The sequence below is a fragment of the Streptomyces sp. NPDC006925 genome, assembly GCF_042869575.1.
Taxonomy (GTDB): domain Bacteria; phylum Actinomycetota; class Actinomycetes; order Streptomycetales; family Streptomycetaceae; genus Streptomyces.
The window spans coordinates 110,672-166,600 of the sequence record NZ_JBIAGB010000001.1; the positions used below are offsets into that span (position 1 = coordinate 110,672).

Genomic DNA, 55,929 nt, shown 5'->3' on the forward strand with positions numbered 1-55,929 from the left:
TTGCGGATTGCGGATTGCGGATTGCGGATTGCGGATTGCGGATTGCGGATTGCGGATTGCGGATTGCGGATTGCGCGGGACGATACCGGGTCCGTCCGCGCAGGAACGGACCGCCGCACAAGCCCTGTTGTGAACTTTTCCCCGGCCTCCGTCATCGAACTCGTACGGCACGGGGCGGTCCGGGCAGCGACTCCCCCGCACCCGGCATGGACACACGATGGGATGATCAGGGCGTGGCGGCGATGAGAGAACGAGAGCAGCATGCGGTGCGGGCGGCCCGAAGGGCCGCGGGGGGCAGGTCCGGGAGGTGGCGTGGCACCGGGAGCACGCGGCTCGCGGCGGGGCTTGCGGTGGGGCTCGCGGCGACGCTGCTGACCGGATGCGGCGAACAGGCGTCTGACGCGCCCGAGAAGGTGGCCGGCGAAGCGGCCCCCGTGCCCGGCGACTCGTCCGAGGACAGCTCGCGGAAGGAGAGCGGCGCCTCCCCCTCGTCCTCGTCCCGCGCCCGGGACGGTGGCAGCGACGACTCCGGAAAGAAGAAGTCCGGTTCCTCGGGGAAGAGCGAGGGAGCGGACTCCTCCGGAGGGCAGGGCGGTTCCGGTGGCGGGGCGCCCGAGGTCGGCGCCTGCAAGACCTCCGGACTCGCCTTCAGCACCTCGCCCGGCATGGCCCAGGGGAGCCTCCTGGTGAACCTCGAGAACACCACCGCCACGGCCTGCACGATGCACGGGTTCCCCGGGGTCGACCTCCAGAGCGCTGCGGGCTCCATGAACGCCGCCCGGAACGGCCTCGCCGCCCCGACGGTCCGCGTCGGCCCCGGTGAGTCGACACGTTTCACACTGCACTACCCGCCGAACGACTCCGGTGGCAGCGGTCTGAACGTCACCAGCCTCGTGGTCACTCCGCCGAACGAGACCAGCTCGCAGACCCTGCCGGTCAGCATCAACCTGCCGGTCTCCGACAGCACCGACTCCGGGGTCACGGTCGGCCCTGTCGGCGCCGGGAAGTGACGGCACCGGGCCGCCGCCGGACGGGAGCACCACGCAGCCACGCGTGAACCCGTCCGACAGCGGGGGCCCGGTGCCCCCGCCCTCCCCCGGTGGCCCGGGCTCCGCAGCGGAGCGGACCGGCCACCGGCGACGCCGACCCGGGCGCATGGCCGCCGGAACCGCCGGCGGACGCCACGAACCGGGCGGCATGACCGGGCCGACGACGGCTCAGACGACCAGGACGCGGCGCCCGCGCGTGTGGCCGGCCTGGCTGTCGATGTGCGCCGCCGCGGCCTCGGCGAGCGGGTAGGACTTCTCGACCGGGATGTGGAGCTTCCCCCGCCCGATGAGGCGGCCGGCCTCGGCCAGCGCCGCCGGGACACTTCCGGCCGTCCCGGAGAACCGGACGCCGAACTCCGGTGCGGCGAGGTCGGCGATGGAGACGACCTTCCACGGATCCCCGGTCAGCTCGACGAGTTCGGCCAGGACACCCGCACCGGCGAGGTCGAGCGCCGCGTCGATGCGGCCGAGTTGCCTGACCCGCTCCGCCCAGCCCGCGCCGTAGGTGGTGGCGGTGGCGCCCAGGCCGCGCAGATAGTCCTGGTTCGCCGCCCCGGCTGTGCCGATCACCGCGATGCCGCGGTCGCGGGCGATCTGCAGCACGGCCGAGCCGACTCCCCCGGAGGCGCCGCTGACCAGCAGGGTCTGCCCGGGTTGCACACCGACTTCGCGGACGATGCGCAGCGCGGTCTCCACCACGGAGGGGTATCCGGCCGCCTCCTCGAAGGTCAGGCCCTCGGGTATCGGCGCCCAGGCCGACAGCACGGCGAACTCGGCGTAGGTGCTGGACCCCTCGCCGAACACCGGGTCGCCGACCTCGACCCCTTCGACGCCCTCACCGACCTCGTCCACCACTCCGGCAGCGTCCAGCCCGACTCCGGCGGGCAGCTCGATCGGATGGGCCTGCAGGATCTGCCCCTCCCGCACCCTCCAGTCGACGGGGTTCACGCCTGCAGCGCGCACGGCGACACGCACCTGGCCGGGACCCGCGTGGGGCTCCTCGGCATCCACGAGGCGGAGTACTTCCGGACCGCCGAACTCGGCGAAGCTCACTTTTCTCATGGGCCGAACGTAACACTAACGACTAACTTTTTGAAACCGTTAGTGTTTCGTATCTGGTAGCTTCAGCGCATGACCACAGCGCCCGGACGTCGCGAACGCAAGAAGGCGGCGACCCGCCAGAAGATCGCGGACACCGCCCTCCGGCTCTTCCTGGAGCGCGGATACGACGCGGTGGGCATCCGCGAGGTCGCCGCCGAGGCCGACGTGGCCGTCACCACGCTCTTCTCCCACTTCGCCTCGAAGGAGGCGCTGGTGTTCGAGCAGGACGCGGACTTCGAGCAGCGCCTTGTCCGGGCGGTCACCGACCGGACGCCCGAGGAGCCCCTCGTCCCCGCGCTGCGCCGGGAGATCCACGCCCTGGTGCGGCACTGCACGGCCGACAGCGCCTCCCCGGTCTGGCACATGATCGACTCCTCGCCCGCACTGCGCGCGTACGAGGAGTCGATGAGGCTGCGCCACGCGGAATCGCTGGCGGCGGCCGTGGCCGCGGCCCCCGGCCTGGCCCGGACCGCGACGGCCTGCCGCACGATCGCCAGGTTCACGATCGACGCCTACTCGCTGGCCCGCGAGTCGGCCGATCCGCAGGCCGCGGTGGAGGAGATCTTCCGGATGATCGAGGCGGCCTGGGCGGTCACCTGACCTTCCGCGCCCGCCGCGTACCGGCTACCGATGCAGCGGCTCAGCCGCGGTAGACCTCGCACGCGATCCGGACGAACGAACGGATCAGCGGATTCCGGTCGTCCTCCTTCCACGCAACTCGCGCACGGCAAGGCCGGTCTCGTCGAACGGGGCGCGGGTGAGGGCCAGATCGGCCAGCCGCCGGTGCAGCCCGCAGGTGGGATCGCTCAGATCGGTCTCCCGGAGCCGGACCTCCAGGTGCGGATGGCGCCGACGGCAGCCGGCGGCCGGCCGCTGCACACCTGGGTCGGCGCTGTCCCCGAGGAGTCCGACGGTGAGGACGGGGGCACCGCCGCCGCGGCCACCCGCGCGTGGACCCGGTCGGCCCGGGCGAGCAGCGTCCGGCCTCGTCGATCAGCACCTCTCCCGCGGGAGCGAGGGAGACGCCCGAGGACGCTCGGGTTCGTGGTCCTGCAGATCGGCGCGATCCGGGTCCATCTGCGGCTCGGGGACCGCAGGATCGCGCTCGACCTCACGCTCCTGTGCACTGCTGCCGCCACCGCCTGGCTGGGGACGACATGGCTGTGAACCACCACCCTCCGATCCAGCGGCCGCCACGGACCGTCCCGCGCACGGTCCGCGGGCCCCGCACCGTCAGCGGGCCAGCAGTTCCCGGATCGCCTCCGCGATCTCCTCGGGAGCCTCCTCGGCCATGAAGTGCCCCGCGCCGGTGAGACGGTGGTCGAGGTCGGGCGCCCACGCCTGCCACACCTGGGCGGCGTCGTAGCCGAGCCGCGCTCCCCAGTCCTGCTGGACGACGGTGACGGGCATCGCGAGCTGGGAGCCGGCGTCCAGGTCCGCCTGGTCGTGGTCGGCGTCGACACCGGCGGAGGCCCGGTAGTCGGCCACGATCGAGGGCACCGCCGCGGCACTCGCCCGCAGGTACGCGCTCCGCACCGGGTCCGGGATCGCCGCCCGGTCCCCCGCCCAGGCGTCGAGGAAGGACCCGAAGAACGCGTCGGCGCTGTTGGCGATCATCGTCTCGGGCAGTCCCGGCGGCTGGGCCATCAGGAAGAGGTGGTAGCCGACCGCGGCCGAGACCCCGTGCAGCACGTTCCACATGTCCCGTGTGGGGACGACGTCGAGGATGCCGAGGTGGGTGACGGTCTCGGGGTGGTCCAGCCCGGCACGGAAGGCGACGAGCGCGCCGCGGTCGTGACCGACGAGCGCGAACCGGTCGTGCCCCAGCGCCGCCGCGGCACGGACGACGTCGGCGGCCATGGTGCGCTTGGCGTACACGTCCGGGTCCGCGGCCGCCGGCTTGTCGCTGGCGCCGTAGCCGCGCAGGTCGGGGCAGATCACCGTGTGCCCGGCGGCCAGCAGCGGGGCGACGTGCCGCCACATCAGGTGGGTCTGCGGGAAGCCGTGCAGCAGCACCACGGGGGTGCCGCTGCCGCCGGTGGCGACGGAGAGCTCGACGCCCTCCGCGCCGGGCACACGGAGGTGGTCGAAGCCGGGCAGAGCCGGCAGGGCGGGTGTCATACGGGTCCTTTCCCCACGTCGGGCGACTGACCGGAGCACGATGCACCAGCCCGATGAGCAGCCGATCAGTACGGCGCGGCGGAGCGGAGCCGGCGGGCGCAGGATGGGGGCATGCGGATCGATGTACTGGGCCCGGTGCGGGCGCTGCGCGGCGACGGCACCCCGATCGCGCTGGGCGGACCCCGGCACCGCGAGGTGCTCGCCCGGCTCGTCGCCGCCGAGGGGCGGATGGTGGCCACCGACACCCTGGTGGCTGACCTGTGGCCCGAGCCCCCGGCCCGCGGCCCGGGTGCGCTGCGCACGTTCGTCGCCGCCCTGCGCCGTGCCGTCGAGCCCGACCGGCCACCGCGCACCCCGCCGCGGCTCCTGGTCACCGAGGGCCCCGGCTACGCGCTGCGGCTGCCGCGCGAGGACGTGGACGTGCACCGGTTCGAGGACGTCCTGGAACGGGCCCGGCGCTCCCCCGGCGAGGTCGCCGCTCTCGGCGGGGTCCTCTCCTCCTGGCGCGGACCGGCCTACGCCGACCTGCCCGACGCCGCCTGGGCGCAGCGGGAGCGCGCCCGGCTGGAGGAGTTGCGGCTGCAGGGGGTCGAGCTCCGGGCCGGCCTCCTCCTCGACGCGGGCGCGAGCGGCGGACTCGTCGCCGAACTCGGCGCGCACACCGACGAGCACCCCTGGCGCGAGGCGGCCTGGGCACTGCTGGCGCGCGCCCTGCACCGGGACGGACGCCAGGCCGACGCACTGGCCACGCTCCGCCGCGCCCGCACGATGCTCGTCGAACAGCTCGGGCTCGATCCCGGAACCGAACTCCGACGACTGGAGGCGGACATCCTCGACGGAGCCGCGTCCCTCGAACCGGCCCTCGACCTCCGGTCCGGGGCCGCTGCCCGCCTCGGCCCCCGTACGACCGTGGAACTGGCCCGCACCCTGGCCCTGGCGGGCAGCGACGCGCTCGTCCTCTCGCGGCGCGACCGGCTCGCCGCCGCCCGGGCCGCCGAGCGCACAGGGGACGCCGAACTGACCGCCCGGGTCGTCGGCGCCTACGACGTGCCCTCGATCTGGAGCCGCGCCGACGATCCCGAGCAGTGCCAAGCCGTCGTGGCACTCGCCGAGCGCACCCTGCGGGCCTGGGACCCGACGGTCCTCCCGCGCTCCGGGCGCGGCTGCTGGCCACCGTCGCCGTCGAGAGCCGCAGCGGCGACCTGCGCGGGGCAGCGCTGCGGACCGGCTACGAGGCCGCACACCGGGCCGAGGCGCTCGCGCGGGGCCTGGACGATCCCGCGCTGCTGGCCTTCGCGCTCAACGGCGTCTTCCTGCAGTCCTTCGGGCGCCCGGGGCTCGCGGCGCAGCGGGATGCCATCGGCGCCGAACTCGTCGCGCTGGCCACCCGGCACGAGCTGCCGACCTTCGCCATCCTGGGCCGGCTCATCCGGCTGCAGTCCGCCTCGGCCGTCGGCGACCTGGCGGGCGCCGCCGGACACGCGGCCGCCGCCGAAGAGGTCGCCGCCGCCCACGAGGCCCCGCTGGTCCCCGTCCTCACCGCCTGGTTCCGGGCCCGGGTCGCCGCGGCGCGGAGCACCGCACCCGACGGACCGCCCGCGGCGGCTGCCGCGGGCGCCTACCGCGCCGCCGACAACGCCCTCCGCACGGCCGGGATGCCGGGGCTGCACCGCGGCCTGCTGCCGCTCGGGCTGCGCCTGCTGCACGGCCGCCCCGCCCCCACCGACCCGCAGCTCGACTGGGGCCCGTACCTGCCCTGGGCGGCGCCGCTCCTGCTCCTCGCCCGGAACCGTCCGACGGAGGCCCGAGCGGCCCTCGCCACCGCCCCGGAGCCGCCGTACGACCACCTCCAGGAAGCGCTCTGGTGCCTGACCGCGCACGCCGCCGCCCGCCTGGAGGCGCCCGGCACCGCCGCGCGCGCCGCGGCGGCGCTGCGCGGCGCCCGCACCGAACAGGCGGGCGCAGCCAGCGGCATGCTCACCCTCGGCCCGGTCCAGCGCTACCTCGCGGAGGCCGAGGCGTGCGCGGGCCGTGCCGAGGGCTGACCGCGGCCGACCGCCGGTCCGGCGGCGCCGGAACCCCCCGCGGACCATGCCTGTGGCCGGGTCGCGGGGCACGGTCGTGATCGGGCGGTTCGGTGGCCGTCGCAGCGCCGTGTGGGCAGAAGGCCGAAGGCCCCGCCACATCCCCTCTGTCGAGCGTCCTCCGCCTCGTGTCAGGGCCGCACCGCGGCCTGCCGCTGACCGGGCCGGCCCCCGGACCGCGGCCCGGGGTCAGTTGCCCGCGCCGAGGTCGGCCATGAGTGCGGACGGGTACCGGTCTCCGCGGGCGGCGCCCGGCGGCACGGCGCGCTCGATGGCGGCGAGGTCGTCCGTGGTCAGGGTCAGTTCCGTCACGGGGAGCGCCTCGGCGAGCCGCTCGCGGGTGCGGGCACCGACCAGGGGCACGATGTCGTCGCCCCGGGCGGCCACCCAGGCGATGGCCAACTGCGCGACGCTGCATCCCTTGGCCTCCGCGACCCGGCGCAGCGCCTCCACCAGGGTGAGGTTGTGTTCCACGTTGCCTGCGGAGAACCGGGGGCTGAAGCCGCGCATGTCGCCGGGGCCCGCGGTGCGGCCGGGGGACCAGTGTCCGGAGATGAGCCCGCGGCCGAGGACGCCGTAGGCGGTCAGGCCGATGCCGAGCTCGCGCAGGGTGGGCAGGATGTCCCCCTCCACCGCGCGGGAGATCAGCGAGTACTCGATCTGCAGGTCGGCGATGGGATGCACGGCCTGAGCCCGGCGGACCGTCGCCGCGTCGACCTCCGAGAGACCGATGTGCCGTACGTATCCGGCGTCGACCATCTCCTTGATCGCGCCCACCGTCTCCTCGATCGGTACGGAGGGGTCCAGCCGGGCCGGGCGGTAGAGGTCGATGTGGTCGGTGCCCAGCCGGGTGAGTGAGTAGGCCAGGAAGTTCTTCACCGCCTCCGGCCGGGCGTCGCATCCGCCGAAGCCCGCGCCGGGTCCGCGCAGCATGCCGAATTTGACGCTCAGTGCGTAGGTGTCCCGGTCCCGGCCGCGCAACGCCTCGGCGAGCAGCAGTTCGTTGTCTCCCATGCCGTAGAAGTCGCCGGTGTCGATCAGTGTGACGCCTGCCTCCAGCGCTGCGTGCACGGTGGCGATGCTCTCCGCCCTGTCGGCCGCACCGTAGGCGCCCGACATGCCCATGGCCCCCAGGCCCAGCGTGGAAACGGTCGGGCCGGTACTGCCCAGGGTTCGTGCCTGCATCGAGCTTTCCCTTCGTCGCCTTCGACGTGTCCGTCGTGTGTTCTCGTGTTCGTCGTCGACCGGCTTCCCACTGTGCTCCGGCAGCGCGGCTCGCGGGAGCGGAGCGTGCATCCTGGGAGCGGCGCTCCCTGGATCGGCGCATCCGCCGAGAGGACCATGGAGCCATGCAACGCGAACAGCTCGCCGCCTTCCTGCGCCACCGCCGCGAGACGATCGACCCGGCCGAGGTCGGCATCGCTGTCGGGCCCCGGCGCCGTACCACTGGTCTGCGCCGGGAAGAGGTGGCCGGACTCGCCGGGATGTCGGTGGACTATGTGATCCGCCTCGAGCAGGGACGCAGCAGTCAGCCCTCGGCCGGGCTGCTGGAGGCGCTGGCCCGGGCGCTGCGGCTGTCCGACGACGAGCGCGAGTACCTCTTCCATCTGGCCGGGCACCAGCCCGCGCCCGGTGAAGGGGCGGCCAGGCAGGCCCGGGCCGGCCTGGTGCGGATGCTCGGCCTGCTCGGCAGCACCCCGGCACTGGTGCTGTCCGACCTGGGCGAGGTCCTCGCCCAGAACCGGGCAGCCGTCCTGTTGACGGGCGATCACACCCGCCACTCCGGCGACAGCCGCTACCTCGTGCACCGCTGGTTCACCGATCCCGCGGTGCGTGCCGTCCATCCGCCCGAAGAGCATGAACTCCACTCCCGCCGGCTCGTGGCGGACCTGCGCGCGTCGGTCGGCCGCCGGCCCGGGGACCCCGCGGTCACCGCTCTCGTCGACCGGTTGCGGGAGGCGAGCGCCCACTTCCGGCGGCTGTGGGCGGAGCACGAGGTGGCGGTCCGGCGCGCCGACCGCAAGACCCTGCTCCATCCGCGCGTGGGCCGGCTGCTGCTGGACTGCGAGACCCTGGTCACCCCCGACCGGCTGCAGCAGTTGCTGGTGCTCACCCCGGCGGACGCGGAGACCCGCGAGCGGATGGAACTGCTGTCGGTGCTCGGTACGGAGACGTTCCCCGCCCGGGCCGAGGGCTCCTCGCTCCGGTGAGCCGCCCGCCCGCGCACCGGGCGGGCATCCGGTACCAACACCGCTGCCGCAGCCGGGTGTTGTCGGTACGCGCCCATCGCGGGCGAGCCGCCCGGGCGGGGGTCGACACCGGGGGGAAAGCGCTCCAGGATGGACCGGCGGCGTGATCACGGGGGAGGACCGATGAGTGACGCGGACAGCGGTGCGGTGGCGGTCGTCGGCATGGCGGGGCGGTTCCCGAAGGCGCCGGACACGGAGGCGTTCTGGGAGCTGCTGATCGGCGGTGGCGACGCGGTGGGGCCGGTTCCGCCCGAACGCTGGGATCCGGCAGAGGTGTTCGACGCGAGCCGGGAGATCCAGCGGGTCGGCGCGTTCCTGGAGGAGATCGACGCCTTCGACCCGGCCTTCTTCAGGATCTCACCGCGCGAGGCCGAAGTGCTGGATCCACAGCAACGGTTGATGCTGGAGACGACCTGGCGGGCCCTGGAGGACGCCGGTGCACCCGCGGCCGGGCTGCGCGGCTCCCGCACCGGTGTCTACGTCGGCGGGCTCTGGCACGACTACGAACTGCTGCGCAAGGACCGGGGCGCCGCGGTGACCCAGCACAGCATCGTCGGGAACTCGCTGGACATCGTCTCCTCCCGGGTCTCGTACCATCTCGGGCTGACCGGGCCCAGCCTGACGGTCCTGAGCAGCTGCTCGTCCTCGCTGGTCGCCGTGCACCAGGCCTGCCAGGCGCTGCGCTCCGGCGAGGTCGAGGGAGCCCTGGTCGGCGGCTCCAATCTGATGCTCACGCCCGAGGTGACGGTCGGCCTCACCCACTTCGGGGGCCTGTCCCCCACCGGCCGCTGCCACGCCTTCGGCGCCGACGCGGACGGGTTCGTCCGCGGCGAGGGCGTCGCCGTCGTCTACCTCAAGCGGCTGGCGGACGCCCTCCGCGCGGGCGACCGGATCCGCGCGGTGGTGGCGGCCAGCGCGGTCAACAACGACGGCGGCGGCGAGAGCCTGGTCACCCCGCATCCTGCCGCGCAGCGCGACCTGCTGCGCGGCGTCTACGCCTCCGGCCGCGTCCCGCTGGACCGGCTCGCCTACATCGAGGCGCACGGCACCGGCACCGCACGCGGGGACGCGGCCGAGGCGCAGGCGCTCGGCGAGGTGCTGGGAGCGGCCCGGCACGGCCGGGCGCTGCACATCGGCTCGGTGAAGACCAACATCGGGCATCTGGAGCCGGCCGCCGGACTCGCCGGGCTCGTCAAGGCCGTCCTGGCGCTGGAGCACGGCACCGTCCCGCCGAGCCTCCACGCGCAGGTGCCCAACCCGGCCATCGACTTCGCCGGGCTGAACCTCGCCGTCGCCCGGGACCCGCTGCCGCTGGAGCCCGGCAGCTTCCTCGGCGTCAACTCCTTCGGCTGGGGCGGCACCAATGCCCACGCCGTCGTCACCACGCCGCAGGCCGCGACCGCGCGGCCGTCCGCCCGGGCCGCGAAACCGGCTCCCGCCCGGACGCCGGAGCAGGCCCGGACGCCGGAGCAGGACTCCCCAGCCGTGCGGGAGGAGCCCGGGGCGACGGTGCGGCAGGAGGCCGGCGAGCCGTTCCTGCTGCCGGTCAGCGGGCACACCCCCCGGGCGCTGGAGGAACGCACCCGCGGCATCCGGGAGCGGCTGGCCGCGGGTACGTCAGCACCGGAGCTGGCGCGGGCCATGGCCTGGCACCGGGACCATTTCGCCGAGCGGTGCGCTCTGCTGGGCCCGGGCCTGGCGGAGGTCGCGCGGGGCCGCGCCCGGCAGCGGGGCAAGGTCGCCTTCGTCTTCCCCGGCCAGGGCGCCCAGTGGGCGGGCATGGGCGCGGGCCTCTACGGGCGCGACGCCGCGTTCACCCGGGCCATGGACCGCTGTGCACGGGCGCTGGCCCCGCATGCGGCGCGCGACGTACGCGAGATGGTCACGGGCGGCCCGCCGCCGCGGGACGTGGCCGAGGTGCAGCCCGCGCTGTGGGCGATGTCGGTGTCGCTGGCCGCGGCGTGGCGGGCGGCCGGGGTGGAACCGGACGTCGTCGTCGGGCACAGCCAGGGCGAGATCGCCGCCGCCACGGTCGCGGGGGTGCTCACGCCGGAGGACGGGGCCCTGGTGGTCTGCCGCCGCAGCGACCTGCTGCGCGGGATCGCCGGCGGCGGGCGGATGCTGGCCGTGGACCTGGCCCCGGAAGCGGCCCGGCAGGCCGTCGCGGGCTTCGAGGGACTGGTCGAACCGGCGGTGTACAACGGGCCGCGCTCCTGTGTGCTGTCCGGGGACGCCGACTCGGTGCTGCTGCTGCAGGAGATCCTGGAGGCCGATGGGGTGTTCTGCCGGCTGGTCGATGTCGACTACGGCTCGCACAGCCCGCAGGTCGACCCCATCGTGCCGCGGATCCACGAGGCGCTCGCAGCCGTCGCGCCGCGCCCGGCGGACACGCCGCTGCTCTCCACGGTCGGCCTCACCTGGCTGGCCGGGCCGGAGGCCGACGCCCGCTACTGGGCCGAGAACCTGCGTCGCCCGGTGCGGTTCGCCGAGGCGGTGGCCACGCTGCTCGACGAGGACGTCACCCACCTGGTGGAGGTCAGCCCGCATCCCGGGCTCGGTCCGGCACTGCGCCAGCTCGCGGAGGAGCGGCCGGAGCCCCCGGTGGTGCTGGGCACGTTGCGCCGCGAGGAGGGCGAACACGCCGACCTGATGCGCGCGTTCGCGGAAGCCTACGTCTCGGGGCTGCCCGCGCTCGGTCCGCGCCCGACGCGGCGCCCGGACGCCGTTCCGCCGCCCTACCCCTTCCAGCGGGAGCGCTACTGGGTCGCGCCGGGGCGGCACAGCGGAGTCCGCAGCGGGCGGCTGGCCCTGGCCGAGGTGCCCTCGACCGCGGCCGGCGTGTGGGAGGGCGCCGTCGAACTGGACACGGGCACCCACCCGTGGCTGGCCGACCACCGGGTGCACGGCACGGTGCTGTTCCCGGCGGGCGGCTTTCTGGCGCTGCTCCATCAGACGCTGCACGGCGGAGCCCACGAGTCCGGATCCGCCGGGCACGGGACGCCCGTGCTGCGGGACGTGCAGCTGACCGGCGCGCTGGCGGTGGGCGAGGACCCGGTCCGCGCCGCCCTCACCTGGCGCCCCGGCTCCGGGGACTCGGGCATGGTGGAGGTGCAGTCCCGGGAGGCGGCCGCGACGAGGCCCGCGCCCGCCGCCGACACGGAGGCGGATGCCACCTGGACGCGGCACTGCCGTGCGACAGCCGCCCGGGACAGCGCTCCGCCGACCGGCGGGTTCCCCCAACACCTGCTGGGTGCCGCGCCCCTGGACGCGGACGGCTTCTACCGGGACTGCGCGGCGAAAGGCCTCGACTACGGACCCGCCTTCCGGCCCGTCGCCGGCGGCCATGTCGCCGAAGCCGCGCCGGAGGCCGGGCGGGAGGCACTGGTCCGGCTCGAACTGCCGCCCGGCAGCCGCTCGGGGACGCTGTCGGGGACGCCGCACCCGGTGCTGTGGGACGGCGTGCTGCAAGCCGCGCTGCTCGTGTACGACGGTCCGGTCCTGCCGCGCCGGGTCCGGCGGGCGGCGGTCGCGGTGACGGACGCGGACGCCCTGTGGGTGCACGCCCGGCCGGGCGCGGACGGTGAGGTCGACCTGGCGCTCTTCGACGCCGGGCAGCGCCCGCTGGGACGGCTGGAGGGAGTGCTGCTGACCGCGCTTCCCGGCGGCGCAGGCGACTCGGCGGAGACCGGGCGGCTCACCTACCGGATGCGCTTCGTGCCCCGGGAGCGGCCCGCCGCCCCGGCTGCGGAGCCGGGCGGCGCGGCCGGGGGCGGCGGGCTGCCGGGCAGGGTGGTGGCCCGCGGGCGCCCCGGGGTGCTGCCGGACGTGGCCGGGGAGGATCTGGCCGGGGCGGACACCGTGGTGTTCGTCGCGCCGCAGGAGGGCCGTGCCGGGCTGCTGGAACTTGCGGAGCTGGTCCGCCGCTGCGCGGCGGAGAACCCGTCCGCGCGGCTGGCGGTGGTGGTCCGCCGGGGCGACCCGGACGCCGGGCTGTACCCGGGGTTCGTGGCGGTCGTGCAGGCGGAGTACCCCCAGTTCGGGACGCGGCTGATCGAGACCGACACGTTCGGCACCGAGTTGATGGCGGAGTTCGCTGCCGCGGAGGACCGGGTCGTGCTGTCCGGCGGCGAGCGGCTGGTCGGGGAGCGGGTGAGCGGAGGCGCGCCCGCCGCCGCCCCGCCGTGGCGGTCGGGCACCGGCGCGCGGTCGTTCCGGCTGGGTACTCCGCGGCCCGGCGACCTGTCGGCGCTGTGCGCCCGTCCGCTGGAGCGGCCCCGGCCGGGTCCCGGGCAGGTCGAGGTGGCCATCGAGGCCGCGTCGCTGAACTTCATCGACGTGATGAAGGCGATGGCCGTCTACCCGGACGACTCCCCCGACCGGGAACTGCTCGGTCTGGACTGCGCGGGCACGGTGACCGCGGTCGGTCCGGGGGCCGGCACCGTGGCGGTCGGTGACCGGGTGGCGGCCTGCGGCTTCGGTGTCCTCGCCTCGCACGCGCTGGTCGAGGCCCGGCACACCGCCCGCATCCCGCCGGAGTTGACCGCGGCGCAGGCGGCGGCGCTGCCGATGGTGCTGGTCACCGCCTGGTACGCGCTGATGGAGGTGGCCCGGCTGGAGCCGGGCGAGACCGTGCTGGTCCACTCGGCCACCGGCGGGCTCGGGCTCGCCGCGCTGCACGTGGCCCGGCTCGCGGGAGCCGAGGTGCTCGCGACGGCCGGTACCGAGGAGAAGCGGGAGCAGCTACGCACGTGGGGTGTCGAGCATGTCTTCGACTCCCGCACCCTGGAATGGGCCGAGGGGGTGCGCGCCGCGACCCGGGGGCGCGGAGTCGACGTGGTGCTCAACTCCCTGCCCGGAGCGGCGATTCCACTCGGTCTGGAGGCGCTGGCCGAGGACGGGCGGTTCGTGGAGGCCGGGAAGCGCGACATCCATCGGGACACGTCCGTCGAGCTGGGTGCGTTCCGCAAGGCGGTGTCCTTCACCGCCGTGGACATCGCCGGGCTGCTCCGCCGTCGCCCCGAACGGTTCGCCTCGCTCCTGGCCACCGTGTGGGCGCGGGTGACCGGCGGGGAACTGCGCCCGCTGCCGGTGCGCGAGATGCCCTTCGCCGAGGCGCAGGAGGCCTTCCGTACGCTCTCCCGCGGGCGGCACACCGGCAAGCTCGTGCTCACCGAGCCGACCGGAGGCGGCACGGTCACCGTCGCCCCGCAGCCGCTGCCCGAGGGACGGTTCCGGGCCGGGGGCACCTACCTGATCACCGGCGGGCTCGGGGCGCTCGGCATGTCGCTCGCCGAGTACCTGGCCGCCTCCGGAGCCGGTGCCCTGGCCCTGGTCGGGCGCTCGGCGCCCCGGGACCCGGCGCGGGTCGAGGCGCTGCGCGAGCGCGGCGTCCGGGTCGGAGTGTGGTCGGCGGACGTGGCGGACGCGGCGCGGATGCACACGGTGCTGGCGGAGGTGCGCGCGCAACTGCCACCGCTGTGCGGGGTCTTCCATGCCGCGGGGGTGCTGGCGGACGCGACCGTGGCGAACCTGGACGGCGCTCTGCTGACGCGGGTGCTGGGGCCCAAGGCCGACGGCGCACGCGTCCTGCACGAGCTGACCGAGGGGGACGCGCTGGACCTGTTCGTCCTGTTCTCCTCAGCCGCCGCGTTCGTGGGCACGGCCGGGCAGGCCGCCTACGCGGCGGCGAACAGCTCGCTGGACGCGTTGGCAGCGGAGCGTCGGGCGGCGGGGCTGCCCGCGCTGAGCGTGCAGTGGGGGCCGGTCTCCGGAGCGGGTATGGCCACCGGAACCGGGCGCGGGGACCGGCTCGCCGCCCGTGGGCTGGGCAGTGTTCCGGCCGAGGTGTGCTGGCAGGCGCTGCGGCGGTATCTGGAGTCGCACGAGGCGCAGGTGGCCTGCCTCGACCTCGATCCGCGGCGCTGGCTGGAGTCCTATCCGGCGGCGGCCGCGCTGGCGAGCTGGCAGCCACTCGCAGCGGCCGGCGGGACGGTCGCGCCGACGGAGCTGCGGAGCATCCCGGCGGCGCGGCGGCGCGAAGTGGTGGAGGCGGAGGTGCGCCGTACGGCGGCGGCGGTGCTGCGCCTGGCGCCGGAGAAGCTGCCGCACGAGGTGCCGCTGCGCGCCCTCGGGCTGGACTCGCTGATGTCGCTGGAGCTGCGCAACAAGCTCGAGGCGTTCCTGGGCGTGCGGCTGAGTCCGACGCTGCTGTGGAAGTACGGCACCCTGGCCCGGCTCGCCCCGGCGCTGTCCGAACTGGTGGCGGCCGAACCGGAACCGGGAGGGGAGGCGGAGGCGGGACCGGGGCCCCGCCCCTCGGCTGCCCCTGCTCCGCACGAGGCGGGGGCCCATGGGTGACCGGCCGGTCCTCGGGCCCGCGGAGATCCGGGAACTGATCGCCGAATATCTGCCCGACCCGCCGGGTGTCGACCTCCTCGACGTCGGGCCCGGCGGGCTGGTGTTCGCCGCCGGCCCGGCGGGGCTCACGGTGCGGCCCGGTGGCACCGTCTCCGGGCCCGCCCTGTTCGCGTTCGCGGACGTGGCGGGCTATCTGGCGGTCAATGCCTATCTGGGCAGGACGCCGTCGGCGATGCTCACCTCCAGCAGCATCAGCTTCCTGGAAGCAACCGAGCCGGAGCGGCTGCACGCGCGCGTCGCGCCCGAGCGGATCGGCCGGCGCACGGCGGTCGTCTCGGCCCGGGTCGAGAGTTCGGACGGGTGTCCCGTCGCCCTGGCCACGCTGCACTTCTCGTTTCCGGGGAGGCGGAGCCGGCCCGGCGCGGGCGCGCACTGAGGGCGGGAGCGGACGCCCGCGCGGCAGTGCGCCCTACGGCGGTCCGGCCACGGATCAGCGGCTGGAGTAGGTCGTCCGCTCCCACGGATAGCCCGGCAGCGCGGTCATGCCGGCGCGGGTCGCACGCTCCTGGGCGGTGCCGTCCGCGCTGCCGCGCGGGAGGTGCTCGGCGGCCTCCAGCATCCGCACCCGCGGGTGGTCCCGGCCCGCCGCCAGGGCGCGCAGCGCGTCCACGGCCTCCTGCGGGCCCGCCGCGGTGATCCAGGCGGCCCGCCGCAGACGGGTGCGCCCGTGGTGCGCGGTCGCGGCGAAGGCGGCGTATCCGTCCCCGGCGGACGCGGCGTCCGCGGGCTCGGCCAGTCGTCGCGCGTACCGGCCCGCCAGGGTGCGCAGGGCCGCTTCGGTGTGCGCGTACACCGGGAACCCGCCGGCCGGTGCGGGAGCCGGTGCGGGCTCGGCGGTGGGGCGGGAGAGGACGACGTGCGCGTTGGTGCCGCTCATCCCGAAGGAGCTGACGGCCGCGCACCGGCCCGCCGACGGCTCCCAGGGCCCGGTCTCGGCCGGTACCGTCAGGCCGCTGCCGTCCAGGCGGATCCGGGGGTTGAGCGTCTCGAAGTGGGCCTGCCGCGGGATCTGCCGCCGCTCCAGACAGAGCAGCGCCTTGATCAGGCCGAGGATCCCGGCGGCGGCCTCGGCATGGCCGAGGTTCGCCTTGACCGATCCGACATGCCAGGTGCGCCCCGGCGAGTCCAGGGCGGTCCTGGCGGCCTCGATCTCGATCGGGTCGCCCAGCGGGGTGCCGGTGCCGTGCGCCTCCAGGTAGCCGATGTCGGCACCGGTGAGGCCGGCCGCGGTGAGGACGCCCTCGATCAGGGTCTGCTGGGCCAGTACGTTGGGGGCGGTGAACCCGGAGGAGCGGCCGTCCTGGTTGACCCCGCTGCCCTCGATCACCCCCAGGATCCGGTCGCCGTCGCGCTCGGCGTCGGCCAGCCGCTTGAGCACCACGACCCCGGCGCCCTCGCCCCGGACGAACCCGTTGGCGCGCGCGTCGAAGGGGCGGCACCGGCCGTCGGGCGAGAGTGCCTCGGTGCGCTGGATCTCCGCTGTCGACCGGGGCGCGAGCACCAGGTTGACGCCGCCGGCCACGGCCACGTCGCAGTCCCCGGCGGCCAGCGCCCGGCAGGCCGTGTGCACCGCCACCAGCGACGACGAGCACGCGGTGTCCAGCGCCAGGGCGGGGCCCCGGAGGCCGAGCGTGTAGGCGAGCCGACCGGCTGCGAAGCAGTGGCCGTTGCCGATCAGCCAGGAGGCGTTGGGTTCGCCCTCGTCCCAGAGCCGGTGGTCCTGGCCGGTGATGCCGACGTAGACCCCGGTGCGCTCGGCGACGTCCTCCGGGGGCAGGGCCGCGTCCTCGAACGCCTCCCACACCACTTCCAGCAGCAGCCGGTGCTGCGGGTCGAGGCTGCGCGCCTCCCGCGGGGAGATGCCGAAGAACCGGGCGTCGAAGCCGAGGACGTCGGGCAGATAGCCGCCGCGGGTCAGCAGCCCTGCCCAGCCGCCGGGGAAGAGGCGGCGGCGCTGCTCCGGCAGCTCGCCCACCAGGTCCTGCCCCGCCGACAGGGCCTGCCAGTAGGCGTCGCGGTCGGCGATGCCGCCGGGGGCGCGCAGACCGGTGCCGACGACGGCCGTCCGCTGCGCCCCCCGCAGGGCGGCCAACTCGCCGCGCAGGGCGCGGATCGTCTCCATGGCGCGGCGCAGCGGCCCGGCGGGCGTCTCCGCGGCCGCGCCGGGCGGGTGGGCGTCCGGCTGCTGGGAAGTTGACATCGGCCGTGACGCTAGCAGGTGGCGGTGGCGTTTCCAGCCCCGCACCGATCGATCGAACTCGCCGTGCACCGCGTCCAGTTGATGCAACACATCCACATCCCGGTCCTGGATGTCAAGGCTGTTCCTGGCAGCGTGCGTTGTGGCACTGTGTGCTTGAGGGACAACGGGGGGTCGGTCCGGGCCGTGCGCCGCGTCGTGCGGCTGTCGCGATCGTGCTGCTTCCCGCACGTCGGCACGAGGCAGAGCTGAGAGGTCGCTTATGACGATCGCGGTCCTGGACGACGAGGAAGTCGTGGTGCGCACCCCGGACGAGTTCCACCGGATGCCCCGCGACTACCAGAAGATGCTGATCAGTCAGGTCACCATCAACACCGAGGGCGAGCTCTCGGGCGGTGACGACTATGTACAGATGTTCCTGCCGCTGGCGCCGGACGCCGAGGAGCGCCAGGTGTGCGCGGAGCGGGCCGCCGAGGAGTACGACCACTACAAGATCGGCAAGCGGGTGCTGGCCGATCTCGGCATCGACACCACCTACATGGAGACCCAGGCGGTCTCCGAGCGGATGCTGTTCGCGGACGAGCGGATGCACTCCTGCACCACGTGGGCCGAGCGGGGGGTGTACTCCTACATCGGCGAGGAGACCGCCATGGTGATGCTGCGCGAGTTCGCGGAGAGCAGCTACAAGCCGTGGGCGGAGGCCGTCCGCACGATCATCCTGGACGAGAAGATCCATATCGCGCACGGCGCGCGGGTCTGCCGCAACCTCGCCACCACCGAGGAGGGCCGCACCGAACTGCAGGCCGCGCTGGAGCGGCTGTGGCCGATGTTCGTGGGCATCTTCGGCAGTGCGAACACCAAGCGCTCGAAGCTGGCGGTGCGCTACGGGCTGCGCCGGACGACCAACGGCGAGGCGATCGAGCTGTGGCGGCAGAAGGTCGGGCCGCGCGTCGCCAACCTGGGCCTGCGCGTGCCGGAATGAGCCGGGAGGCAGCCATGACCACAGCAGTACACATCACCCCGCGCCCGCCCTCCCGCGCAGAGTCCAAGGCACGGCTGCGGGGGTATCTGGCGGACCGCCCGGACCTCGCGGCGCGGCTCAAGGACGTGCGCAGGATGGGCGCCCGGGTGCGCGGGTGCGAGGTGCACCTGACGACCGCCTGCAACATCCGCTGCAAGGGCTGCTGGTACTTCGAGGGCGGCTTCGACACCGCGGTCCGGGAGACCTCCGACCCGGGCCTGATCCGCGCCTTCGCGGAGAAGCTCGCCGCGGACGGGGTCACCCAGGCGACCCTCATCGGCGGAGAGCCGACCCTGGTGCTGGACCGGGTGCGTCCCTTCGTCGAACATCTGCCGTATCTGACGATCTCCACCAACGGGCTGCGGCCGCTGCCGATGGACGGTTTCGAGAAGGTGGCCGTCGGCATCAGCCTGTTCGGCGGCGGGCCGCTGGACGACGAACTGCGCGCGCACCGGCCCAACGGCTCCTCGTTCACCGGCCTGTTCGAGAAGGCACTGGGTCACTACCGGGACGATCCCAGGGTCACGTTCGTCTTCGCCCTCTCGGAGGAGGGGCTGCCGTACATCGAGCCGACGGTGCGGGCGATCCGGGACAACGGCAACCAGGTGACGTTCAACTTCTACAGCGAGCACGGCTCGGACAGTCCGCTGCGGATCGAGAACGAGCAGCACACGCTCGCCGAGGCGCTGCGGGTCGCCGAGTCGTATCCGGAGGCCGTGGTCGCGCACCCCTACTTCATCGAGACGCTGATCACCGGGCGCACCCACTGGGGAGGCCGGTTCGGCTACGACGTGTGCCCCAGCATCAGCGTCGACCTGCCGGAGCACGAGCAGCGCGTGGCCAACGGCAATCCGGTACTGGACGGTTTCGCCGTGTACGGCGCCGACTACGAGACCCTGCAGTTCTGCTGCACCTCGGGTGACTGCGACGGCTGCCGCGACAGCCAGGCCGTCTACAGCTGGCTGATGGTCAGCTTCCACTGGTTCCTCGACAGCGTGCAGCGGTTGGAGACCTGGCTGGACCTCGCCGAGAGTTACTGGCGCCAGTGGTACTGGGCGCAGTCGCACGCGCCCGCCTTCGCCCGCTGAACCCCCGCCGCGTCGGCCCGCGGCACCCTCTGCCTCTCCCCCGTCACAGCAGCGCACCACACCAAGGAGCAGCCATGTCCCAACCCGTCACCGTCGAGGCCGTACGGGACCTGATCCGCACGGAGCTGGTCGACTCCGGAGTCGAGGAGGAGACCCTCACACCCGACGCCAAGTTCGACGACCTCGACATCGACTCGCTCGACGCCGCGGAGCTGATGTCCACCCTCAAGCGGGAGTACGGCGTCACCATCCCGCGGCCCGAACTGGCGGAGGTCACCGTGGACCAGCTCGCCCGGCGGGTCGTGGAAGCGGCCGCGCGTTGACGGTCGCGGTCGCCGTCACCGGCGTCGGCGCGGTCACCCCGCTCGGCGTCGGTGCCGCCCGGCTCGTCTCGCGGCTGGTCGCGGGCGGAACCGGGATCGACGGCGGTGAGGCGCGGTGCACGGATTTCGACGCGCGCGACCACCTGTCGGCACGCGACCGCAAGCGGAACGCCCGGTTCGCGCAGTTCACCCTCGTCGCCGCCGAGGAGGCGGTGCGGCAGGCGGGCTGGGACGACGGACTCCCCTATCCGGCCGAGGACGTCCGCTGCGTGATCGGCAGCGGGCTGGGCGGTGGCCCCGAGGTGCTGGCGGCACGGTCGGCGAGTCCGCTGACGGTGCCGCTGGCGATGCCCAACAGCGCCGCAGCGAGCCTCAGTCGCCGCTACGGCATCCGCGGCGAGTCCTCCGCGCCCGCGGGTGCCTGTGCCGCCGGGGCCCAGGCCATCGGCCTCGCCGCCGGGGCGATCCGCCGGGGCGAGGCCCGGGCGGTGCTCGCCGGCGGCGCAGAGGCCGCCTGCGTGCCGCTGGTGCGGGAGTCCTTCGCACAGGCCGGCGCCCTCTCCCCCACCGGCCGCTGTGCCCCCTTCAGCACGGACCGGGACGGCTTCGTGATGGGCGAGGGCGCGGGAGTCCTCGTCCTGGAGGACGCGGCCGGGGCCCACGCCCGGGGCGCGCGTGTCCTGGGCCATGTCCGGGGCTACGGGGCCGGCTCCGACGCCCACCACGTCACCGCCCCGCCGCCGGACGGCGCACCGGCCGCGCACGCCGTCTCGCTGGCGCTGGCCGACGCCGGTGCCGCCCCCGAGGACCTGTGCTATCTCAACGCGCACGGCACCGGCACCCCGCTGAACGACGCGTCCGAGGTCCGTTCGCTGGAGCTGGCCCTGGGCGCGGCCCTGCCGTCGGTGCCGCTCTCCTCCACCAAGGCCGCGACCGGCCACCTCTTCGGTGCGGGCGGCGCAGTGGAGGCCATCATCACCCTGGCCGCGCTGCGCGACGGGCTCGCCCCGCCCACCCTCGGCCTGGCCGCTCCCGACCCGGATCTGGGGCGGCTGTCGCACATCCGGGCCGCGCGCACGCTGAGCGCCGGGCCGCGCGGCCGGCTGGGGCTGTCGAACTCGCTGGGCTTCGGCGGCCACAACAGTGTGCTGGTCCTGGAGGCGCCGTGAGCACATACGACCTCACCGGCCGGCGGTATCTGGTGACCGGGGTGACCAATCAGGAGTCCATCGCCTGGCATGTGGCGGCCGCGCTGCAGCGGGCGGGCGCCGAGGTGGTGCTCAGCTCCTTCGGCCGCACGGCGCGGATCGCGCGCAAGGCCGCCGCCCGACTGCCCCGCGAGCCGGACGTGCTGGAGCTCGACGTCACCGACGAGGAGGACTTCGCCCGACTCGCCGAGGAGCTCCAGGCGCGTTGGGGCGCCGTGGACGGGGTGCTGCACAGCGTGGCGTACGCGCCCGCCGACGCGGTGAGCGGCGCCTTCCTGGAGACCCCGGCGGCCGGCGCCCTGCGGGGCTTCCAGGTCTCGGCCTACTCCCTGCAGCGCCTGGCGGCCGCCCTCGCCCCGCTGCTGTCCGGCTCGGAGCACGGGGGCAGCGTCGTCGGGGTGACCGTGGACAGCTCCCGGGCCCTGCCCGGCTACGACTGGATGGGCGTCTTCAAGTCGACGCTGGAGGCGGTCGCCCGCTACCTGGCCGCCCACCTGGGTCCGCGCGGGGTGCGGGTCAACCTCGTCGCCTCGGGGCCGCTGGAGACCCTCTCCGCGCAGGGCATCGGCTCGTTCGAGGCGCTCGCCGAGCACTACGAGCGCTGGGCGCCGCTGGGCTGGGACCGCACCGATCCGGGGCAGGTCGTGGGCGCGGTACTCTTCCTGCTCTCCGACCTCGCCGCGCACACCACCGGCCAGATCCTGCACGCCGACGGCGGGCTGCACGCCGTCGCGGGCGGAATCGGCGAACCCCCTCGGTGACGTACCGCTTAACGGTCATTAACATCGACCGGGTGACGTCGGTGCGCGGCGTCGGCAGACACGAACATCGGCGGCGGTGCCCGCACCGCGACAGCCGCATCGGCGTAAGGAGTTGGCCGTGGCCTCTGACTTCCCCCTCACCAGGACGACGAGCCCCGTTCCCGCGGCGGAGCGGGAGGAGATCCTCGCGGCGCCGGGCTTCGGCCGGTTCTTCACCGACCACATGTCCACGGCCACCTGGTCGGCCGAGCGCGGCTGGCACGGCCACCGGGTCGGCCCGCTGGAGCCGTTCTCGCTGCACCCCAGCGCAGCCGTGCTGCACTATGCGCAGGAGATCTTCGAGGGGCTCAAGGCCTACCGGCACGCGGACGGCAGCGTGTGGCTCTTCCGCCCCGAGGCCAACGCGCGGCGCTTCGCCCGCTCGGCGCGGCGGATGGCCCTGCCGGAGCTGCCCGAGGAGGACTTCCTGGCCGGGGTGGAGGAGCTGATCCGGGCCGACGAGCCCTGGGTGCCGACGCCGAGCAACGAGGAGAGCCTCTACCTGCGGCCGTTCATGTTCGCCTCCGAGGCGTTCCTGGGGGTGCGGCCCGCCAAGGAGATCGTCTTCTCGGTGATCGCGAGTCCGGCGGGCTCGTACTTCGAGGGCAGCCTCTCCGGGGTGACCCTGTGGGTCAGCAGCACCTACACCCGGGCGGGCAAGGGCGGTACCGGCACGGCCAAGTGCGGCGGCAACTACGCCGGCAGCCTGGCTGCCCAGTTGGAGGCCGAGGAGCACGGCTGTGACCAGGTGCTGTATCTGGACAGCGCGGGCGAGGGGTACCTGGAGGAGTCGGGCACGATGAACCTGTGCCTGGTCACCGCGGACGGCAAGCTGATCACCCCCGCGCTGGGCACCATCCTGGAGGGCGTCACCCGGGACACCATCCTCACCCTGGCCGCCGAGTCCGGACTGATCTGCGAGGAGCGCCAGATCACGCTGGAGGAGCTGCGGTCCGGAGCCGCCGACGGCACCGTCACGGAGGTGTTCGCGGCGGGGACGGCGGCGGTCGTCACCCCGATCGTCGGCTTCAAGGGCGACGGCTACGCCTTCACCATCGGCGACGGTGAGCCGGGCAAGCAGACGGCGGCCCTGCGCGCGCGGGTGCTGGACATCCAGTACGGCCGCGCCGAGGACACCCACGGCTGGCTGCACCGGGTGCTCTGAACCCCGGGGCCGGGGCGGTGGCGGGGCTGCCGCCTCGCCACCGCTCCTGGCCCGCCCGGGAGGCGCATGGTGCGCCGGAGCCGGCGCGGGGCTTCACTCCGCGGCGGAGCGGCGCGGCACGTGGACGGCACGGCTCAGGCGGCGGCCCACCAGGACGTATCCGAGCAGCGCGCCTGCCGAGTTGAGGAGCACGTCGTCCACGTCGAAGGCACGGCCGGTCACCCACACCCCCTGCACGGTCTCCACCAGCAGCATCACCACGGCCGTGCAGAGGGTCACCTTCAGGAAGCCGCGCAGCTGCGGCGCCATGACCGGCAGCAGGACGCCGAAGGGTGCTCCCAGCAGAATGTTCCCGCCCAACTGCTGGACGACGGCGAAGACCTCCGGCTGCTCCAGGTAATCGCGGATCGAGGCACCGGGCCGCAGGTTGGTGTGCGTCAGACTCTCCGCCGCCTGCGAGGGCTGCAGCGTCGCGCGGGAGAGCAGCGCGGCGAACAGCACCATCGCGGCGAAGGCCAGCAGTACGGCGAATGCCCTGCCCAGAGCACGGAGCATCCCTCCGCGGGGCTTTCCGGACGACACGGAACCCTTGACATGAACGCTCTGAGTCATGCGCCACCGCTTACCCCGGGCCGCCGTGCGCACGCTCTCAGCAGCCGGGCCGGCAGGCGGCCGGGTTCCGGCGCCGGGTGTCCGGTTCGGCGGGACCGACCGTGCCCGCCCCCGGCAGCCGCCGGCCGGACATCGGCCGGCGGCGGGAAACGGCGGAGTCCGGGTCCCCGGCAGCGCCGCAGGCGGCGGCCGGGCCGGGTACGCGGCCGCTCCGTCACTCCAGCCAGGCGCCGTCGCGCAGCAACTCGCGGCCGCGCAGTTCGTTCTCCTCACGCCACGCCTGCACGCGGCGGGGGGTGATGCGGAACCAGCGGTAGGACGCGGCCGAGACGCGCGGGTCGAATCCGGTGCGGGCGGCGAACCGGTCGGCCCGCTCCCGCGGCAGGGCGTCGAGCTCCAGCACCTCCACCGCCCCCTCGATCATGGTCACGTCGCGGGTGGGGCCCAGTCCGAGCCGGGCGGTCCGGGTGGCGGCCAGATTCCTCCCGGTCGGGCTGCCGGCCGGAGTGGACACCAGCAGGGCCTCGCCGTCCCAGTGGAAGGACAGCGGTACCAGATACGGGGTGCCGTCCGGCGAGGCGCTGGCGACCCAGACGTCGACGTCGCTGCCGAGCCGGTGCTCGGTGTCCCGGCGGCGCCGGGCGCGGGTACGGGGCGCGGCGCTCATCGGTCCTGCAGCAGGCCGAGGAGGTTGCCGTCCGGGTCGACGAGAGTGGCCACCAGGCGGCCGCCGCCCACATCGTGCACGGGCTCCTTCACCGCGGCGCCCGCCGCGGTCACCTCGGCGAGCCCGGCCTCGATGTCGGCCACATGCCAGTAGGCCAGCGGAGCGGTCAGGCCCTGCGGGCCCCGTGCGGGATCAGGCCGATGTGCTGGCCCCCGGCCTCGAAGCCGACGTAGTAGGGGCTGTCCTGCTGTGGCGGGACGCCGAGCAGTGCGGTGTACACGGCCTTGGCCGCCGCCAGGTCGGACACGGGGTGCAGCACGGTCTTGATGCCGAGGGTGGCAGAGTCGCTCATGGTCGCTCCTGTGGTCGCGGGTGGATCGCTCCGGTGGCCCCGGGCCGATCGCCGTGTCGGCAGCCTCTCCCGGAGGTGGCCACGGTCACCTCCGTGCCGGCCACGGAAGCCGCCACGGATAATGAGTCGGTGTCCACTCCAGTGATCTCGACCCGCGAGGCCGAAGTACTCGGTCTGCTCGGGGAACACCTCAGCAACGCGGAGATCGCCGCGCGGCTGTTCATCTCGGTGCGCACGGTGGAATCGCACGTCTCGGCGCTGCTGCGGAAGCTGGAGGTGCCGGACCGGCGTGCCCTGTCGCGGCGGGCGGCCGAATCGGCACGCGCCGGGCGGTCCCGTCCGGCGCCCGCCCTGCCGGCGCCGCTGACCGGGTTCGTCGGCCGCGCGCGGGAGTGCGCGGAGTTGGCCGGCGCGGTCAAGGCGCATCGGCAGGTGACCGCGGTCGGGCCGGGCGGGGTGGGCAAGACCCGGCTGGCGCTGGCGGTCGCCGCGGAGGTCGCGGGCGACTTCGCCGACGGCGTGTGGTTCTGCGACCTGGTCCCGGTCACCGACCCGGGCCGGGTGGCCGCGGCGGTCGCCGCGGCCGTGGGAGTGGGAGAGCAGCCCGGTTCCGGCATCGACGACACGGTGGTGGCGGCGCTGGCCGACCGGGAGGCGCTGTTGGTACTGGACAACTGCGAGCAGATTCCCGACGGGGTGGCGCCGTTCGTGGAGCGGCTGCTGGTGGCCTGCCCGCGGGTGCGGGTGCTCGCGACCAGCCGGGCCCGGCTGATGGTGCCCTTCGAGTGGGTCTTCCCGGTGCCGCCGCTCTCGCGGGCCGGCGGGGAAGACTCGGACGCCGCGGCCCTGTTCAGGGAACGGGCGGCGGCGGTGGGCCGGGCGTCGGACCCGATGGCCGGCGACAAGGTGGCGGCCCTGTGCGAACGGCTCGACGGTATGGCGCTGGCGATCGAGCTGGCGGCGGCGCGGTGGGCCACGCTGGGGCTGGACGGTCTGACGGCCGGCCTCTCCGACCAGTTGCGCATTCTGTCCGGCGGCCCCCGCGCCGACGGCAGGCACCGGTCGGTACGGGCCGTGCTGGACTGGAGCCACGAGCTGCTGGAGCCGCAGGACCAGGCGCTGCTGCGGCGACTCTCGGTGTTCGCCGTACCGTTCACCGCGCAGGCGGCGGCCGAGGTGGCCGGGGGCGCCCCGCTGGACGCGGCGGCGGTCGCCGACGGACTCGGCAGGCTCGCCGAGCAGAGCCTGCTCACCGTGGCGCGGTCCGGGACCGTCACCCGGTACCGGGCCCTGGCGACGATCCGCCAGTACGGGGCGGAACGGCTCGCGGAGGCCGGTGAGTCGACCGCGATCCGCTCCCGCCATCTGGACTGGTGCCTGGCCTCGGCCGGCGAACTCGCCGGCTCGGCGGACGGGGGCCGCAGCGCCCGGTTCGACGCCCTGGCCGAGGAGCTGCGGGCGGCACTGGCCTGGGCGGCGGACCGGCCGGAGCGGAGCGCGGACGCCCACCGGCTCGCCCTGTACGTGGCCGAGTTGACCTTCGCCCGCAATCTGCTCGACGAGGCGCAGCAGCGATTCGAGCAGGCGGCCGGGCTCGCCGGGGACGCTGCCGGGGCGGCGGCGCTGCGGAGCGCGGCCGGGGTGGCCGGTTGCCGTGGAAGCGGGGACCAGATGTTCCGCCTGCACCGGGCAGCTGCGGCGGCCGCCCGCCGGGCCGGGGACACCGCCGCAGCGGGCCGTGACCTGGCCACCGCGGCCACCGTCGCGTACCGCTTCTCCAGCACGTTCGCGCGGATTCCGGCGGTGAGCGAGGCAACGGCGCTGCTCGCCGAGGCGCGGGAACTGTGCCCCGAGGGCGACCCGGCGAACGACGCGGCACTCGCGCTCGCCGAGACGGCGGTGGTCGCGGACGCTTACGGCGCGGTCCAGGGAGACGCGGACAACCTCGTGCAGAAGACAGCCGCATATGCCGAACGGGCGGTCGAGCTGGCCCGGCTGGCGGGTGACCCCGTGGCCGAGTCCGCTGCTCTGGACGGGCTCTCGGGCGCCCGGAGCTGGGCCGGGGACACCTTCGCCACCGCCGCCGCGGTGCGGCGCCGCATCGAGGTGCTGGACCCGCTGCCGCGCACCCCGGCCGCCACGCACGAGTTGGTGGACGCCCTGGCGATGGCCGCGGGGACGGCGCTGGGGGCAGGCGCGCTGCCGGAGGCCCGCCGCCGGGCCGGGCAGCTCGCAGACCAGCCGCTGCTGGCCGAGGTGGGCCACCACGCCACGTCCTGGCTGCTGGTCGCGGACGCGTTCGCGGGCCGCGGGTCCGAAGTCCTGCGGGGCAGCGCCCGGTTCCGCGACGCGTGGGAGCGCAGCGGCCGGCAGCGGTCCTCCTCGCTGGGGCCGGCTGCCGCCTCGGTGGCGATGGTCCACGGCCTGCGGGGCGACACGGAGGCCCGGGCGGAGTGGCTCGCCGTCGTCGATCGGGCCGGCACTCCGCAGGAGTACCGGCGCGGCTACGGCGCGGTCTGCGACGCGGTGGTCCTGCTCCACCAGGGAGCCGCGGAAGCGGCCTGGGAGCGTGTGGCACCGGAGCCGGACCAGGTGTGGAAGTGGGTCTGCTGGATCTGGCTGCACTGGTACGTGGGGCTCCGGACGGAGGCCGCGGTGCTGGCCGGACATCCGGAGGCCCGCGACCGGGTCGAGGCCGCCCGGCGCACCGTCGCCGGCAACCCGGTCGCCACCGCCCAGGTGGACCGGGCCGAGGCACTGCTGGACGGGGCCCCGGAGCGGCTGCCGGCCATCGCCGCGGCGTTCGAGGCGGCGGACTGCCGCTACCAGTCGGCCCGCACACTGCTGCTCGCCGGGGGCGAGCACGCGGCGGCCGGATCGGCCGCGCTCGCCGCCCTCGGCCTCGCAGCGCCCGCGGCCTCCCGGTAGCCGCCGGGACACGTGCCCGGGGGCGGGCGGCGCGGACACGGCGCGGCGGAGCCGCTCGTTCGTCCGGCCGCCCGGGTCCCGCCCGGTGTGCGCCGGGCGGGCGCCTCAGCTCACCGCCCGCTCGACGAGCGCGGCGATCCGCGCCTCCACCTCTGGCGTCACCTCGGTCAGCGCGAAACCCGCCGCCCACATCGGCCCGTCGTCCAGCTGCGCCTGGTCGCTGAACCCGAGAGTGGCGTACCGCGCCGTGAACTTGGCCGCGCTCTGGAAGAAGCAGACGATCTTTCCGTCCAGCGCGTAGGCGGGCATCCCGTACCAGAGCTTCGGTGCGAGGACCGGTGCGGCGGCCGTGACGACGGCGTGGACGCGCTCGGCCATGGCCCGGTCGGAGTCCTGCATCTCGGCGATCTTCGCCAGGACGTCCCGTTCGGCCTCCGCGGCCTTCTCGGCCCGCGAGGCGCGGCGCGCCGCCTTCTTCCGTTCCTGCGCGTGCTCCTTCATCGCGGCCCGCTCCTCGGCCGTGAATCCCTCGTAGGCGCTGCTCTTGGTGCTGGTCATGGCCGACCGTCCTCGTCGTCGTGGGTCCTGTCGGCCGGGTGTCACCCCATCGGCCGATCGCTGTGGTCACAGCCTCTCCCCGGCAGCACGCGCACGGCATCCGTGCTCAGCACGGAGACCGCCACGGACGTGCGGGCGGGGCAGGCCCCACATCGGGCACGCGGACCGGGCGCGTCGGGGCAGCGTCCGGACCCGTCGGCCGTCCTGAGGCAGGCACGCTTGCGGGCGGGCGCAGACCGCACCCGGCGAGGGAACCGGGCTCACCCCTCGGCCGGGGTCCGGGGGGCGGCTGGCAGCGCGGCCAGAGCGGCCAGTTCGGCCGGGGTGCGCGGGGCGGCCGCGGCGTCCTCCAGCACCTCGTACGCCAGCAGCAGCTCCCGCGCGGCGATGCCCCACGGCAGTCCCAGACCGGCCTCGCGCAGCAGTTCCGGGCGCGCGAGGACGGCGTCCACCGGGCCGGAGGTCACCCCGCCCGTGGTGAGCAGCGCGGCGTCGTCGGCCCAGCGCAGCGCGAGATCCACGTCGTGCGTGGCCATCACCACCGTGGTGCCGCCGTCCCGGAGCTCGCCGAGGGTCGCCAGCAGCCGCTCCTGGCCGTCCGGGTCGAGCCCCGCGGTCGGCTCGTCCAGGATCAGCACCCGCGGCCGCATCGCGACCGCGCCCGCGATCGCGGCCCGTTTGCGCTGTCCGTAGGAGAGCAGATGGGTGGGCCGGTCGGCGAGTGGCGCGATGTCCAGCGCGGTGAGCGCCTCCTGGACGCGCTCGTGTACCTGCGGAGCGGACAGCCCCAGATTGAGCGGTCCGAAGGAGACGTCCTGGGCGACGGACGCGGCGAACAGCTGGTCGTCCGGGTCCTGCACGACGAGCTGTACCGCCGTGCGGAGCCGGGTGAGGCCCTTGCGGTCGTACCGGACCGGGTCGCCCGCCACCGCCAGTTGCCCCGTCCGAGGCCGCAACCCGCCGCTGAGCAGCCGCATCAGGGTGGTCTTGCCGCTGCCGTTGCGGCCCAGGAGGGCGAGGGCGCGGCCCTCGCGCACCTCGAAGTCGAGGGCGCTGAGCACGACCGGGCCGTCCTCGTACGCGAAGGACACGCCCCGCAGGGCGACCAGGGCCGACTCGTTCATGACAGCGGACTCTCCAATCCGAGGGTGGCTGCGGTGACGGCGGCGAGCAGCAGCAGGCTCGCGGCGGTGAAGCGGACGGAGACGCGCGCTTCGGGCACCAGGACGCGCAGGGTGCCCTCGTAGCCCCGTCCGGCGAGACCGGCCTGGAGCCGGGCTGCCCGGTCGAAGGCGCGTACGAAAGCGATCGCGCCGAGCCCGGCTGTGGAACGCCACTGCGCGGCCCGTGTGGTGTGTCCGAGCCGGGCGGCCTGCGCCTCCCGGACGCGGCGCATGGAATCGAGGAGCAGGAAGCCGGTGCGGTACGTCATCAGCGCGACGTCCACCACGGGCGCGGGCACCCCGGCCCGGACCAGACGCGGCAGCAGGTCGGACATCGGGGTGGTGAAGGCGAACAGGAGCACACCGAGCGAGGCCGCGGAGGTGCGCAGCAGCAGCCGGCCCGCGCGGGCGAGGCCGCCGTCGGCCAGGGTGACGAACCCGTCCGGGCCGCCGACCTGGAACAGCAGGGTGACCGCTCCGGTCACGCAGAAGCCCACCGGCACCCGGTACGCCCGCCAGAGTCTGCGGGCGGGCACCCCCGCCGGGCCCAGCAGCACGATGAGAGCCGTCCCGAGCACGAGTGCCGCGCCGGGCCAGGGCGGCAGCGAGATGGCCAGGACGGTCAGCCCCAGCCCGAGCACGGCTTTGTCCACGGGGTGGCGGCGGCGCCAGCGGCTGCTGTGCGCCGCCGCGTCGATGGGCAGCACAGCGGGTCAGGCCCGCCCGGTGGCGGACTCGTCGGCGCCGCTGTCGGTGCGCTCGTCGGCCTGCCGCGCCCGGGCGGCCCGCTGCTCGCCCTGGCGGCGGCCGCGGCGCAGTCCGAAGTAGTAGGCCAGGACGCCCGCGCCGAGGGCGGCCTGCAGCGCGAAGAGCGCCGACTCGATCTCGCCGGAGGGTGGTTCGTACAGCGGCGAGAACCACGGCTCGTAGTCCGGCTCCAGCTCGGTGATGGCCGTCTCGGCCTGCGCGTCGGACCCGGCGAACGGCTCCTCCTTGTCGTCGCCGAGCCCCAGGGCCAGCGGCAGGACGGCGAGTGCCGCCACGAGGACGAGCAGCAGCGCGTTGATCTTGGTGTTGCGCTTCATCGTGCCGCCGCCTCCGTCTCGGTCCGGTTCCGCTTGCCCGACAGGAGCACGCCGAGCCGGGTCAGTTCGCCCTTGCTGGACTGCACCAGCAGGCGCATGACGAGCACCGTGAGGAGTCCCTCGCTGATCGCGAGCGGAATCTGGGTGACCGCGAAGATGGAACCGAACTTGCCCAGTGCGCCGAGGAAGCCGCTGCTCGGGTCGGGGAAGGCGAGCGCGAGCTGCACGCTGGTGACGCAGTAGGTGGACAGGTCGGCGACGAACGCGCCGGCGAACACCCCGACCATCAGCGGCGCGCCGAAGCGCCGCAGCAGCCGGTACGCACCGTACCCGGCCCACGGCCCGACGATCGCCATCGAGAAGACGTTGGCGCCGAGCGTGGTCAGCCCGCCGTGGGCGAGCAGCAGCGCCTGGAACAGCAGGACGATGGTGCCCAGCACGGCCATGATCGGCGGCCGGAACAGGATGGCCCCCAGACCGGTACCGGTGGGGTGGGAACAACTGCCGGTGACCGATGGCAGCTTCAGTGCCGACAGGACGAACGTGAAAGCGCCCGCGGCTCCCAGCAGCAGGGTGCTCTCGGGATGCTCCCTGACCTCACGGGTCAGGGACCGGGCTCCGTGGACGACGAACGGCGCCGCCGCGACGCCCCAGGCGACCGCGTGCGCCGGAGGCAGAAAACCCTCGGCTATGTGCATGGCTCAGCAGACCCTCTCCAGCACCTCGTGGATGGACGACGTGCCTTGGCCGGTCTCCTGGCTCACGGGTACACCGCCCGCACTCCGCCTTCCCGGGTCCGAGGACCCAGTGGCTGCCCGCAAGGGCCGGAGCCGGCATTCCCGATCACAGTGGCGAGGGCCGCACCGGTTTCACACCGGATTTCCCGTTCACCAAGGCGTGGCGACACTAGTCGCACACACGTCAGGTGACAAGCCGGGGGCAGGGAGTGCGAAAGCGGAGGTCACCTCCGCGTCCCGGGTCGCGCACCCCGGCGGACGCGCACCGGCGCGCAATGGTAGGGGCGTGCGCGCGGAGTGCTCTCGCGGTGCCGGCCGCACAGGTGCACGGCGCACCGGATCGGGCCGGCAGGCGGCAACGCGCACCGGGGGCACGGAAGGTGCACGAAACCCGGCGATTCGCCCGGAGAGGTCCCCCTGCGCGGCCCGTCCCCGCGCGGCACCCGCCGAGCCGGAACCCCCGGTTCAGGCGGCTGATGCCTGGGGGCCATCACCCGGCCCGCCCGCGGCGCTACTCATGACCCGGCGGGACGTGCTCCCGAAGGACACCGGGCGAGCCCCACCGCCCGGAACCGGGGCACGTGCCGCTGCGAGAAGTCCGGGTCCGTGCGGGCCCGGCCTCGCCCACCGCCCGACCCGGTCCGCCGGGCCGGGCACGAGCCTGCTGAGGAGACACCACGATGACCACCTCATACACGGCAAGGGAAAGCGCCGCCTACACCGCGGCCGTCGCCGACTCCGCGGCCGAGGTGCGGGCCGCGCAGCGGCTCCGCCACCAGGTGTTCGGCGAGGAGATGGGGGCCGCTGCCGGGTCCCGCTCATCCGGCCTCGACGTGGACGCCTTCGACTCCGCCGCGGACCATCTGATCGTCACGGACACCGCCACGGGTGACGTCGTCGGCACCTACCGCCTCCTGCCGCCGGGCAGGGTCCGGCACTCCTACGCGGACGGCGAGTTCGACCTGGGAGCGCTGGCGGGGATCCGCACGTCGATGATCGAGGCGGGGCGGTCGTGCGTGCATCCCGGCCACCGCTCCGGAGCGGTGATCAATCTGATGTGGTCGGCGCTCGCCCGCTACGTGCTGCTGTCGGGGCACCGCTACCTGGCGGGATGCGCCTCGGTACCGCTGGCGGACGGCGGGCGGAGTGCGGCGCACACGTGGGCGCTGTGCGCGGCACGCCATGCGCCGCCCTCCGGCATGGAGGTCTTCCCACACCGCCCGTGGCGGCCGTCGGCGCCGGTGCGGGTGGCGGAACCGGCCAGGGCCCGCTCCGCGCTGCTCCCGCCGCTGCTGCGCGGGTACCTGCGGCTCGGCGCATGGGTGTGCGGAGCCCCCGCCCACGACCCGGAGTTCGGCGTCGCCGACTTCTTCGTGGTGCTCGACATGGAGCAGTTGAACGACCGCTACCACCGCTACTTCCTCGGGGAGCCGAGATGAGCTGCTGGACCGTGGCCTCACCCTGCACCGTGCGGTGCGCAGCCCACCGGGTACCACCGGTGGCCGCCGCCGTACGGGCGCGCCGGTACGCGGCACTGGCCGGCGCGCTGCTCCGGGGGCTGGCGAGCGGTCCGCGCCTCGCCTGCGGGGAGGTGCTGCGCACCCAGGCGCGGGGGGTGATCCGGGCGCTCGGTGCCACGCTGGAGGCCCCGGCGTCCCTCTCCGGCCGGCGCCGGCGTCCGGGCGAGACGGGCTCGCTGATCGTCTCCGACCACATCTCCTGGCTCGACGCGCTCGCGCTGCTGGCCGTCGAACCGGCGACCGCGCTCGCCAAACGGGAGGTGGCGCAGTGGCCGCTGTTCGGTCCCCTGGCGCAACGCGCGGGGGTGCAGTTCATCGACCGGGACCGGATCCGTACGCTGCCCGACACGGTGGCGCAGGTGGCGGCCGTGCTGCGCGGGGGCCGTTCGGTGCTGGTCTTTCCGCAGGGCACCACGTGGTGCACCGAGTCGGGCAGCGGATTCCGCCGCGCCCTCTTCCAGGCCGCGGTCGACGCCGAAGCTCCGGTGCGGCCTGTGACGGTCAGCTACCGGCAGGGCGGCGAACCCAGCACGGTGGCGGCCTTCCTCGGCGACGACACGTTCACCGCTTCGCTGCACCGGGTGATCGGTGCCCGGGACCTGGCCGTACGCGTCACGCCGCATCCCGCGCTGCACCCCGCGCGGGACCGCCGTGCCCTGGCGGCGGCCGCGCACGCGGCGATCCGCGGCACGGGCGCGCCCGCTCATCCGTGAACCCCAGGGCCGGCGGGCTCTGTTCGGCACGCCGCGGAAGCGGCCCGTGCGGCTCCGCGGGGTCCGGGCGGCGGTCCGCGGCAGGCGCCGCCCGCGCGGGATGACCGAGGCGATCGGCTCACACGTCGGCGGGTGCCGCTGGGGCGGTCCGCCCCGGGACGCCCAGGCGGGCGCGGACCGCGGCCGCGGCGCGCTGCGCCGACTCCAGGGCGCCCTGGATCGAACTGGTGGCACGGTGGTCCCCGCACACGAAGACACCGGCCACCTCGACGGGCCGCCGGAAGGGATGCGGCGCGGACATGGAGGGCAGTGCGCGGGGCACCTCGTAGGTGGCCAGCGGCTCCAACTCGCCGAAGCCGGTGCCGTACAGCCGCGCGAGGCGCTCCCGCACGCGGCGTTCCCCGTCCGGACCGCCCTCGCCGGGCACGGCCGTGGTCGCCACGAGTGTCTGCTCCGGCGGCGCGTAGGTCGGGGCGGCCTCGCTGATCGGCACGGTGTTGGTCACCGGGGACGGCTCGGCGTCCACGACGAACGCCGCGTCGGCGTCCAGCAGGCCCCTCACGCGGTGGTAGTAGGTGGTCAGCCCGCGCCACCGCACCGGGGCGAGGTCCGGGAGGAGTTCGTGCGCCGCGTCCGCGTCGGTGGCGAGGACGACTGCGCGCGCGGTGACGGTTGCGTGCTCGGTCACGACCCGGTCGGCGTGTACCGCGCGGACGGGGGTGTGCAGGTGCACCGCACCGTCGGGGAGCCCGTCGGCGAGCTGCCGGGGCAGTGCCTGCATACCCGCGCGGGGCACGGCGGCCCGGCCCCGTACGAACATGCGCAGCATCAGATCGGTGAAGCGGCTGGAGGTCTCCTGCTCGGGGTCGCAGGTCACGCCCTCGAAGAAGGGGCCCAGCACCCTCTCGGCCACCGCTCCGCCCAGTCCGCGGCGCTGCCACGAGGCCGCCGAGGGCAGATCCGGGCGGCGCAGCAGTACCCGCGCGGGCAGGTAGGCGGCCGCGGCCGCGTGGGCGGCCAACGCCGCTTTCGCGGAGAGCGGGCCGATCGGCGCACGCAGCAGCCCGGGGACCGCGTTCATCTGCTGACGGGGGTCGCTCAGCCTCGCCCAGCGCCCACCGGTCCGGATCCGGAGCGCTCTGGGCAGGGCGTGCAGCCGCAGCCGTTCGAGGTCGACCTGCCGGGCGAGCTGCGGATACCCGGTGTTGAGCAACTGGAATCCCCGGTCCAGCAGGAAGCCGTCCACCGCGTCGGTGCGGATGCGCCCGCCCACTTCGCCGCCCGCTTCCAGGACGACGACCTCCACCCCGCCGGCCCGCAGCCGACGCGCCGCCGCCAGACCCGCGAGACCGGCGCCGACCACGACGACGTCGCAGTGCCGGGGCAGTGGTCCGCCGGCCTGTTCGGCCGGGCCCGGTCGGCTGCGGGATCGCGTCATCGTGCGGGCTCCTTCGTGCGGCGGCGCGGTGGCCCAGGACCGGTTCCCGCCCGCCGGATGCCCGAAACCGCCGCTCGTCCCCGCGGCCGCGGGTCGGCACCGTACCGCCCGGGCCGCGGGACGCCCGGCCTCAGTCGCTGCCGCTGCGCAGCTCCGCCAGGACCCTCGTGGTCAGGGGCCGGTGCGTGCTGTCGGGGTCGATGAGCACGACGGTGCTCGTGGCGGCGCGGGTGAGGGCCGTGGTGAGGCTGCCCTCGCCGAACTGGGTGACGGCGCCCAGCGGGGAGCGTCCCACTGCGATGGTGGTGGCGCCCACGTCGGTGGCGTGCCGTGCGAGGGCGCGTCCGGCGGCGGCACGGTCGCCGACGCTGGTGAGGATCTGGCCGGTGGCGGCGACGCCCTGCGCGGCGAGCCGGTCCAGGTGTGCCGTGAGCGCGGCGCGTGCCTGGTCGTGGGTCTCGGTCTCGACGGCCTGCTCCTCGACGACGGCCGTCTGCTGCACATGGACGATCTGCAGCGGACTGCCGGAGTCCCGGGCGAGCCGCGCCGCGGCCTCGACGACGGCAGCGGCGTGGCCGTGGGTCCCGACGGCGACGATGAGCGGGGGTTCGGCGCTCGCGGCCTGCGGGCCGACGGGGGCCAGCGCGGGCCCGACGGACTCGCCCTCACCGGTGCGCTGTTCGGCCTGCCGGATCAGCCGGTGACCGCTGGCCAGCACCGGGATGGCGAGCAGGAAGGCGGCCGCGCCGACATAGAAGGGCACACCGAGGTCGGTGACTTCGGCGATCTTGCCCGCCGCGTAGGGGGCCAGGCCGCCACCGATGAAGCGCAGGAACCCGTACGCGGAGGACGCCACCGACCGCTCGACGGGCGAGACGAGCATGACCGCCTGGGTGGTGAGGGTGTTGTTGATCCCGATGAAGGCGCCGCTGGCGATGACGGCCACCACGACCACGGTGGGGGTCTCGACGCCGGCGGCGATCAGCGCCATCACGATGCCGAGGCCCAGCAGATTGGCGTACAGGACGGGAGCGGTACCGAACCGGGCCTGCAGCCGGGGCGCCACCAGCACGCTGAAGAGGGCGACCAGCAGTCCCCAGCCGGTGAAGACCAGTCCGAGCTGGTGGGCGTTCAGCTCCATCGGGTAGGGCGCGTAGCCGAGCATGGTGAAGAAGCCCCAGTTGTAGAGCAGGGCCATGATGCCCATCGTCAGCAGCCCGCGGTGGCGCAGTGCCTTGAGCGGCGCTGCGGGCGAGGTGGGGCGCCGGGGCCGTGGCGGGTCGGAGACGAACGCCAGGGTCGCGACCAGCGCCACGGCCATGAGCGCGGAGACGCCGAAGAAGGGCCCGCGCCAGCTGATGGCGCCCAACTCGCCGCCCAGCAGCGGGCCCACGGCGATGCCGAGGCCGAGCGCGGTCTCGTAGAGGATGATGGCGCCGCCGAACCCGCCGCTGGCCGAGGCGACGATCACCGCGAGGGAGGTGGCGATGAACAGCGCGTTGCCCAGGCCCCAGCCCGCGCGGAAGCCGACGATCCCGTTGATGGAGTCGGTGGCCCCGGCCAGTGCCGAGAAGGTGACGATGACGGCCAGCCCGATCACCAGGGTGCGCTTGGCGCCGACCCGGCTGGAGACCGCACCGACGACGAGCATGGCCACGGCCGTGACGATGAGGTAGCTGCTGAACAGCAGGGAGACCTGGCTGGGCGAGGCGTTCAGACTCTCGGCCAGGGCGGGCAGGATCGGGTCCACCAGGCCGATCCCCATGAAGGAGATGACGCAGGCGAAGGCGACGGCCCAGACGGCTTTCGGCTGCCTGAACGGGCTCGCGGCCTTTCCGGGCTTCGCGGGATCGTCGTGCGAGGCACTCATGTCCGTTTCTCTTCCGCGCAGTCGGGGGCAGGGGGCGCACAGGGGTCAGGGCCGGCAGGAGTCGGGGGCGACCCGGGCCGGGGCCGGGAGGGGGCAGGACCGGGAGTGGCCGGGACCGGAGGGGTCAGGACCGCGACCAGTGGTCCTGGATCGCGCGCGCCAGGGCCGGAAAAGCGATGTCCACCGCCTGCTGCTCCGGCTCCGCCAGCTCGTCGATCAGCTCGGTCAGAGCGCGGGTGCGCTCTGACCGCCGCCGGCGGAAGACCTCCAGGCCGGTGTCGGTGGCCACCACCAGGACGCCCCTCCCGTCGCTGCGGTCGGCGGTGCGCCGCACCAGCCCCGCCCGCTCCATGCGGGTGACGAGCTGCGTCATGTTCGGCTGCGAGACACCCTCGGCCCGGGCCAGTTCGGAGAGGCGCTGCGCACCCTCGCGGCCCAGCCGGCCCAGCGCCGAGGAGGCCGCGGTGCTCAGCCCGCCCGCGGTCGCGCTGTGCCGCACGTGGCGCACGATCCGCTCCACGGCGATCATCAGGTCCTCCGGCGACACGTCCCGAGCAGCACCGGCGTCCATAACCCGCTTATGCATAACCGTATTATGCATTTAGATGTAGACAGAATCAATCTGTTGGCCCGACGGATCGGCGGGGCAGCCGGGGTGTCCGTCACCGGCAGCGATCAGCCCCCTGTCTCCAGGCGTTCGGCCCGGCCGTCCGCGGCCTCGGGGCCCTGCCGGGCCGCCTGCCTGCGGGCGCGGTAGGCGGCGGCCTTGACGCGGTTGCCGCAGGCGTCCATACCGCACCAGGCACGGCGCGCACCACGGGAGCGGTCGAGATAGAGGCGGGTGCAGCCCGCGCGCCCGCACTCCTTCAGCGGCACGCTGCGGTCGGCGAGCACGGCGACCGCACTGCGGGCGACCTGGACCAGCGCGGAGCGCAGATCCCCCGACCGGCGCAGACCTCCGTCGCCGAGTTCGACCGCGGGTACCGGCCCGGCGGCGGCGCTGTTGACGACATCCAGCTCGGCCGGCGCGAAGGGGCGGCCCGCCAGGCGGTCGAGCGCCAGCCGGTGGACGGCCTCCCGCAGCCGCAGCGCGGAGGCGAGGTCCGCGGCATCGGCGGTCACCCGGTCGGGCAGCTCCTCGCACTCCAGGACCCACCGTTCAAGAGCGGCGGGCGTATCCAGCAGGTCCACGGGCTCGTCCCGCCGGTATCCCACAGTGCCCACCAGATCCAGGGCCGGGTTGCCGCTGACGAATGCGAATCTCACATCACCATCTTGACCGGTGACGCTGGACAGCGCAACAATCGCCGAGCAGCTTCCGTCACCTGCTGAACCGGTGACGGAGAAGCCCGGTGCGCGGACCGTCCGCCGCACCCGCCGTCCGCATCCACGCGGAGCGTGCGCGGGCACCGGACATCCCCCGGGCGCACCGGTGTCCGTGGAACGAGCCGGGCCCACCGTCGGACCGGCACCAGGAGCAGGAGAGCTGATGGCCGAGACACCCGACATCGAGGTCGTCGTATTCGACGTGCTCGGAACGATGGTCGACGAGCCCGGCGGCCTCCGGGCCGCCGTCCGCGAGGCGGTGCCCGACGCCGACGACGCGTCCGCGGACCGGCTGCTCGCGGTGTGGCACGAGCACGTCGCGCACGAGCAGGAACGCGTCCGGGAGGGGCGCCGGGCCTATGCCGGCACCGACGTCATCGACCGCGAGGCGGCACACCGGGTGGCCGACCGCGCCGGAGTCACCGACCCGGCGGCCGTCGAACGGCTGGCCACCGCGGGGCGGCGGCTGCCCCCATGGGAGGACTCGCAGACCGGACTCGCCCGCATCGCGCGGCACTTCCCCGTGCTGGGTCTCTCCAACGCCGGTCGCGCCGTGCTCCCCCGGCTCAACCAGTACGCGGGCCTGCGCTGGCACCAGGCGCTGTCCGCCGAGGACGCCCGCGCCTACAAGCCCGCGCCGGAGGTCTACCTGCTCGCGCTCGACGCGGCGGGCTGCCCGGCGGAGCGGGTGCTGATGGTCGCCGCCCACGCCTGGGACCTCCGGGGAGCCCAGGCGGCGGGGATGCGCACCGCCTATGTCCGGCGGCCGGTCGGTGATCCTCCGGCGCCCGGCGACACCTTCGACCTGCAGACGGACGGCCTGGAGGAACTGGCGGCCGCTCTCACCACGGGGTAGTGGACCCCGCGCCGGTGCTGTCCCGCCGATCCGGCGGGACAGCACCGGCACACGTCGCACAACGGACCGCGCCCTGCGCCTGCGGCCGACGGCGCGCCCCTCCCCCGCCCTCCTGCGCGTCCCGCTGGAGGGACCGGCGTGTGCGGCGCCCAAGACCGCGACGCGGCGTCCGGCCGCCTCATCCGCCGACGATCGCCCGCAGCGTCACGTACAGCAGCGAGGGGCCGAGCAGGCAGCCCACGCCGGTGTAGAAGGTGGCCGTCATGGCGCCGTAGGGCACCAGCCGCTTGTCGGTGGCCGCCAGACCGCCCGCCACGCCGGAGGTGGTGCCCATCAGGCCGCCGAAGGCCATCGCGGACTTCGGGTTGTTCAGACCGATCATGGGGGCGATCAGCGGCGTACCCACCATCACCACGACGGACTTGACCAGGCCGGCCGCCACCGACAGTGCGATGACCTCCGAACTGGCGCCCACCGCCGTACCGGTCACCGGTCCGACGATGTAGGTGGCCGCACCGGCACCGATGGTCGCCATCGAGGCGGCGTCCGTGTAGCCGAAGGCCGCCGCGACGACGGACCCCGCCACGAACGAGACGAGGACTCCCAGCAGGACCGAGAGCGCGCCCGCCGGCCCGGCCCGCTTGATCTGCTGCAGGTCGACGCCGTACGCGGTGGCGACGATGGCGAAGTCCCGCAGCATCGCACCGCCCATCAGGCTCAGTCCGGAGAACGCGGCGAAGTCGGCCAGCCCGTCCTCGCCACCGGTCGCCGCACCTCCCCAGTAGGCGAGCACCAGCCCGAGCAGGATGGCGACGGCGGACCCCTGCAGCCGGCCCCGTGTCAGGACCTTCGAGAGCCAGCCGGAGAGCATCATCAGCCCCCCGATCAGCGCGAAGGCCACCAGGAGACCGTTGTCCTCGAAGACGGAGACGAGCGTGTCCATCTCAGACCTCCTGCTTTTCCTCGGCGACCTGCGGCGGCAGCGGCTCCGCCGTCCCGCCCATCCGCCCCAGCACCGGTACCAGAGCGCCTCCCGCGACGAGCGCGGCGAGGCCCGCCAGGATGGCCATCGGCCCGCCGGTGACCGCCTTGACCACGTTCTGGGTGGCGGCCATGGCGATGACGATCGGTATGTACAGCGCGCTCCAGAAGAGCACTCCTTGCTCACTGGGTTCGGGGAACCGGCCCTTGCTCCGGAGCCAACTGGTGACCAGCACCAGCATGATCATGGCGAACCCGACTCCGCCGACGTTGGCGTCGACACCGACAGCGGCGCCGAGCACCTCACCGACGAGCGTGCCCGCGAGCATGCACAACGCCAGTGCTGCCACTCCATGGATAACCATCGTCTTCTCCGCACTGAGAGACTGTTGAAACCGGAAGATCAAGAGGCCGGGCCGAGCGGGTGTTCGGTTCGCTCGGCGACCCGTGGGGGCGTGGAACCCGCCGAGGCGGGACCCGCCGCAGGGTGTGGGAAGGTGCGAGGACTGCCGGCTGCGGGGGTCAGGCGCCCACTCTGGCGAACAGGTCGCCGTAGCGTTCGCGCAGTTCGGCCTTCTGCACCTTGCCCATGACATTGCGCGGCAGCGTCTCGACGACGCGTACGGCACGCGGGTGTTTGAACCGGGCCAGATCGCCCGCGATGAAGTCCAGCAGTTCGCCGTCCCGGGGCGGCCGCCGCCCCGGGACCGGGACGACGACGGCCACCACCGTCTCGCCGTAGTCCGGGTGGGGAACCCCGATCACGGCGGACTCCAGCACCTGCGGGTGGGCGTCGAGCAGTTCCTCGACCTCCTTGGGGTAGATGTTGTAGCCACCGGAGATCACCAGGTCCTTGCCCCGGCCGACGATGCTCAGATAGCCGTCCTCGTCGAAGCGGCCCAGATCGCCGGTGACGAAGAACCCGCCGGGGCGGAACTCCGAGGCGGTCTTCTCGGGCATCCGCCAGTAGCCGGCGAAGACGTTGGGGCCGCGGACCTCGATGCTGCCGACCTCGCCGTCCGGCAGCACCCGGCCGGTTTCGGCGTCCACCACCCGGATCTCGGTGCCCGGGAGCGGCCTGCCGACCGTACCGGGCTTGCGGGGGCCGCCGGTGCAGGGGTTGGTGGTGTTCATACCGGTCTCCGTCATCCCGTAGCGCTCCAGGATGGCGTGCCCGGTACGGGCCTCGAACGCCGCGTGGTCGTTCGCGAGCAGCGGGGCCGACCCGGAGACGAAGAGCCGCATGGCGGCGCAGGACTCCTGGGTGAGGCGCTCGTTCTTCAGCAGCCGGGTGTAGAAGGTGGGCACGCCCATCAGCACCGTGGCCGTCGGCAGCAGGTCAAGGACCTGGTCCGGGTCGAACTTCGGCAGGTAGTACATGGAGGCGCCGGAGGTCAGCACCATGTTCGCCGCGACGAACAACCCGTGGATGTGGAAGACGGGCAAGGCATGGATCAGCCGGTCCTCCGCGGTGAAGCGCCAGCTCTCCAGCAGCGCTTCGCAGTTGGCGGTCAGGTTGCCGTGGGTGAGCACCGCGCCCTTGGAGCGGCCGGTCGTACCGGAGGTGTACAGGATCGCCGCCGGATCGTCGGCAGCGGCCTCGTGGACCTGCTCGGCACCGCCGTCCTCCGGAGCGTCGAGGAGGCTGCCGTCGCCGTCGGTGCCCAGCGTCTCGACCACGAGTCCGGTTGCTTCGTGGTGCGCGTGTGCGGCTCGGTGCCGCGGAGCGCACACGAGCACCCGGGGCTCGGCGTCCTGGAGGAAATAGTCCGTCTCCGCACCGGTGTAGGCGGGGTTGAGCGGCAGGAAGACCCCGCCGATCCGCAGCGTCGCCAGATACAGCGCGACGGCCTCCGGGGACTTCTCCACCTGCATGGCGACCCGGTCGCCCGGGGCGACGCCGTGGGCGACGAGCCGGGCGGCGATCCGGCGCACCGCCGTCGCGGTGTCGCCGTAGGTGAGGACCCGCCCGTCGGGCAGGTCGAAGAGGGCCTTGTCCGGCCGCCGCTCCGCCTGTTCGGCGAAGGCCCGGTGGATGGTCGGGAAGGGTGCCATCCGGGACGCTCCTTTCTGTTGGTTGCGTGGTCGGCACAGCTGCGCCGACGGTCCGTCCGGTTCCGACGCGGCCGCCGCTGATGCGCGCGTCAGCTCCCGGGGTGCGCGGCCCCGCCCTTCGCGGTCCGGTCAACCGCCGTGGCGGTCCCCGCGGCCGGGGACCGGGCGAGGTGCGGCAGGGCGGCCCGCAGCGGGCCGCCCAGTGCCACCGTGCGGTGGCGGACGAACTCCTCGTGCCGCTGCTCGACGTGCTCCGGCTCGTAGCGGTAGTTGACCATTGCGCCGAAGGACTGCTGCCAGGCTTCCGGCGCATCGTTCGCCGGCCAGTTGACCTGCCAGGCGGCGGCACCGTTGCCCAGGTGGAACCGGGCGACCGGGTCGAGCACACGCCCGTCCCCGTGCCGTTCGACGGCGATGTACCTGGCCAGCACCGGGAGGAGCCGGGAACGCGTCCGTCCGGATCCCGCGGCCGCGGGATCCGGCTGCCGCTCCGCGGCCTCCAGCTCCGCGAGCAGAGTCCGCAGTCCGTCCTCCCGCTCGGCCTGCTCGGTGAGCCAGCGCCGGAAGCCGGGGACGGGCGAGAGCGTGGCGAACTGCCGCAGTTGCGGAAGCTGCTCCCCCACGTCCTCGATGACCTGCTTGATGAGGAAGCTGCCGAAGGAGACTCCGGCCAGGCCGTCCAGGGCGTTGTTGATCGAGTAGAGAGCGGCCGTGTCCGCCTGTGCGGGGTCCAGTACCGGTCCGGGCTCCAGCAGCGGCGCGATGCTGTCCGGCATCCCCCGGACGAGGGCGACCTCCACGAAGATCAGCGGCACGTCCCCGGTGGCCGGGTGGAAGAAGGCGTAGACGCGGCGGTCCTCGGGCTGCAGGCGGCGCCGGAGTTCGGCCCTGCTCGCCATCGGATGCACCTTCTCGCCGCGCAGCAGGTACTGGTGCAGTTCCTCGGGCGCCTCCCAGCCGACCTCCGACATCCGCAGGAAGCCGCGGTTGAACCAGGAGGTGAGCAGATGGTGGAAGTCGTGGTCGAGGGGCCGCAGCCGCGGGTCGGAGCGCATCAGCCGGCGCAGATCCGCACGCATGCCGACCAGGGCGAGGGTGGCGCCGGGAGCGTGGTTCATCCGGCGCAGCAGCAGCTGGCGGGGCGGCTCGACCTCGTCGAAGAGATGGACCAGTTCCTCCGCGCCCCGGGATCCGCGGCTGCGGGCCGCCTCCCATCGGTGGAAGGCGCTGCGGATCCGGTCGGGCGAGGCGTCGTAGGCGCTGGTGATGCGGGTGAAGAACTCCCGCTTGCCGTGGTCGTCGAGTTCCCCGTAGGCGGCGAGGGCGCCTGCCGCCACCGTGCGCATCGAGGCTTCGCCCGCCTGTCCCATCAGCACCTCGCAGGCCGCCGACAACCGGTCCAGGGGGCGGTGGCGGAGGTCTCCTGCCGCCGGGGTGCCGTCGGGGCGGCTGCCGGAGTTCCGGAACTGCTCGGTCAGCAGCCCGCCGTCCTGAGGTTCCATTCCCGCCCTCCGCGCGCCGTCGCCCCGTGTATGCATCATGAGGCGTGATGTATATAACAGCCGCACCGTAAAGCACAGGAGTGCGGCGCGCTACCCCCTGGGCGCCCCGGATGACGGGATAACCTGACCGTTCGGAGGTGCGCATGACTCGAGTCCCGGAATCCCAGCGTGTACGCGACGCGCTGGAGAACGCCGTCGTCGACGGCCGCTACCGCCCCGGCGAGCGGCTGGACCCCGCGCGGCTGGAGAGGGAGTTCGGCTGCTCCCGCACACCGGTCCGGGAAGCCCTCCAGGCACTGGAGCGGTCCGGGCTGGTGCAGATCCGCGCCAAACAGGGCACCTACGTCACCGAGTTGAGCGTCTCCGAACTGGCCGAGCGGTTCGAAGTCATGGCGGAACTCGAGGGGATGGCGGCACGGCTCTCCGCCCGGCGCATCGAACAGGAAGCGCTGGACGAGCTCGAACGGGCGCTGCGCGAGTGCGAGGTCCATGCACTGGCCGGCGACGCCGACCGCTACTACTACGCCAACGCCTGCTTCCACGGCATCGTCTACGACTCCTGCGGCAACGAATATCTGCGCCAGCAGGTGCACGCGCTCAAGCGGGTCCTGCAGCCCTACCGGCGGCTGCAGCTGCGGGTGCCCGACCGCATGCGGCGTTCCCTGACCGAGCACAGCCGGATCGCCGAGGCGATCGCGGGCGGCGACGCCGAGACCGCCGAGAACGCCGCGCGGGACCACGTCCTGGTCCAGGTCAAGGAGTTCAGCCAGCTGATACGGACCTGGCGGCATCTCAACCGGTCGGCATCCGGCGCCGGTTGAGTCCGCCCTCCGGTCCCGGCCATAGCGATCCGTGGGCCCGGTCCATGCGATGCCGCGGGCGATCGGTGCGCGAACGGACGACCCGGGCGTCACAGGTCAGCACCGTAACGAGCCGGGTGTCACAAGTCCCGGCGTCACAGGACGCTGCGCTCCGGCCCGTACGCCGCGGCTCCGCGCCAGGGCCCGTACGCCGCGGGTCCGCGCCCGTGTCCCGCCGAATCGCGGGCGGCTGGGCGGGCGAGGGCGCGAGCTCCGCAGGCCGTCTGCAGCGGACCGAGGGGCAGCCCCGGAAGGCCGCCCCTCGTCGCACATCGCCGCGCCGCGTTCGTCGCTCGGCTGCCCCGCGGCGGGTCCGCGCGGTGCGGCGGGGGCCCGCCTCACCGCACGGGAGACCGCCCGGGCCCGGCCGTCCGGCGGAGGCGCTGCCGGACGCCGGTCACTTGTCCACGGCGAAGCGCATCAGAGACTGCTCGTTGCCCTGCTTGACCTTCCCGGTCTCGTTGATCACCTTGAGCTTCCAGCCGGTGCCGACCCGCATCGCCTTGGCCACAGCGCAGGCGTTGTCGTCGGTGAGCAGACTCGGCCAGATGTCGGCGACCTGCTGGGAACTGCCGCCCGTCGCGTCGTACACCTTGAAGCTGATGTTCCGCGCCCGCTGGAACGCGCTGCCCCTCTTGTAGGCGGCCGCGACGAAGACGATGGAGGTGATGTTGGACGGGATCCGTTCGAACTCGACGGTCACCGTCTCGTCGTCCCCGTCCCCGTGCCCGGTCTGATTGTCTCCCGTGTGCTGCAGCGATCCGTTCCCCAACGGATCGAGGGAGTCCAGACCTGCTATCCGCACGGGGTCCGGCCCCTGCATGGCGATCGCGATCAGGTCGAGGTCGGTGCCCGCCTTGCGGCGGATCTTGCCCAGTACCCCTCCGCTGCTCCCGGCGGTGGGGTCCCAGGACGCGCCGATGGACAGGTGCGTGACGCCGTCCAGGTCGGCCGGCTCGTCTTCCTTCGTCAGCGTGATCATCCGTAAGCCTCCAGGTTGGGACGGTGGAGCCCGGGCGGCTGCTCCGGCTCGCTTCTCGGCCGGTGGTCTTGACAACCGGCGTCTACAGCACTGTAGAACTGCCGGCCGCACGCGAAGGTTCCGGCCCCGCACGGAAGAATGACGTGACCGACGACGGCCCGGCACCGCCGCCGCATGCCGACCGGCGTCAGCCCAGGAGGGCCGCCGCGCGCGACGACGGCTCCACACCGCAGGGGCAGGGCCGGTATTCCAGCCCCAGTTCGCTGTCCACGGCACGGCTGGAGCGGGTCGCGGCGTCGCTGACCGCCCGCCAGGAACCGTACTTGGCATACAGCTGATCCGCTGTGGGGCCCAGCGGGTTGCCGTACTTCTCCTCGTTGCGCTCCTCCAGCCGCCTGACCTCCTCCGCGGACATACCGGCGCGCGTGACCTCCTTGGCCTCGTTGCGCATCCGCACCAGCTCCCGGGCGATCTCCTCCTCCGAGCGGCCCTGGGCGCGCATCTCGCACTCCCTGCGCTCCAGCTCGCCGAGCAGTGCGTGGTAGCGCATCCGGACCTCGCGGGACTCGGCACGCTCCTCCGGTGTCTCGGCCCGGATCATGCACACGACCTTCTCGGGGCTGGTGCACGGGCCCGGGTCGGGCGGCTCCTGGGAGAGCGGGGCCACGACGACGGAACCGCCGCAAGCGCTCCCGGGACACGCCGCGTAGGCCGGTGCGGCCGCCGCCGCACCGAGCGCGACCTGGGCCATCAGAACGAGGGGCAGCGCCCGGCGGGCGAGAGAGCGAAGACGCGATGACGACATGGCCGCATCCTGGCGCTCGGCGCCCGGACGGGGACGGTTTCGCCCACGCGTTCCCTCGTTCGGGGCGACATCCTCATCCCCCCAGGTGACGGGGGCCGTACACGCGCGCCGGATTCCCGGCGGCGGGGGCGCGGCGGACGAGCTGCGCTTCACCCGTGGTGACTTCGACGCCGACACCACGACCTCGCCGCGCTCCGGGCCGACCCCGGCGGTCTGCTCGTCCCCACACGTTCGGGAGGCACCGCGATGCGGTGCCGGACCGGGAGGACCCGCAGAAGCCTCGGGGGGTACCGGCCGACTGGAGGACGGAAGGGGGGCGTGTGCGGGCCGAAGTCCGTATGAGGACCCTCCCGGTGCGATGTCGTGCGCGGTGCCCGCACGAATCCGCGCAGAAGCTGCGCGGAGCGGACCGAACTGGTCGATGATGGTGATCCATTGCTGCCGCAGATGAGGAGGACACGATGGACGGGGCAGGTCACCAAGTTCCGCAACCGGGTACGAAACCCCACACCGCCCGCCTGTACGACTACTTCCTCGGCGGGAAGACGCACTACGCCGTGGACCGCGAGGCGGCGGTGCCCGCGCTGTCCGCGAATCCGCACGCGATGGTCGCCGCCCGGCAGAACCGGGAGTTCATGCACCGGGCGGCCCGGTTCGTCGCGCAGGACCTCGGCATCCGCCAGTTCCTGGACATCGGAACCGGCATTCCGACCGAACCCAACCTGCATCAGGTGACCCAAGCGATCACCCCCGAGGCACGCGTCGTCTACTCGGACAACGATCCGATCGTTCTCGCGCATGCCCGTGCTCTGATGAGCAGCACTCCGGAGGGGAAGACGGACTACATCGAGGCAGACATCCGCAAACCGGAGCGGATCCTGGAACGTGCGCACCAGACCCTCGACTTCGGCGCCCCCATAGCCCTTTCGGTGGTGGCGCTGCTGCACTTCATCCCGGACGAGGACGATCCGTACGGACTCATGCGCCGTCTGCTCGCGCCGCTGGCGCCGGGCAGTGCGCTGGTGCTCTCGCACGCGGCACTCGACATGGACGACGGCCGGATGGCTGCGCTGGCCGAGCACTACCGCAAGGCCGTCACCCCCACCCAGTTCCGGACCCGCGAGGAGACCGCGCTCTTCTTCGACGGCCTGGATCTGCTGGATCCGGGCATCACTCCCACGTGCGAATGGCGGATGGACCTCGACCTGGGGCCGATACGGCAGCTCCCCGGCACCATCTCCGCGGCCGAGGCCGGAGTATGGGCAGGGGTGGCAGTGAAACGCTGAGCGCGGATGCGCTCCGCCCGACACCGAGCGCGGATGCGCTCAGTCCGACACCGAGCGCGGATGCGCTCCGCCCGACACCGGGCGCGGATGCGCTGCTCGACCCCACCGCCACCGGCCGCGTCCGGCCCGGCCCGGCGGAGAACTGCGCGGTCACCGCCGGGAGAGGCGGTGCTCCCGCGGCTCCCGGCCGGGCCCGGGCACCCGTCCGCGGCGGAGCAGCAGGGTGAGCCCTCCGGCGACGGCGACGCCCACGAGGTTGACGAGGAGTTGCAGCACCGACCCGGCGCAGCGCCGCCAGTCCTCGGTGACGGCGGCGAGGACGGCGAATCCGGCGGCGGGCACGGTCGTGACCGAGATGAACACACCCACCAGCGCGCCCGGCTTCGCCGATGTGAGCGCCAGCACTCCGGCGACGCCGGCGAGCAGCGCGACGACGACGGAGTACGGGCCCACCTGGTAGATGAACGAGACCTCGTGCAGATGGGTCAGGTCGGCAGGCCCGAAGAGCCCGGCGAGCCGGCCGAGCCATGCGAACGCGGCGGTGACCAGCATCGCCAGGGGGAACCCCACCCCGAGAGCGAGCCCGGCCCGGGCTGCCAGGCCGCGTCGCCGCACCGCGAGGGCGACCGCGAGCGCGGCCAGCGGGCCGAAGTCCGGACTCACCACCATGGCACCCACGATGGTGATGGCCGAGTCCGTGAGCACACCGACGGCGGCGAGCAGGCAGGCGATGGTCAGGAAGGCGAGGAAGACCGGGTTGAGCTGGCTCTCCTCGCCCGTGGTATCGATGAGTTCGTCCCAGATGACGGCCTCGGCCCCGGCTCCGGGGACGGCCCGTTCGGCGGCCTCGGCGGTCTCGGAGACCATCGTGTCGATCTGCTCGAGCGTGATCTCGCCCCGGCGGTGCACGCCGTACTCGGTCAGACGGTGCAGCACCCGTTCCACGACCTCGCGGGCGATGGCCGCCTCGATGAGGTCTCCGGCGGGCTGCTTGCCGACGCCTCCGGCGACGGTGAGGTGCGCGACGCCCGGTTCCGCTCCGAGGAGGTCGACCACGGCTTTGCTGTCCTGGGACTCACACAGCACTCTGATGCGCATCATGCGTTCAGCATCCCGGCGGGGAATCGGGATGCGGCCGACGAGGGAGGGGTGAGTCGCCGCGGCAGCGGGCGCCGCCGGGACCGTGTGTCATCTCATCATCAGCAGCAGGCCGTCGACGAAGCTGACGACCGCGAGGCCGCAGAACGCCCAGCCCATGACCCTCCGTCTCAGCACGGCGTACCGGTCCTCGTACTCGCGGCGCAGGGAGACGGCGCGCTGCGCGGTCTCCCGCAGGGCGGCACGGGAGGAGTCCGCGAGGGCATCGGCGACGCGGCGGACCATGTCCTCGCGTTCCGCCCCGGTGAGCCAGTCCAACGGGGCGAGGGCGTGCTCGGCCCGCGCCCTGGCGTCACTCAGGTGCCGCTGCCACAGCAGATAGCCCTCGATCCGCCGGACACCGTCGCCGACCTCTCCTTCGGGGGACTTCCCGGTGCCCATGGACGTCTCAGCTCTCGGCGTCGGGCAGTTGCCTTCGGCCGTGCCGGGCCGGGCCCGAGCCGATCGCCTGGGGCCGGTCGATGTTCTCGCTGTCGTCGAGTGCCGAGATGCTCGGATGGTGGAAGTCGAAGGCGGGCGACTCGGACCGGATCTTGGGCAGGGTGACGAAATTGTGCCGAGGCGGAGGGCAGGAGGTGGCCCATTCGAGAGAGCGGCCGAAACCCCAGGGGTCGTCCTCGTGGACGTGTTCGCCCGTCCTGGCGGTCTTCCACACGTTGTAGAGGAACGGGAGCATCGAGGAGCCCAGGAGGAAGGACCCGATGGTCGAGAACGTGTTCAGCGCGGTGAACCCGTCGGCCGCGAGGTAGTCCGCGTAGCGGCGGGGCATCCCCTCGGCGCCGATCCAGTGCTGGACCAGGAAGGTGGCGTGGAAGCCCACGAACAGGGTCCAGAAGTGGATTTTGCCGAGGCGTTCGTCGAGCATCCTGCCGGTCCACTTGGGCCACCAGAAGTAGAACCCGGCGAACATCGCGAAGACGACGGTGCCGAAGACGGTGTAGTGGAAGTGGGCCACGACGAAGTACGAGTCGGAGACGTGGAAGTCCATGGGGGGTGACGCCAGCAGTACGCCGGTCAGGCCGCCGAAGAGGAAGGTCACCAGAAAGCCGACCGACCACAGCATCGGGGTCTCGAAGGAGAGTGATCCCTTCCACATGGTGCCGATCCAGTTGAAGAACTTCACCCCGGTGGGTACGGCGATCAGGAAGGACATGAAGGAGAAGAACGGCAGAAGCACCCCGCCGGTCACGAACATGTGGTGTGCCCATACCGCCATGGACAGCCCGGTGATGGTGATGGTGGCGCCGACGAGTCCGACGTAGCCGAAGACCGGTTTGCGGGCGAACACCGGAAAGATGTCCGAGACGATGCCGAAGAACGGCAGCGCGATGATGTAGACCTCCGGGTGCCCCCAGAACCAGAACAGGTGCTGCCACAGCAGCGCGCCGCCGTTCGCCGCGTCGAAGACGTGTGCCCCGAACTTGCGGTCGGCCTCGAGCGCGAACAGCGCCGCGGTCAGGATCGGGAAGGCCATCAGCACCAGCACGGCGGTCAGCAGCACGTTCCAGGTGAAGATGGGCATCCGGAACATGGTCATCCCGGGAGCGCGCATGCAGATGATGGTGGCGAGGAAGTTGACCGACCCCAGAATGGTGCCGAACCCCGAGAACGCGAGCCCCATGATCCACATGTCCGCGCCGACAGCCGGTGTGTGCACCCCGTCGGAGAGCGGCGAGTAGGCGGTCCAGCCGAAGTCCGGAGCGCCCTGCGGAGTGAGCAGCGAGCCGAGGACGATGAGCGAGCCGAAGAGGTACACCCAGTAGGAGAAGGCGTTCAGCCGGGGGAAGGCCACGTCCGGCGCCCCGATCTGCAGGGGCATGATCCAGTTCGTGAACCCGGTGAACAGGGGCGTCGCGAAGACGATCAGCATGATGGCGCCGTGCATGGTGAAAGCCTGGTTGTACTGCTCCGGCGAGATGATCTGCAGGCCCGGACGCGCCAGCTCCGCCCGCATGACGAGCGCCATCACACCGGCGATCAGGAAGAAGAGGAACGACGTGATGAGGTAGAGGCTGCCGATCGTCTTGTGATCGGTTGTCGTCAGCCACCGCACCACGGTATGGCCAGGACGCCGCTGACCGGACGGGCGCGAACCGGACGGCCGCGCAACCAGCGAGGTGGACATGTCTGCTCCTGGCGGGTGAATATCGATCCACTCATGACTGAATGCATGCGAATACCCACCCTAAGTGACGAAACGGAGGTCTTCGACCCTCTCCCCCGCGTGTCTCCGCGACCCCACGAGCACCAGCCCGTCCGCGCAACGGTTCGGCACTCCCGACCACTTCCGGCCCTCGCAACACCTCCGCGCGCAAGGGCCGAACGTGCGCTAGGAGTCCAGGGGAGCCGACGCGAGGAAGGGCAGGAGCCCCACCCATCCGTCCCGCGTACGGCCGGTCCGGACAGCCGCAGAGCCGGTCATCCACCCGTCCGCATCCCCGCAATACCGCGCGGCGCAGAGCCCTCGGATCACTCGTCGCCGCCGGCACCACGCCCGGCAGGCAGCATCACCCACCCCGTTCCGGCGCTGCCCGTTCGGCCGCTCCGACCCGAAGTAACGGCACACTCCCCGCGCAGCCGAGCGGTGTCCGCACGCTGCCGCCCGTACCGGCTCGGCGACCGTCGCGTGTCACCGGTGGGACCGCTGCCTCTGGAGCCCGGCCTCCCGGCCGTGCAGGACCAGAGCCCGGAGCAGACAGGCCAACGCGGCGGTCGAGGCGACGGTACGGGCGGCGTTCCAGGCCACCCAGCGGTCCTCGAAGGCGGCGCGGACCGCGGAGGGGTCACCGAGGGAGGCGGGGTCGCCTGCCGCAGCCAGGTCGTTGTTGAGCGGCACATTGACCCCCAGGGTGATGCCGAAGGCCGCGCCGTACAGGGCGAGGGCCGCGACCGCCCACCGGAGCACCCGACGCCCGTCGCGCGGCAGATGCACCAGGACGGCCGCGGCGGTCAGGGCGAGAGCACCGAAGAAGCTGGGGGCGAACCATTGGTTGCGCACGGTGGCGTTGATCCATTGCATCGTGTCGATGAATGTGCGGTCGTCGAGACGGGCCAGTCCGATCATGACGGAACAGGCGTAGGCGTAGAAGAAGCCCGAGATGAGCCCCATGGCCAGCGTGGCGGACGCCAGGGCGCCGCCCCGGGCGCGCCGCACCACGACGGCCGTCGGCCCCACGGGCGAGCGCGAAGGGGTGGCGGGCGAGAGGGGCAGGGACAGCGACTGCGTCATGGGGGGCCTCCGAAGCAGACTAGAATCGAACTGAAGCGTTCGCTTTAAACCGTACCCATGCGTTCGGAAAATTGGAACCCGGAGGTGCCCATGCCCACACCCGCAGGTGACCGTCCCCGCCGAGGCCGCCCCCGGTCGGGAGAGCAGACGGCGAGGCGCCGGGCCGCCCTGGACGCCGCCCTCGCGGAACTCCTGGAGCGCGGTGTCACCGGCACCACGATGCAGGCAGTCGCCACGCGCGCGGGCTCGTCCAAGGAGAGCCTGTACGCCTGGTTCGGCAACCGCCACGGGCTGCTCGCCGCGCTCATCGAGCGACAGGCCGAGCAGGTGAACTCAGCCGTCGCCGAAGCCCTCGACCGGCCGGCCGACCCCCGCACCACCCTTGTCACCATCGCCCGGAACCTGTTGAGACTGCTCATCGGTGACGTCTCGGTGGCACTGAACCGAGCGGCCATGACCTCGCCCGAGCTGGCCGAACTCGTACTGCGGCACGGCCGGTACACCACCGGACCACTGATCACGGCCCATCTCGGCCGGCTGGCCGAGGAAGGCCACCTGCGCACCGACGATCCGGAGGAGGCGTTCCAACTCCTCTACGGCCTGGTGGTCCGCGACCTCCAGATCCGCGTACTGCTGGGCGAACGCCCGCCCGGTGAGGAGGACATCACCACCCAGGCGCGGACGGCCGTCGACCGGTTCCTGGCCCTCACCGACAAAGGACAGGACCCACCTGAGGACCGGTGACCGCTGCGCGTCGAGGATGCCGCCTCCGGGACTGCGGACCGGAGGACCGGAAGCACGGGAGCACGGGAGCACGTCCGAGAGTTGACGTATCTTGCGGTCCGGTCGCTGGCCGAAAAGCGATGCAACATTGGCATGGACCTGTCCATGCTCTCTCGCTAATCTGCGCAGCGGCATCTCCCGGGATCGTTCCCAGGCTTTGCTGTTCCACCCCCACGACACACCGGAACAACGAAAGGCCGATCCATGAGACGCACAAGAACCCCGCGCGCCCTCCTGTCCGCGCTGCTGGCCGGTGGAGCCCTCGTGGCCGCCGGTCTGCTCCCGGCGACGGCGGCGGACGCGCGACCGCAGACGGACAAGACCCCCGCGTCGGACGGCGTACTGAACGCCATGCAGCGGGACTTCGGCCTCAGCGAACAGCAGGCCGAGAAGCGGCTGGCCGCCGAGAAGCACGCGCGGACCACCGAGAAGCAGGCCCAGCGCGCGGCCGGGAGCGCCTACGCGGGCTCCTGGTTCTCCCCGAGAACCCGGAAGCTGACCGTGGCGGTCGCCGACCGCGAGAAGGCCGCGGCCGTCCGGGCCACCGGCGCGACCGTGGACCTGGTGGACCGCACCGCCGAGCAGCTCGACGCCGTGAAGGAGCGCATCGACGCCCTCGACGCGCCCAGCGGGGTGAGCAACTGGCGGGTCGACTGGAAGACCAACCGCGTCGTGGTCGAAGTCCTCAGCTCCCGGCAAGCTGACAACGATGTCAAGAAGTTTCTGGCCCGGGCGCGCAAAGCGGGACCGGTAACGGTCCGCACGACGGACCACGCCCCCTCGACCCTCTCCGCGGGCACGGTCGGCGGAGACCCCTACTACACCGGCAACGTCCGCTGCTCCATAGGCTTCTCGGTCCAGGGCGGCTTCGTCACCGCCGGCCACTGCGGCGGGGCGGGCCAGGCGGTCAACGGCTGGGACGGCTCCTACATCGGCAATTTCCAGGGCTCCTCGTTCCCCGGCAACGACTACGCCTGGGTCAACGTCGGCAGCGGATGGTGGACGGTTCCGGTGGTCCTGGGCTGGGGCACGGTCTCGGACCAGCTCGTCCGCGGCTCCGCCGAGGCGCCGGTCGGGGCCTCGATCTGCCGCTCGGGGTCGACCTCGCACTGGCACTGCGGCACCGTGCTCGCCAAGAACGAGACCGTCAACTACAGCCAGGGCGCCGTCCATGAGATGACGAAGACCAGCGTGTGCGCCGAGGGCGGCGACTCGGGCGGCTCCTTCATCAGCGGCGACCAGGCACAGGGCGTCACCTCCGGCGGCTGGGGCGACTGCTCCGGCGGCGGCGAGACCTGGTACCAGCCCATCAACGAGATCCTCGACCACTACGGTCTGACGCTGCACACCGCCTGACCCTCCCGCGGTCGGCGGCCCGACGGACGGCGCGCGGGACGGCCACGGCACGCGTCGTGGCGCGGCATCGCGCGGCGCCCGTCGAACGCCCTGGGAGGGGCACCCACGGGGGGTGCCCCTCCCAGCGCCGCAACGCTGCCGGTGCGGCTCGTACGACGCATGCCCCGACGGGTCGGGCCGACTGCGCTCGTCGGCCGAACCCCCTCGGCCGTCGGAGTGGGCGCACGGGCCCGGGAATGCCGGACCGCGGTCTCGTCGTTGCCCCTTCTGTGGCTGACTCACCGCACGATCCGGCACTCTCCCCCGCGGCCCGGGCCGCAGCACGGGAACAGCTCCTGGCGGAACGCGCCGGCACCGGAGCGCAGATCGTTGCCCTGAGCCGGGAGTTCGAGCAGATCGTCGAGGCCAATGCCCTGGTCGCGGTCGACGACGAGCACGACCCCGAGGGATCCAGCACGGCATTCGAGCGAGCACACGTCGCCGCGCTGCTGGCCCGGGCGCGGGAGCACCTGGTGGAGGTGGACCGGGCGCTGGAGCGCCTGGAGCGGGGCGAGTACGGACACTGCACGGAGTGCGGGGAGCCGATCCCCGAGGAGCGCTTGTCGGCGCGTCCCGCGACCACCACCTGCGTGCGCTGCGCGGCCGCACGACGCACCTGACCCCGCGGTGCGCCGAGGAGCCGCTGCGGCCCTCGGACCCGCCCGCGTCTCCGAGCCCTGAATCCGGGACATTCCACGGCGGTGCACGGTCACAGGTCGGGTGCAGATCACCTCTGGCTGTCCGGTCCGACCCTCCAACGATCACGGGCGTACGGCGCCCGGGCGGCTGAAGTCACTGAGCATTCCGCTCCCGCTCCCGCGCCCTCCTTGGTGTCATTCCCGGGAGGGTGATGCCCGTTGCGCGGCATTGCGGGATCGGATGGCGAGCCAGAGGTCGAAGCGGTCGTCTCCGTTGTCCATGCTGCGCCCGGTAAGCCGGGCGATCTTGTCGAGGCGGTTGCGGACCGTATGCCTGTGGACGGCGAGTCGGCGGGCTGCTTCGTCCCAGGAGCAAGCGGCGTCCAGCCAAGTGGCCAGGGTTTGGGTGAGTTCGCCCGTGGGGTCTGCCGTATCGAGCGGGCCCAGGAGTGTGTCGGCGAATCCGGCGAGTGCGGTGCGCGGGCCGAGGTTCAGCAGGATGTCGCTGGAACGACGCTGTCGGGCGCGGACCGGGTGGCCGGTGCCGCGGCTGAGGTCGACGAGTCCGGTTGCCTCGCGTAGGGAGTTGCGGGCAGCCGCGGGCGGGACGGGGGACCCTATGCCGGCCGGCCGGCGGGGGGCGAACTGAGTGAGGACGGTTTCCAGATCGAGATCTTCGTCGACGACGGCTTCGACGAGTCCCTTGTGGGCGCGAGTGAGACCGCCGGGGACAGCGAGGGCGAGGTCGGCCGCGAGGTCGGCAGCGTTGCGGGTGGTGTCCTGTGCCGTGGCACCGGCGGGTGGTTCGATGGCGACGGCGCGCACGGAACGTGCTCCCAGTCCCGCGTCGGCGAGAACGTCTGCCGCCACTTCGGGCGTGGTGGTCTCGGCCAGAAGGCGGCCCAGAAGGGCGGCTCGGCGGCGGCGGTCTGGTTCGTTGGCCAGGTGTCTGCCTTCTAGTTCCAAGGAGAGAAGGGAGACGAGGCCGGAGACGAGGAGACGGGCTTCGGAGGGCAGGGGGCCGGTGAGGACGAGGATGCCGCGCAGCCGGCGGGCGCCCAGGGGCTGGACTTCGATGCCGGGAGCGGCGGCGCTGGAGCGCATGCCGCCGGCCACGACCCGGCGGATCAAGATCTCGTGGGTATCCGTGTGCTGGTGTGGGGAGGTGTCGTTGACGGCGATGACGCGCCCCAGCGGGTCGGTGACGTAGGCGCGCACACCCGTGGCCTGGGTCCAGGCGTCCAGGGTCGGGGTGAGGCCCTGGCCGGAGGCGGCTGCGGCGGTAAGGCTGCGCTGGGTGGCGAAGGCGCTCTCGACGGCTGCCCGCTGCTCGGCGGCCTGGGCCGCGAACACAGCCTTGGTCACCGCGATGAAGGGCACCTGACGCCCGACCGTCAGCAGCGGGAGCCCCGCCTGCGCCGCTGCGTTCACCAGAGGCTGTGGGACTTCCTGGTAGGGCAGCTCGTCGCCGAGGCCGACGGCCAGGGCCCGGGCTCCCCCGCCGACAACGTCGTCCACGTAGGCCCGGCAGGAGCCCGGGTCCATCGGCAGCAGCAGCCCGATCGTCATCAGCAGTTCGCCGCCCTGCAGCCAAGCGCTTGGGCGCA

47 protein-coding genes, 3 pseudogenes and 1 riboswitch (1 of these 51 running past the window's edge) are annotated in these 55,929 nt (G+C 73.6%); of the genes and pseudogenes, 22 read left to right on the plus strand and 28 right to left on the minus strand.

Translation table 11 applies throughout. The features are described from left to right. Positions 1–350: 350 nt before the first annotated feature. Positions 351–1,010 carry a DUF4232 domain-containing protein gene (locus tag ACFYNS_RS00545; RefSeq protein WP_388599806.1) on the plus strand — a complete coding sequence of 220 codons (660 nt, stop codon included), beginning with the start codon at positions 351–353 and terminating at the stop codon, positions 1,008–1,010. A gap of 207 nt (positions 1,011–1,217) precedes the next feature. Here ACFYNS_RS00545 and ACFYNS_RS00550 read toward each other — a convergent pair whose 3' ends face one another. Next, complete coding sequence (locus tag ACFYNS_RS00550; protein ID WP_360301549.1) at positions 1,218–2,111, minus strand: NADP-dependent oxidoreductase; 894 nt, start codon at positions 2,109–2,111, stop codon at positions 1,218–1,220. Between the two features lie 69 nt (positions 2,112–2,180). Here ACFYNS_RS00550 and ACFYNS_RS00555 point away from each other — a divergent pair, with 69 nt between their 5' ends. Next, entirely contained in the window at positions 2,181–2,750 is a 570-nt protein-coding gene (locus ACFYNS_RS00555) for a helix-turn-helix domain-containing protein (protein ID WP_360301546.1), read from the plus strand. 111 nt (positions 2,751–2,861) lie between these two features. Here ACFYNS_RS00555 and ACFYNS_RS00560 read toward each other — a convergent pair. Beyond that, a pseudogene (locus ACFYNS_RS00560) lies at positions 2,862–3,189 on the minus strand (LysR substrate-binding domain-containing protein); the annotation flags it as partial. A gap of 5 nt (positions 3,190–3,194) precedes the next feature. On the opposite strand from ACFYNS_RS00560, the gene ACFYNS_RS00565 reads away from it, so the two are divergent. Next, positions 3,195–3,317, plus strand: coding sequence for a hypothetical protein (locus ACFYNS_RS00565; protein WP_388599809.1), 123 nt, complete (start codon positions 3,195–3,197; stop codon positions 3,315–3,317). 66 nt (positions 3,318–3,383) lie between these two features. On the opposite strand, the gene ACFYNS_RS00570 is transcribed toward ACFYNS_RS00565, so the two are convergent. Further along, positions 3,384–4,271: an alpha/beta fold hydrolase gene (locus tag ACFYNS_RS00570; RefSeq protein ID WP_360301543.1), complete on the minus strand. Its 888-nt coding sequence runs from the start codon at positions 4,269–4,271 to the stop codon at positions 3,384–3,386. A gap of 111 nt (positions 4,272–4,382) precedes the next feature. Here ACFYNS_RS00570 and ACFYNS_RS00575 point away from each other — a divergent pair. Then, a pseudogene (locus tag ACFYNS_RS00575) lies at positions 4,383–6,316 on the plus strand (BTAD domain-containing putative transcriptional regulator). A 228-nt stretch (positions 6,317–6,544) separates the two neighbouring features. Here the strand turns inward: ACFYNS_RS00575 and ACFYNS_RS00580 are convergent. Further along, the gene (locus tag ACFYNS_RS00580; RefSeq protein WP_388599811.1) at positions 6,545–7,540 is read right to left on the minus strand and encodes an aldo/keto reductase; all 996 of its coding nucleotides are present in this window, start codon (positions 7,538–7,540) and stop codon (positions 6,545–6,547) included. 164 nt (positions 7,541–7,704) lie between these two features. On the opposite strand from ACFYNS_RS00580, the gene ACFYNS_RS00585 reads away from it, so the two are divergent. The 3 genes from ACFYNS_RS00585 to ACFYNS_RS00595 all read left to right on the plus strand — a co-directional run bounded on the left by ACFYNS_RS00585 (position 7,705) and on the right by ACFYNS_RS00595 (position 15,397). Beyond that, a complete protein-coding gene (locus tag ACFYNS_RS00585; protein WP_360302985.1) occupies positions 7,705–8,565 on the plus strand; it encodes a helix-turn-helix transcriptional regulator in 861 nt (286 codons plus the stop codon). Positions 8,566–8,727: 162 nt separating this feature from the next. Next, a complete protein-coding gene (locus ACFYNS_RS00590; protein ID WP_388599814.1) occupies positions 8,728–14,961 on the plus strand; it encodes an SDR family NAD(P)-dependent oxidoreductase in 6,234 nt (2,077 codons plus the stop codon). After that, the gene (locus ACFYNS_RS00595; RefSeq protein ID WP_360297821.1) at positions 14,954–15,397 is read left to right on the plus strand and encodes a PaaI family thioesterase; all 444 of its coding nucleotides are present in this window, start codon (positions 14,954–14,956) and stop codon (positions 15,395–15,397) included. The genes ACFYNS_RS00590 and ACFYNS_RS00595 overlap by 8 nt, the downstream gene beginning before the upstream one ends. A 54-nt stretch (positions 15,398–15,451) precedes the next feature. On the opposite strand, the gene ACFYNS_RS00600 is transcribed toward ACFYNS_RS00595, so the two are convergent. Further along, the gene (locus tag ACFYNS_RS00600) at positions 15,452–17,221 is read right to left on the minus strand and encodes a beta-ketoacyl synthase N-terminal-like domain-containing protein (protein ID WP_388599816.1); all 1,770 of its coding nucleotides are present in this window, start codon (positions 17,219–17,221) and stop codon (positions 15,452–15,454) included. A 259-nt stretch (positions 17,222–17,480) separates the two neighbouring features. On the opposite strand from ACFYNS_RS00600, the gene ACFYNS_RS00605 reads away from it, so the two are divergent. The 6 genes from ACFYNS_RS00605 (at position 17,481) to ACFYNS_RS00630 (ending at position 22,823) form a co-directional block, all read left to right on the plus strand. Next, positions 17,481–18,200 (plus strand): Phenylacetic acid catabolic protein, encoded by a 720-nt coding sequence (locus ACFYNS_RS00605; protein WP_388599819.1) that lies wholly within the window; start codon positions 17,481–17,483, stop codon positions 18,198–18,200. Between the two features lie 14 nt (positions 18,201–18,214). Continuing rightward, entirely contained in the window at positions 18,215–19,327 is a 1,113-nt protein-coding gene (locus ACFYNS_RS00610; protein ID WP_388599822.1) for a radical SAM protein, read from the plus strand. Between the two features lie 74 nt (positions 19,328–19,401). Continuing rightward, positions 19,402–19,650: an acyl carrier protein gene (locus ACFYNS_RS00615; protein ID WP_360297832.1), complete on the plus strand. Its 249-nt coding sequence runs from the start codon at positions 19,402–19,404 to the stop codon at positions 19,648–19,650. Continuing rightward, positions 19,647–20,819 (plus strand): beta-ketoacyl-[acyl-carrier-protein] synthase family protein, encoded by a 1,173-nt coding sequence (locus tag ACFYNS_RS00620; protein ID WP_360297835.1) that lies wholly within the window; start codon positions 19,647–19,649, stop codon positions 20,817–20,819. Before ACFYNS_RS00615 ends, ACFYNS_RS00620 begins: the two co-directional genes overlap by 4 nt. Next, on the plus strand, positions 20,816–21,619 hold the full coding sequence (gene fabI, locus ACFYNS_RS00625; protein WP_360297838.1) for an enoyl-ACP reductase FabI: 804 nt from the start codon (positions 20,816–20,818) through the stop codon (positions 21,617–21,619). Before ACFYNS_RS00620 ends, fabI begins: the two co-directional genes overlap by 4 nt. Positions 21,620–21,737: 118 nt before the next feature. Further along, positions 21,738–22,823, plus strand: a complete 1,086-nt coding sequence (locus ACFYNS_RS00630) for a branched-chain amino acid aminotransferase (RefSeq protein WP_360297840.1) — start codon at positions 21,738–21,740, stop codon at positions 22,821–22,823. A 93-nt stretch (positions 22,824–22,916) separates the two neighbouring features. Here ACFYNS_RS00630 and ACFYNS_RS00635 read toward each other — a convergent pair whose 3' ends face one another. From ACFYNS_RS00635 to ACFYNS_RS00645, 3 genes and pseudogenes are all read right to left on the minus strand, one after another. Continuing rightward, positions 22,917–23,378 (minus strand): VanZ family protein, encoded by a 462-nt coding sequence (locus tag ACFYNS_RS00635; protein WP_360297843.1) that lies wholly within the window; start codon positions 23,376–23,378, stop codon positions 22,917–22,919. A gap of 271 nt (positions 23,379–23,649) precedes the next feature. After that, the gene (locus tag ACFYNS_RS00640; protein WP_360297845.1) at positions 23,650–24,102 is read right to left on the minus strand and encodes a pyridoxamine 5'-phosphate oxidase family protein; all 453 of its coding nucleotides are present in this window, start codon (positions 24,100–24,102) and stop codon (positions 23,650–23,652) included. After that, a pseudogene (locus ACFYNS_RS00645) lies at positions 24,099–24,454 on the minus strand (VOC family protein). Before ACFYNS_RS00645 ends, ACFYNS_RS00640 begins: the two are co-directional and overlap by 4 nt. 129 nt (positions 24,455–24,583) lie before the next feature. Here ACFYNS_RS00645 and ACFYNS_RS00650 point away from each other — a divergent pair. Next, on the plus strand, positions 24,584–27,382 hold the full coding sequence (locus ACFYNS_RS00650) for a LuxR C-terminal-related transcriptional regulator (protein WP_360297850.1): 2,799 nt from the start codon (positions 24,584–24,586) through the stop codon (positions 27,380–27,382). A 105-nt stretch (positions 27,383–27,487) separates the two neighbouring features. On the opposite strand, the gene ACFYNS_RS00655 is transcribed toward ACFYNS_RS00650, so the two are convergent. From ACFYNS_RS00655 to ACFYNS_RS00675, 5 genes are all read right to left on the minus strand, one after another. Beyond that, a complete protein-coding gene (locus ACFYNS_RS00655) occupies positions 27,488–27,940 on the minus strand; it encodes a hypothetical protein (protein ID WP_360297853.1) in 453 nt (150 codons plus the stop codon). A 260-nt stretch (positions 27,941–28,200) separates the two neighbouring features. After that, positions 28,201–29,064: an ATP-binding cassette domain-containing protein gene (locus tag ACFYNS_RS00660; RefSeq protein ID WP_360297856.1), complete on the minus strand. Its 864-nt coding sequence runs from the start codon at positions 29,062–29,064 to the stop codon at positions 28,201–28,203. Beyond that, entirely contained in the window at positions 29,061–29,810 is a 750-nt protein-coding gene (gene cbiQ / locus ACFYNS_RS00665) for a cobalt ECF transporter T component CbiQ (protein WP_360297859.1), read from the minus strand. Before cbiQ ends, ACFYNS_RS00660 begins: the two co-directional genes overlap by 4 nt. Before the next feature lie 6 nt (positions 29,811–29,816). Beyond that, the gene (locus ACFYNS_RS00670; protein ID WP_360297862.1) at positions 29,817–30,188 is read right to left on the minus strand and encodes an energy-coupling factor ABC transporter substrate-binding protein; all 372 of its coding nucleotides are present in this window, start codon (positions 30,186–30,188) and stop codon (positions 29,817–29,819) included. Continuing rightward, positions 30,185–30,886: an energy-coupling factor ABC transporter permease gene (locus ACFYNS_RS00675; protein WP_360297865.1), complete on the minus strand. Its 702-nt coding sequence runs from the start codon at positions 30,884–30,886 to the stop codon at positions 30,185–30,187. The genes ACFYNS_RS00670 and ACFYNS_RS00675 overlap by 4 nt, the downstream gene beginning before the upstream one ends. A gap of 29 nt (positions 30,887–30,915) precedes the next feature. Beyond that, positions 30,916–31,098: riboswitch (cobalamin riboswitch) on the minus strand. 507 nt (positions 31,099–31,605) lie between these two features. Here ACFYNS_RS00675 and ACFYNS_RS00680 point away from each other — a divergent pair. Together ACFYNS_RS00680 and ACFYNS_RS00685 are read left to right on the plus strand one after the other, a co-directional pair. Beyond that, entirely contained in the window at positions 31,606–32,364 is a 759-nt protein-coding gene (locus tag ACFYNS_RS00680; RefSeq protein ID WP_360297867.1) for a GNAT family N-acyltransferase, read from the plus strand. Then, a complete protein-coding gene (locus tag ACFYNS_RS00685; RefSeq protein WP_388599829.1) occupies positions 32,361–33,158 on the plus strand; it encodes a lysophospholipid acyltransferase family protein in 798 nt (265 codons plus the stop codon). Before ACFYNS_RS00680 ends, ACFYNS_RS00685 begins: the two co-directional genes overlap by 4 nt. Positions 33,159–33,276: 118 nt before the next feature. Here ACFYNS_RS00685 and ACFYNS_RS00690 read toward each other — a convergent pair whose 3' ends face one another. From ACFYNS_RS00690 to ACFYNS_RS00705, 4 genes are all read right to left on the minus strand, one after another. Further along, on the minus strand, positions 33,277–34,596 hold the full coding sequence (locus ACFYNS_RS00690; protein ID WP_388599832.1) for an NAD(P)/FAD-dependent oxidoreductase: 1,320 nt from the start codon (positions 34,594–34,596) through the stop codon (positions 33,277–33,279). 130 nt (positions 34,597–34,726) lie between these two features. Beyond that, entirely contained in the window at positions 34,727–36,466 is a 1,740-nt protein-coding gene (locus ACFYNS_RS00695) for an MFS transporter (RefSeq protein ID WP_388599833.1), read from the minus strand. Positions 36,467–36,590: 124 nt separating this feature from the next. Then, positions 36,591–37,052, minus strand: a complete 462-nt coding sequence (locus ACFYNS_RS00700; RefSeq protein ID WP_360303120.1) for a MarR family transcriptional regulator — start codon at positions 37,050–37,052, stop codon at positions 36,591–36,593. 89 nt (positions 37,053–37,141) lie between these two features. After that, positions 37,142–37,732, minus strand: a complete 591-nt coding sequence (locus tag ACFYNS_RS00705; RefSeq protein ID WP_388599837.1) for a CGNR zinc finger domain-containing protein — start codon at positions 37,730–37,732, stop codon at positions 37,142–37,144. A 223-nt stretch (positions 37,733–37,955) separates the two neighbouring features. Between ACFYNS_RS00705 and ACFYNS_RS00710 the strand changes: the two genes are divergently transcribed. Next, entirely contained in the window at positions 37,956–38,648 is a 693-nt protein-coding gene (locus tag ACFYNS_RS00710) for a haloacid dehalogenase type II (RefSeq protein ID WP_360303116.1), read from the plus strand. Between the two features lie 178 nt (positions 38,649–38,826). Here ACFYNS_RS00710 and madM read toward each other — a convergent pair whose 3' ends face one another. The 4 genes from madM to ACFYNS_RS00730 all read right to left on the minus strand — a co-directional run bounded on the left by madM (position 38,827) and on the right by ACFYNS_RS00730 (position 43,186). Continuing rightward, positions 38,827–39,591 carry a malonate transporter subunit MadM gene (gene madM, locus ACFYNS_RS00715; RefSeq protein WP_360296761.1) on the minus strand — a complete coding sequence of 255 codons (765 nt, stop codon included), beginning with the start codon at positions 39,589–39,591 and terminating at the stop codon, positions 38,827–38,829. 1 nt (position 39,592) lies between these two features. Then, entirely contained in the window at positions 39,593–39,994 is a 402-nt protein-coding gene (gene madL, locus ACFYNS_RS00720; protein WP_360296764.1) for a malonate transporter subunit MadL, read from the minus strand. 157 nt (positions 39,995–40,151) lie between these two features. Further along, the gene (locus ACFYNS_RS00725) at positions 40,152–41,684 is read right to left on the minus strand and encodes an AMP-binding protein (protein ID WP_360296767.1); all 1,533 of its coding nucleotides are present in this window, start codon (positions 41,682–41,684) and stop codon (positions 40,152–40,154) included. Between the two features lie 89 nt (positions 41,685–41,773). Beyond that, the gene (locus ACFYNS_RS00730) at positions 41,774–43,186 is read right to left on the minus strand and encodes a malonyl-CoA decarboxylase domain-containing protein (RefSeq protein ID WP_388599840.1); all 1,413 of its coding nucleotides are present in this window, start codon (positions 43,184–43,186) and stop codon (positions 41,774–41,776) included. 143 nt (positions 43,187–43,329) lie between these two features. On the opposite strand from ACFYNS_RS00730, the gene ACFYNS_RS00735 reads away from it, so the two are divergent. Then, positions 43,330–44,007 carry a GntR family transcriptional regulator gene (locus ACFYNS_RS00735; protein WP_360296770.1) on the plus strand — a complete coding sequence of 226 codons (678 nt, stop codon included), beginning with the start codon at positions 43,330–43,332 and terminating at the stop codon, positions 44,005–44,007. Between the two features lie 436 nt (positions 44,008–44,443). Here ACFYNS_RS00735 and ACFYNS_RS00740 read toward each other — a convergent pair whose 3' ends face one another. Further along, complete coding sequence (locus ACFYNS_RS00740) at positions 44,444–45,028, minus strand: TerD family protein (RefSeq protein ID WP_360296773.1); 585 nt, start codon at positions 45,026–45,028, stop codon at positions 44,444–44,446. 187 nt (positions 45,029–45,215) lie between these two features. Next, positions 45,216–45,833, minus strand: a complete 618-nt coding sequence (locus tag ACFYNS_RS00745) for a hypothetical protein (protein ID WP_360296776.1) — start codon at positions 45,831–45,833, stop codon at positions 45,216–45,218. 461 nt (positions 45,834–46,294) lie between these two features. Here ACFYNS_RS00745 and ACFYNS_RS00750 point away from each other — a divergent pair, with 461 nt between their 5' ends. Then, a complete protein-coding gene (locus tag ACFYNS_RS00750; protein WP_360296779.1) occupies positions 46,295–47,119 on the plus strand; it encodes an SAM-dependent methyltransferase in 825 nt (274 codons plus the stop codon). A 150-nt stretch (positions 47,120–47,269) separates the two neighbouring features. On the opposite strand, the gene ACFYNS_RS00755 is transcribed toward ACFYNS_RS00750, so the two are convergent. From ACFYNS_RS00755 to ACFYNS_RS00770, 4 genes are all read right to left on the minus strand, one after another. Beyond that, entirely contained in the window at positions 47,270–48,220 is a 951-nt protein-coding gene (locus ACFYNS_RS00755) for a DUF389 domain-containing protein (protein WP_388599845.1), read from the minus strand. An 87-nt stretch (positions 48,221–48,307) separates the two neighbouring features. Continuing rightward, positions 48,308–48,658, minus strand: coding sequence for a cytochrome C oxidase subunit I (locus ACFYNS_RS00760; protein ID WP_388599847.1), 351 nt, complete (start codon positions 48,656–48,658; stop codon positions 48,308–48,310). 7 nt (positions 48,659–48,665) lie between these two features. Next, on the minus strand, positions 48,666–50,402 hold the full coding sequence (gene ctaD, locus ACFYNS_RS00765) for a cytochrome c oxidase subunit I (protein WP_360296788.1): 1,737 nt from the start codon (positions 50,400–50,402) through the stop codon (positions 48,666–48,668). A 504-nt stretch (positions 50,403–50,906) separates the two neighbouring features. Beyond that, positions 50,907–51,506, minus strand: a complete 600-nt coding sequence (locus ACFYNS_RS00770; RefSeq protein ID WP_360296791.1) for a DUF1772 domain-containing protein — start codon at positions 51,504–51,506, stop codon at positions 50,907–50,909. Between the two features lie 90 nt (positions 51,507–51,596). Here ACFYNS_RS00770 and ACFYNS_RS00775 point away from each other — a divergent pair, with 90 nt between their 5' ends. The 3 genes from ACFYNS_RS00775 (at position 51,597) to ACFYNS_RS00785 (ending at position 54,304) form a co-directional block, all read left to right on the plus strand. After that, complete coding sequence (locus tag ACFYNS_RS00775) at positions 51,597–52,250, plus strand: TetR/AcrR family transcriptional regulator C-terminal domain-containing protein (protein ID WP_360296794.1); 654 nt, start codon at positions 51,597–51,599, stop codon at positions 52,248–52,250. 243 nt (positions 52,251–52,493) lie between these two features. Continuing rightward, positions 52,494–53,645, plus strand: coding sequence for a S1 family peptidase (locus ACFYNS_RS00780; RefSeq protein WP_360296797.1), 1,152 nt, complete (start codon positions 52,494–52,496; stop codon positions 53,643–53,645). Positions 53,646–53,881: 236 nt separating this feature from the next. Then, positions 53,882–54,304, plus strand: coding sequence for a TraR/DksA family transcriptional regulator (locus ACFYNS_RS00785; protein ID WP_388599849.1), 423 nt, complete (start codon positions 53,882–53,884; stop codon positions 54,302–54,304). A gap of 213 nt (positions 54,305–54,517) precedes the next feature. On the opposite strand, the gene ACFYNS_RS00790 is transcribed toward ACFYNS_RS00785, so the two are convergent. Further along, positions 54,518–55,929, minus strand: the 3' portion of a protein-coding gene (locus ACFYNS_RS00790; RefSeq protein WP_388599850.1) for a PucR family transcriptional regulator. The gene runs 112 nt beyond the window's last position; the window shows 1,412 of its 1,524 coding nt (coding positions 113–1,524); its start codon lies off the right edge, out of view; it ends in the stop codon at positions 54,518–54,520.

Excerpts from the sequence above, each read along its gene's own strand:
- ACFYNS_RS00730 (WP_388599840.1), bottom strand. The coding sequence starts at position 43,186 with ATGGAACCTCAGGACGGCGGGCTGCTGACCGAGCAGTTCCGGAACTCC.
- ACFYNS_RS00685 (WP_388599829.1), top strand. The coding sequence starts at position 32,361 with ATGAGCTGCTGGACCGTGGCCTCACCCTGCACCGTGCGGTGCGCAGCC.
- ACFYNS_RS00605 (WP_388599819.1), top strand. The coding sequence starts at position 17,481 with ATGACGATCGCGGTCCTGGACGACGAGGAAGTCGTGGTGCGCACCCCG.
- ACFYNS_RS00735 (WP_360296770.1), top strand. The coding sequence starts at position 43,330 with ATGACTCGAGTCCCGGAATCCCAGCGTGTACGCGACGCGCTGGAGAAC.
- ACFYNS_RS00660 (WP_360297856.1), bottom strand. The coding sequence starts at position 29,064 with ATGAACGAGTCGGCCCTGGTCGCCCTGCGGGGCGTGTCCTTCGCGTAC.
- ACFYNS_RS00760 (WP_388599847.1), bottom strand. The coding sequence starts at position 48,658 with ATGGGCACCGGGAAGTCCCCCGAAGGAGAGGTCGGCGACGGTGTCCGG.
- ACFYNS_RS00595 (WP_360297821.1), top strand. The coding sequence starts at position 14,954 with ATGGGTGACCGGCCGGTCCTCGGGCCCGCGGAGATCCGGGAACTGATC.
- ACFYNS_RS00690 (WP_388599832.1), bottom strand. The coding sequence starts at position 34,596 with ATGACGCGATCCCGCAGCCGACCGGGCCCGGCCGAACAGGCCGGCGGA.
- ACFYNS_RS00710 (WP_360303116.1), top strand. The coding sequence starts at position 37,956 with ATGGCCGAGACACCCGACATCGAGGTCGTCGTATTCGACGTGCTCGGA.
- ACFYNS_RS00635 (WP_360297843.1), bottom strand. The coding sequence starts at position 23,378 with ATGCTCCGTGCTCTGGGCAGGGCATTCGCCGTACTGCTGGCCTTCGCC.
- ACFYNS_RS00640 (WP_360297845.1), bottom strand. The coding sequence starts at position 24,102 with ATGAGCGCCGCGCCCCGTACCCGCGCCCGGCGCCGCCGGGACACCGAG.
- ACFYNS_RS00775 (WP_360296794.1), top strand. The coding sequence starts at position 51,597 with ATGCCCACACCCGCAGGTGACCGTCCCCGCCGAGGCCGCCCCCGGTCG.
- ACFYNS_RS00780 (WP_360296797.1), top strand. The coding sequence starts at position 52,494 with ATGAGACGCACAAGAACCCCGCGCGCCCTCCTGTCCGCGCTGCTGGCC.
- ACFYNS_RS00700 (WP_360303120.1), bottom strand. The coding sequence starts at position 37,052 with ATGCATAAGCGGGTTATGGACGCCGGTGCTGCTCGGGACGTGTCGCCG.
- ACFYNS_RS00675 (WP_360297865.1), bottom strand. The coding sequence starts at position 30,886 with ATGCACATAGCCGAGGGTTTTCTGCCTCCGGCGCACGCGGTCGCCTGG.
- ACFYNS_RS00755 (WP_388599845.1), bottom strand. The coding sequence starts at position 48,220 with ATGATGCGCATCAGAGTGCTGTGTGAGTCCCAGGACAGCAAAGCCGTG.
- ACFYNS_RS00615 (WP_360297832.1), top strand. The coding sequence starts at position 19,402 with ATGTCCCAACCCGTCACCGTCGAGGCCGTACGGGACCTGATCCGCACG.
- ACFYNS_RS00570 (WP_360301543.1), bottom strand. The coding sequence starts at position 4,271 with ATGACACCCGCCCTGCCGGCTCTGCCCGGCTTCGACCACCTCCGTGTG.
- ctaD (WP_360296788.1), bottom strand. The coding sequence starts at position 50,402 with ATGTCCACCTCGCTGGTTGCGCGGCCGTCCGGTTCGCGCCCGTCCGGT.
- ACFYNS_RS00770 (WP_360296791.1), bottom strand. The coding sequence starts at position 51,506 with ATGACGCAGTCGCTGTCCCTGCCCCTCTCGCCCGCCACCCCTTCGCGC.
- madM (WP_360296761.1), bottom strand. The coding sequence starts at position 39,591 with ATGGACACGCTCGTCTCCGTCTTCGAGGACAACGGTCTCCTGGTGGCC.
- ACFYNS_RS00555 (WP_360301546.1), top strand. The coding sequence starts at position 2,181 with ATGACCACAGCGCCCGGACGTCGCGAACGCAAGAAGGCGGCGACCCGC.
- ACFYNS_RS00550 (WP_360301549.1), bottom strand. The coding sequence starts at position 2,111 with ATGAGAAAAGTGAGCTTCGCCGAGTTCGGCGGTCCGGAAGTACTCCGC.
- ACFYNS_RS00600 (WP_388599816.1), bottom strand. The coding sequence starts at position 17,221 with ATGTCAACTTCCCAGCAGCCGGACGCCCACCCGCCCGGCGCGGCCGCG.
- ACFYNS_RS00585 (WP_360302985.1), top strand. The coding sequence starts at position 7,705 with ATGCAACGCGAACAGCTCGCCGCCTTCCTGCGCCACCGCCGCGAGACG.
- ACFYNS_RS00590 (WP_388599814.1), top strand. The coding sequence starts at position 8,728 with ATGAGTGACGCGGACAGCGGTGCGGTGGCGGTCGTCGGCATGGCGGGG.
- ACFYNS_RS00750 (WP_360296779.1), top strand. The coding sequence starts at position 46,295 with ATGGACGGGGCAGGTCACCAAGTTCCGCAACCGGGTACGAAACCCCAC.
- ACFYNS_RS00610 (WP_388599822.1), top strand. The coding sequence starts at position 18,215 with ATGACCACAGCAGTACACATCACCCCGCGCCCGCCCTCCCGCGCAGAG.
- ACFYNS_RS00785 (WP_388599849.1), top strand. The coding sequence starts at position 53,882 with ATGCCGGACCGCGGTCTCGTCGTTGCCCCTTCTGTGGCTGACTCACCG.
- ACFYNS_RS00745 (WP_360296776.1), bottom strand. The coding sequence starts at position 45,833 with ATGTCGTCATCGCGTCTTCGCTCTCTCGCCCGCCGGGCGCTGCCCCTC.
- ACFYNS_RS00670 (WP_360297862.1), bottom strand. The coding sequence starts at position 30,188 with ATGAAGCGCAACACCAAGATCAACGCGCTGCTGCTCGTCCTCGTGGCG.
- ACFYNS_RS00655 (WP_360297853.1), bottom strand. The coding sequence starts at position 27,940 with ATGACCAGCACCAAGAGCAGCGCCTACGAGGGATTCACGGCCGAGGAG.
- madL (WP_360296764.1), bottom strand. The coding sequence starts at position 39,994 with ATGGTTATCCATGGAGTGGCAGCACTGGCGTTGTGCATGCTCGCGGGC.
- ACFYNS_RS00725 (WP_360296767.1), bottom strand. The coding sequence starts at position 41,684 with ATGGCACCCTTCCCGACCATCCACCGGGCCTTCGCCGAACAGGCGGAG.
- ACFYNS_RS00580 (WP_388599811.1), bottom strand. The coding sequence starts at position 7,540 with ATGCAGGCACGAACCCTGGGCAGTACCGGCCCGACCGTTTCCACGCTG.
- ACFYNS_RS00695 (WP_388599833.1), bottom strand. The coding sequence starts at position 36,466 with ATGAGTGCCTCGCACGACGATCCCGCGAAGCCCGGAAAGGCCGCGAGC.
- ACFYNS_RS00740 (WP_360296773.1), bottom strand. The coding sequence starts at position 45,028 with ATGATCACGCTGACGAAGGAAGACGAGCCGGCCGACCTGGACGGCGTC.
- ACFYNS_RS00680 (WP_360297867.1), top strand. The coding sequence starts at position 31,606 with ATGACCACCTCATACACGGCAAGGGAAAGCGCCGCCTACACCGCGGCC.